At 50.8% G+C, this 40,528-nt stretch carries 40 protein-coding genes and 1 pseudogene (1 of these 41 only partly in view); 4 read left to right on the top strand and 37 right to left on the bottom strand.

Features of this window, described 5'->3' with window-relative positions; genetic code table 11:
• Positions 1-383: 383 nt before the first annotated feature.
• The 7 genes from LKD70_RS04635 to LKD70_RS04605 all read right to left on the bottom strand — a co-directional run bounded on the left by LKD70_RS04635 (position 384) and on the right by LKD70_RS04605 (position 5,485).
• Complete coding sequence (locus tag LKD70_RS04635; RefSeq protein WP_227706866.1) at positions 384-1,043, bottom strand: nucleotidyl transferase AbiEii/AbiGii toxin family protein; 660 nt, start codon at positions 1,041-1,043, stop codon at positions 384-386.
• The gene (locus LKD70_RS04630) at positions 1,030-1,653 is read right to left on the bottom strand and encodes a DUF6088 family protein (protein WP_227706865.1); all 624 of its coding nucleotides are present in this window, start codon (positions 1,651-1,653) and stop codon (positions 1,030-1,032) included. The genes LKD70_RS04635 and LKD70_RS04630 overlap by 14 nt, the downstream gene beginning before the upstream one ends.
• A gap of 272 nt (positions 1,654-1,925) precedes the next feature.
• A complete protein-coding gene (locus tag LKD70_RS04625; RefSeq protein ID WP_227706864.1) occupies positions 1,926-2,603 on the bottom strand; it encodes a flavodoxin in 678 nt (225 codons plus the stop codon).
• Between the two features lie 77 nt (positions 2,604-2,680).
• Positions 2,681-3,145 (bottom strand): DUF4405 domain-containing protein, encoded by a 465-nt coding sequence (locus LKD70_RS04620; RefSeq protein WP_227706863.1) that lies wholly within the window; start codon positions 3,143-3,145, stop codon positions 2,681-2,683.
• Positions 3,146-3,220: 75 nt separating this feature from the next.
• Positions 3,221-3,775 carry a flavin reductase family protein gene (locus LKD70_RS04615; RefSeq protein WP_227706862.1) on the bottom strand — a complete coding sequence of 185 codons (555 nt, stop codon included), beginning with the start codon at positions 3,773-3,775 and terminating at the stop codon, positions 3,221-3,223.
• A gap of 49 nt (positions 3,776-3,824) precedes the next feature.
• Entirely contained in the window at positions 3,825-4,610 is a 786-nt protein-coding gene (locus LKD70_RS04610; RefSeq protein ID WP_227706861.1) for an EFR1 family ferrodoxin, read from the bottom strand.
• Between the two features lie 23 nt (positions 4,611-4,633).
• Complete coding sequence (locus LKD70_RS04605; protein WP_227706860.1) at positions 4,634-5,485, bottom strand: aldo/keto reductase; 852 nt, start codon at positions 5,483-5,485, stop codon at positions 4,634-4,636.
• Positions 5,486-5,607: 122 nt separating this feature from the next.
• Here LKD70_RS04605 and LKD70_RS04600 point away from each other — a divergent pair, with 122 nt between their 5' ends.
• Positions 5,608-6,450, top strand: a complete 843-nt coding sequence (locus LKD70_RS04600) for a LysR family transcriptional regulator (protein ID WP_227706859.1) — start codon at positions 5,608-5,610, stop codon at positions 6,448-6,450.
• 136 nt (positions 6,451-6,586) lie between these two features.
• Here LKD70_RS04600 and LKD70_RS04595 read toward each other — a convergent pair whose 3' ends face one another.
• Positions 6,587-7,057 carry a substrate-binding domain-containing protein gene (locus LKD70_RS04595; RefSeq protein ID WP_227706858.1) on the bottom strand — a complete coding sequence of 157 codons (471 nt, stop codon included), beginning with the start codon at positions 7,055-7,057 and terminating at the stop codon, positions 6,587-6,589.
• Between LKD70_RS04595 and LKD70_RS18605 the strand changes: the two are divergent.
• Positions 7,014-7,139, top strand: a pseudogene (locus LKD70_RS18605) (hypothetical protein); the annotation flags it as partial. The gene LKD70_RS04595 and the pseudogene LKD70_RS18605 sit on opposite strands and share 44 nt — an antisense overlap.
• 32 nt (positions 7,140-7,171) lie before the next feature.
• Here LKD70_RS18605 and LKD70_RS04585 read toward each other — a convergent pair.
• The 27 genes from LKD70_RS04585 to LKD70_RS04455 all read right to left on the bottom strand — a co-directional run bounded on the left by LKD70_RS04585 (position 7,172) and on the right by LKD70_RS04455 (position 37,893).
• A complete protein-coding gene (locus tag LKD70_RS04585) occupies positions 7,172-8,065 on the bottom strand; it encodes a ribokinase (RefSeq protein ID WP_227706857.1) in 894 nt (297 codons plus the stop codon).
• Positions 8,066-8,107: 42 nt separating this feature from the next.
• Positions 8,108-9,319 (bottom strand): phosphopentomutase, encoded by a 1,212-nt coding sequence (locus LKD70_RS04580; RefSeq protein ID WP_227706856.1) that lies wholly within the window; start codon positions 9,317-9,319, stop codon positions 8,108-8,110.
• 12 nt (positions 9,320-9,331) lie between these two features.
• On the bottom strand, positions 9,332-10,036 hold the full coding sequence (gene deoD, locus LKD70_RS04575) for a purine-nucleoside phosphorylase (RefSeq protein ID WP_227706855.1): 705 nt from the start codon (positions 10,034-10,036) through the stop codon (positions 9,332-9,334).
• 102 nt (positions 10,037-10,138) lie between these two features.
• On the bottom strand, positions 10,139-11,260 hold the full coding sequence (locus tag LKD70_RS04570) for a nucleoside 2-deoxyribosyltransferase (RefSeq protein WP_227706854.1): 1,122 nt from the start codon (positions 11,258-11,260) through the stop codon (positions 10,139-10,141).
• A gap of 11 nt (positions 11,261-11,271) precedes the next feature.
• Positions 11,272-12,219: a nucleoside hydrolase gene (locus LKD70_RS04565; RefSeq protein ID WP_227706853.1), complete on the bottom strand. Its 948-nt coding sequence runs from the start codon at positions 12,217-12,219 to the stop codon at positions 11,272-11,274.
• 54 nt (positions 12,220-12,273) lie between these two features.
• On the bottom strand, positions 12,274-12,678 hold the full coding sequence (locus tag LKD70_RS04560) for a secondary thiamine-phosphate synthase enzyme YjbQ (RefSeq protein WP_227706852.1): 405 nt from the start codon (positions 12,676-12,678) through the stop codon (positions 12,274-12,276).
• A 10-nt stretch (positions 12,679-12,688) separates the two neighbouring features.
• Positions 12,689-13,828 (bottom strand): SIS domain-containing protein, encoded by a 1,140-nt coding sequence (locus tag LKD70_RS04555; protein WP_227706851.1) that lies wholly within the window; start codon positions 13,826-13,828, stop codon positions 12,689-12,691.
• Between the two features lie 26 nt (positions 13,829-13,854).
• On the bottom strand, positions 13,855-14,766 hold the full coding sequence (locus LKD70_RS04550) for a nucleoside phosphorylase (RefSeq protein WP_227706850.1): 912 nt from the start codon (positions 14,764-14,766) through the stop codon (positions 13,855-13,857).
• 35 nt (positions 14,767-14,801) lie between these two features.
• Positions 14,802-15,704: a carbohydrate kinase family protein gene (locus LKD70_RS04545; protein WP_227706849.1), complete on the bottom strand. Its 903-nt coding sequence runs from the start codon at positions 15,702-15,704 to the stop codon at positions 14,802-14,804.
• The gene (locus LKD70_RS04540; protein ID WP_227706848.1) at positions 15,701-17,824 is read right to left on the bottom strand and encodes an ADP-ribosylglycohydrolase family protein; all 2,124 of its coding nucleotides are present in this window, start codon (positions 17,822-17,824) and stop codon (positions 15,701-15,703) included. The genes LKD70_RS04545 and LKD70_RS04540 overlap by 4 nt, the downstream gene beginning before the upstream one ends.
• Positions 17,821-19,944, bottom strand: a complete 2,124-nt coding sequence (locus tag LKD70_RS04535) for an ADP-ribosylglycohydrolase family protein (RefSeq protein ID WP_227706847.1) — start codon at positions 19,942-19,944, stop codon at positions 17,821-17,823. The genes LKD70_RS04540 and LKD70_RS04535 overlap by 4 nt, the downstream gene beginning before the upstream one ends.
• Positions 19,945-20,089: 145 nt before the next feature.
• Positions 20,090-20,932 (bottom strand): carbohydrate ABC transporter permease, encoded by an 843-nt coding sequence (locus LKD70_RS04530; protein WP_227706846.1) that lies wholly within the window; start codon positions 20,930-20,932, stop codon positions 20,090-20,092.
• A gap of 16 nt (positions 20,933-20,948) precedes the next feature.
• Positions 20,949-21,818 carry a carbohydrate ABC transporter permease gene (locus LKD70_RS04525; protein ID WP_227706845.1) on the bottom strand — a complete coding sequence of 290 codons (870 nt, stop codon included), beginning with the start codon at positions 21,816-21,818 and terminating at the stop codon, positions 20,949-20,951.
• 146 nt (positions 21,819-21,964) lie between these two features.
• A complete protein-coding gene (locus LKD70_RS04520; protein ID WP_227706844.1) occupies positions 21,965-23,404 on the bottom strand; it encodes an ABC transporter substrate-binding protein in 1,440 nt (479 codons plus the stop codon).
• 308 nt (positions 23,405-23,712) lie between these two features.
• Entirely contained in the window at positions 23,713-24,765 is a 1,053-nt protein-coding gene (locus LKD70_RS04515) for a LacI family DNA-binding transcriptional regulator (RefSeq protein ID WP_227706843.1), read from the bottom strand.
• Between the two features lie 15 nt (positions 24,766-24,780).
• Positions 24,781-25,386, bottom strand: a complete 606-nt coding sequence (locus tag LKD70_RS04510) for a hypothetical protein (RefSeq protein WP_227706842.1) — start codon at positions 25,384-25,386, stop codon at positions 24,781-24,783.
• Positions 25,387-25,508: 122 nt separating this feature from the next.
• On the bottom strand, positions 25,509-26,129 hold the full coding sequence (locus LKD70_RS04505; RefSeq protein WP_227706841.1) for a YesL family protein: 621 nt from the start codon (positions 26,127-26,129) through the stop codon (positions 25,509-25,511).
• A gap of 48 nt (positions 26,130-26,177) precedes the next feature.
• Complete coding sequence (gene ade, locus LKD70_RS04500) at positions 26,178-27,872, bottom strand: adenine deaminase (protein WP_227706840.1); 1,695 nt, start codon at positions 27,870-27,872, stop codon at positions 26,178-26,180.
• 143 nt (positions 27,873-28,015) lie between these two features.
• The gene (locus LKD70_RS04495) at positions 28,016-29,395 is read right to left on the bottom strand and encodes an NAD(P)/FAD-dependent oxidoreductase (protein WP_227706839.1); all 1,380 of its coding nucleotides are present in this window, start codon (positions 29,393-29,395) and stop codon (positions 28,016-28,018) included.
• A 93-nt stretch (positions 29,396-29,488) separates the two neighbouring features.
• Positions 29,489-29,647, bottom strand: coding sequence for a rubredoxin (rd, locus tag LKD70_RS04490; protein WP_265104747.1), 159 nt, complete (start codon positions 29,645-29,647; stop codon positions 29,489-29,491).
• A gap of 95 nt (positions 29,648-29,742) precedes the next feature.
• Entirely contained in the window at positions 29,743-30,879 is a 1,137-nt protein-coding gene (gene ytvI / locus LKD70_RS04485; protein ID WP_227706838.1) for a sporulation integral membrane protein YtvI, read from the bottom strand.
• Complete coding sequence (gene yihA, locus LKD70_RS04480) at positions 30,869-31,483, bottom strand: ribosome biogenesis GTP-binding protein YihA/YsxC (protein ID WP_227706837.1); 615 nt, start codon at positions 31,481-31,483, stop codon at positions 30,869-30,871. Before yihA ends, ytvI begins: the two co-directional genes overlap by 11 nt.
• A 33-nt stretch (positions 31,484-31,516) precedes the next feature.
• Positions 31,517-33,835: an endopeptidase La gene (lon, locus tag LKD70_RS04475; protein WP_227706836.1), complete on the bottom strand. Its 2,319-nt coding sequence runs from the start codon at positions 33,833-33,835 to the stop codon at positions 31,517-31,519.
• A gap of 84 nt (positions 33,836-33,919) precedes the next feature.
• Complete coding sequence (clpX, locus tag LKD70_RS04470) at positions 33,920-35,191, bottom strand: ATP-dependent Clp protease ATP-binding subunit ClpX (RefSeq protein WP_227706835.1); 1,272 nt, start codon at positions 35,189-35,191, stop codon at positions 33,920-33,922.
• Between the two features lie 21 nt (positions 35,192-35,212).
• A complete protein-coding gene (gene clpP, locus LKD70_RS04465) occupies positions 35,213-35,800 on the bottom strand; it encodes an ATP-dependent Clp endopeptidase proteolytic subunit ClpP (RefSeq protein ID WP_227706834.1) in 588 nt (195 codons plus the stop codon).
• A 118-nt stretch (positions 35,801-35,918) separates the two neighbouring features.
• Entirely contained in the window at positions 35,919-37,208 is a 1,290-nt protein-coding gene (gene tig, locus LKD70_RS04460; protein ID WP_227706833.1) for a trigger factor, read from the bottom strand.
• Between the two features lie 133 nt (positions 37,209-37,341).
• Complete coding sequence (locus tag LKD70_RS04455; protein ID WP_227706832.1) at positions 37,342-37,893, bottom strand: DJ-1 family glyoxalase III; 552 nt, start codon at positions 37,891-37,893, stop codon at positions 37,342-37,344.
• Between the two features lie 225 nt (positions 37,894-38,118).
• On the opposite strand from LKD70_RS04455, the gene LKD70_RS04450 reads away from it, so the two are divergent.
• Together LKD70_RS04450 and LKD70_RS04445 are read left to right on the top strand one after the other, a co-directional pair.
• Complete coding sequence (locus tag LKD70_RS04450) at positions 38,119-38,568, top strand: CYTH domain-containing protein (protein WP_227706831.1); 450 nt, start codon at positions 38,119-38,121, stop codon at positions 38,566-38,568.
• A gap of 173 nt (positions 38,569-38,741) precedes the next feature.
• Entirely contained in the window at positions 38,742-39,137 is a 396-nt protein-coding gene (locus LKD70_RS04445; protein WP_227706830.1) for a helix-turn-helix transcriptional regulator, read from the top strand.
• A 104-nt stretch (positions 39,138-39,241) separates the two neighbouring features.
• On the opposite strand, the gene LKD70_RS04440 is transcribed toward LKD70_RS04445, so the two are convergent.
• Entirely contained in the window at positions 39,242-40,153 is a 912-nt protein-coding gene (locus LKD70_RS04440) for a magnesium transporter CorA family protein (RefSeq protein ID WP_227706829.1), read from the bottom strand.
• Between the two features lie 29 nt (positions 40,154-40,182).
• Positions 40,183-40,528 carry the 3' portion of a polyphosphate kinase 1 gene (gene ppk1, locus LKD70_RS04435; RefSeq protein WP_227706873.1) on the bottom strand. Its footprint extends 1,823 nt past the window's final position, so the window shows 346 of its 2,169 coding nt (coding positions 1,824-2,169); its start codon lies beyond the right edge, outside the window — the gene reads right to left on this strand; the stop codon is at positions 40,183-40,185.

Raw genomic sequence — 40,528 nt, 5'->3', positions numbered from 1 at the left:
GCGTATGCGCTGGAATGACTCTATGTAAGATGTCCTGAAAACATCAGGTCATCGGCTGTGGAGTCAACGCTCCATCAGCACGGAATGCGTTTGCTTTGTTTAGCTGTCATTCATCTGGCAGGATGGCGCTTGTCAATGTCGTAGTTGCGTCAGCGAGGCGATAACAGCCATTGCAAGCTCCATTCTCGCCAGATACCGTCTTTAGGCAAAGTAATCGAATATCGAGTGGATCAACCATCCGGAAGGATGGTTCATTTCACCGGAAAAGTGGTTCGCATCGTTGGCAAAGTGCAGTTGCCGACCGGTACAGCCAACCGGCAAGGCGGTACTCTTGTTTCGGCAGGGTGGTACAGTTAGACCGTGCAGATGGTACTAATTCACCGTTATTTACAATAGACATCATACAAATGACGCGAATACTGCTTTGATTTCCCCTGCATATAATAATCACAAAGAGCAAAAATCTTATCAATATAAGTCCTTTCCAACGACTGTAAATTCATTGAAAATCTGTCAAGGGAAAATTGTTTTGCCAGATTTATTCGATTTCGCTTTTCCAGATAATCCCCAATATAATTATGTATCTCTACCGACTGTGTCGGAAATGCATACGACCCCAATGCAGTTTCCAGTTTTATATACTGCGGCAGTCTTTCATCTTCCAGTTCAAATACAGAAGTATATGAAAAGAAATAAGCGTTATAGTCCCTGTCGCTCTGGGTTTCATTCCAGTTTGCAATCGGCATTTCCAGTTCTTCGCTTATTCCTTTTAAAACAACATTCTTAAGTTTTTTCCTTCTACTTTCTCCTATATGCTCTTTGAAAGTAATATCAATATCTTCAGAAAAACGATTGATTACATGATATCCTTTGGATAAAGACGTCCCTCCTTTGAAAACACACAGATCAAGCTGCTCTGACAGTAATTTCAGGATCAGTGTAACATAGTAATCTTTTTCTACTACTATAGGTGTTCTTCCACTTTGCTCAGCAGTCTGTTCCACCATATCCTTAAACATTTCTCTATCCTTATGAAGATACATACTCCACCTCCGTTTCATATATTGCTTTATATATCTTAATCGGATAATTTGCAATAAACCTGTCGATTTTTTTCTTTGTAATAGCATTTTTTCTGGCATATTCTGTCAAAATCCTTCCGCATTTTTCCGGCTCCATCTCTGTGCATTTTTCAATATCCTTCAGACAATCCAGAAACTGCAGCACCGGCGCATTTTCTTTCGTCACCTCCACCACTGGTCTTCTGATAAGGTATTGCCTGTTTTTAATCGTTATTTTCCTTACCAATGCCGGAGCAAAATTGCTGCTTATCTCCTGAGTAAGCGGAACCTGCGTGGATAATCCCATGCGGTTTGCCAATGTATAGCCGGAATAGTAACCCACCCGCTTTCCCCTGCGCAAGATATACTTATGAACAGCTACCGTATCCGGGGACAAAGACATTCGCTCACCGAAAATATCCGTTTTAGGGAAATAGTATACTCCCGGTTCAAATCGGCATATGTTTCCACTGTCAGTAAGTTTTTTTAAATGATATCTAAGATTTTCTTCTGTCATCCCTGGGATATCAATATCTCCGGTAAAAATAGGTTCTCCTGGAATATAATTTTCTTTCAAATATTCATATAACATAATTGCTTTCCTTTCATTAAGTAAATATTTTATTTACTTATCGTTAGTATACTTAAAATTATTTTCTTTGTCAATCGCATCTGATTTATTCATATTGTTTCCATCTACATCACTGTTTAACAGGACATATTGTCCTATTAATGTCCTATTAAACACAGTTTTAGAAATTCAAAATGCCATTTAAAAATACCCTTTGGCACTTTAAATGGCACATAAAAAGGCAGGATGCACATACACCCCGCCCGCATTTCTGACTATTCTGTTCTCAATATTTACAGTCCCAGTTCATTCACCCAGTCCTGAACATCCGCTTCGTCAACACCTGACCGGAATCTCATTCCTTCCTGCCAGTCTCCGGCACCTGCCAGATCCGCCAGCAGAGTGCCGCTGTCGCCGATTCCGGATGAAGAAGAAGTACAGAACGGAATTACTGTTTTTCCGGTAAAATCATTGCTTTCAACAAACTGATTTACTGGCCATGCTGCTATGCCCCACCACACGGGATACCCGATAAACACCGTATCATAAGAATCCCAGTTTTCCACTTCTGTTGTCACAAGCTCCACATCTCTTAAACTCTCATCCTCATGTTCCCTGGACACCCTGCTGTTTTCATCCGTCCAGTTCAGATCGTCATCTGTATACGGTTCTGCCGGTTCTACTTCAAAGAGGGTCCCGCCTGCGGCGTCTGCAATGTAATTTGCCACTGTTTCTGTATTTCCTGTTGCGGAATAGTAAACCACCAGCACGTTTCCGGAACCCGAAGAAGTGACCGCGGCATCGGATGATTCGTCCTGTCCGTCCTCATCCGCGGCATCGGACGCATTATCCTGGCTTTCCGCCTGCGCGCTGTCATCCTGTGTATCTGACGCATTGGAACCGCATCCGGCCAGAAGGCCGATTGAAGTTACTCCGACAAGTATCATAGAGAATAATTTTTTCAAATTCATACTGATCGCATTTCCTTTCTGAATTTCTCTGTTTATTTTTACAAATTCAGTATATCCGAAACTTTCTTTTATGAGAATTAATAATCGAAAAACACAAAATGAACCGAGAGCAGCATATAGCTTAAAATGTCTCTCCTGATAAAAGCATAAAGACCATACGCCGCTGCTGCCGCCCCCAGAATCCTTATGCAGCATGTCCCCGTCTTTTGTATTTTTCCGTTCCCGGATTTTACGAAAAATTTTCCTGCCGAGCGCAGAACCATATGCCAGTGAAGTCCCAGATGAAGGGACATCAGAACGAATCCCCAGTAGGCGCAGACCATGTGTACCGTTCCCGCCATGGCGCTTACTCCCCTTATATTGATAAACGCAAACACATGACGGGAAAGTATGATACCGCTGACCATGGAGCCTGAAATGCAAATCAGGATCAGAAAAATAAGCACGGTCTGGACAATGCGGAACGCGCCGTATTTTCCCTTTCCAAGCTGTTGTGTCCACCGGCGGTTCAGAATATGGTGGAAAACAAAGAGTAAAAACATCAGGACTCATATTGTTACAGGCAGGACAGGCAGCAATTATCGGCCGGATACTGCCTCCAGCTTCTTAAGTTTTGTCTATTTCAGCGCGTTTCCGTCCTTAAAAGCGTTTCCGACCTTCCCGCCCAGCCTGTAATATCCGAAATGTACTGTGTCGTAAGTGATCGGCTCGAATTTTTCCAGGCTTAATTCTCCGTCATCTCCCAGAACCTTCTCGTCAATACTTACATTGACGATTTTTCCGAGAAATTTGGAGCCGCCGATCACATCCGTCAGTTCACACTCCAGTGTAAGCGGGAGTTCATTGATCACCGGGGCATTGACAAACTCACTTTTCACAGTTGTAAATCCGGCTTTCTCCATCTTATTTTCTTCCTTATTCGCGGAAACCAGCCCCACATAGTCGCATGCCGCCATGTGTTCCACGTCTCCCACACTGACGGTAAACGCCCTGCTGCGCAGAAGATTATCCGTCGTTTTGTGACTGGACAGATCAATCATGATCTCGTCTGCCCCGACTATGCCGCCCCAGGCCGCGTTCATGGCGTTCGCCTTTCCGTTCTCATCATATGTTCCGATAATCATAACCGGCTGTGGAAATAAAAACGGTTTCGCTCCAAAATTTTTTCTCATTTGTAATACCTCCCAAACTCAGAAACGCACTGTGCGCTCCTTTTTCAATTTACTGTATTGTATCTTTATGCTGCTCATTCGCCTTTACAATCTCTGTCAGGCGGATATGTTCGTTGTGGTAGCGGGCGAGGGGATTCTTTTCCGGGATCGTCAGGCGGATCGCATTTTCCGGGCAGTGATGGATGCACGCCATGCACATCTGACAGTTTTCCATCGTATGGACCGCCCTCTGCTCCTTCAGGTAAATGCATCCTGCCGGACAGACCCTCATACAGATCCCGCATCCGATGCATTCCTCCGTTACATGATAAATGTGCGGCCGCTGTTCTGCCTGAAGGGCTTTCTGATATTCCAGATATTTACGGTGCCATGCGCGGTCTGCCTCAGAGGCGGGCTGTATCCATTTCCTGTGTTCTCTGATATCAGAGCATATACGTGCGAGATGTTTTTCAATCTGTTTTTCCGGCTCTGAAGCGGTCTGTTCATCCATGTCAAAAGCAGGAAGAAAATTGTCCACCATCTCGACTGTATTGATATAATCCGCCCTTTTTCCCGAACGTTCCAGCTCTTTCTGCGCCAGTTTTGCCGCACCGCCGTGGATATTCCCGTATGTCAGGACAATAAAAAGATAATCCGTCTGAAATTCCGCCTTTTTCAAAAATTCTTTTACCATGGCAGGCATCTCATGGCCATATACAGGGCAGACGATTCCGATCTCGTCCGCCCTCCATTTCTGTTCTTTTTTATGAATTGCCTGCGGAATGCTGATAAGTTCTTTCCCGATCTGCTTTGCCGCATACAGGCTGTTCCCGGTTCCCGTAAAGTAGAAAACCATCCTCTGGGGACCTCCCTCCTGCTTTAGTCATGAAGTTTCAAACCATGCAGCATTTTTACAAACGCGGGATCATCATGGCTGACGATTTCACTGTGCCCCACGTCAAGTTTCGCTATCTCAGCCATGTCTTCATCGCTGAGATTGAAGTCCCAGACATCCATATTCTGTTCCATGCGGTCCTTATGCACGGATTTCGGGATCACAACCACTCCTCTTTGTATATTCCAGCGAAGCGCCACCTGCGCGGCGCTCTTGCCGTATTTCCCGCCGATCTCTGTGAGAACCGGATGAGTGAAAATCCCGTGGTTCCCTTCCGCAAAGGGTCCCCACGCTTCCGGAACCACACCATACTCTTTCATCAGCGCAAGGGCGTTCTCCTGCTGGAAGAAAGGATGCAGCTCCACCTGGTTCACTGCCGGTATCACATCTACAGTCTCACACAGGTCTGCCAGGCGTGCGGGATAGAAGTTGCATACTCCGACAGCCTTTAATTTTCCTTCTCTGCAGGCTTCTTCCATTGCCCGGTACGCGCCTACATAGTCACCCATAGGCTGATGGATCAGATACAGATCCAGATAATCAAGCCCCAGTTTGTCAAGAGATGTCTGTATCGCCTTCTTCGCCTCTTCATAACCTGCATCCTGCACCCACAGCTTTGTGGTTATAAACAGTTCTTCCCTGGGAACTCCGCATTTCGCTACAGCTCTTCCCACTGCCTCCTCGTTCATGTATGCCGCAGCTGTATCGATGAGGCGGTAGCCGCTCTCTATAGCGTCAAGGACAGCCTGCTCGCACTGTGCCGGATCAGGTACCTGAAATACCCCAAAGCCTTCCAGCGGCATTTTTACTCCGTTATTTAATGTTACATATTCCATGATCATATCCTCCTTTTTCTTTTTACACTGAAAATTATAAAAAGGATTCAAAAAAAAGTACAATATCAATCCTGCATTGTGCTATACTGTTTGTTAATAGTAAAATTGTGAGGTGCCCTGCTGTGATAGAGCATGAATATCTGAAACATCTTGCTGCTTTCGCCGAGTACGGCACGCTGTCGAAAGCAGCCGAAAAACTCCATATATCCCAGCCTTCACTGACACGTTCCATGAAAAAGCTGGAAGAGGAATTTGGTGTCCCGCTGTTTTTCCGCACAAAAAACCGTCTTGAATTCAACGAGAACGGAAAGCTGGCTGCAGATTATGCGAAACGAATACTGGAACAGACCGGCGTCATGCTGGAAAGGGTACGGGCATTGGACCGTGCCGGGCGCACCATCGCCATCGGTTCCTGCGCTCCCATCCCCATGCTGAAAGCGGTCCGGGACGCCGCGCACCTGTATCCCGAAATGACCATTTCTTCCGAATGCAGGGACTGCGACCCCCTGATTGAAGGACTGTATGCAGAACTATATCAAATTATTATCCTGCCCTTCCGGCCGGATGATAAAGATCTGCATGTACGTGAAGCCGGCACTGAAACACTGTACTTTGCCGTCCCCGCCGGGCACCGTTTTGCCGGCAGCAGCGGTATCTATATGAAGGAAATGGACGGTGAAAACATGCTTCTGTATGCAGATATCGGATTCTGGCACAGACTGCCGCGGGAAAAAATGCCCCATTCACGCTTTCTGGTGCAGACTGACCGGTTTGCCTTCGAGGAACTGATATCTTCCTCTATCCTCCCGTGTTTTGTATCCGATGCGGCGCTCGCAGATGACTGGAGCCTGGCGGACCGCATTCTCGTCCCGATCCTTGATCCGGAAGCCAAAGCCACCTATCACATGGCCTGTCTGAAAAAGCAGTTTCCAAAGGTCAGGAAACTGTTTCAGCTCAAGCCATAAGGTTTACCGCCCCTGCCGCGGAATATAGTACACCTTTGCTTTTCCTCCTGGTTTTATTATAAAAAAAACGGGCATCAAACAGAATACCCGTTTCGTTTCGCAGTTATTACCCTGCGCTTTATACTGCCGCTTTTATTCAGATATCAGCAGTTTTCTTTATTGCCTTGAGGAACCGTCTCACCAGCCCGGACGGCTCCTCTGCGTACAAAATCCCATAGGGGATCGTATATTTCCATTCCACAGGGATAATCTTAAGCAGAGGATGGGCTCCCTTCCAGTTTTCCACAGCCACCAGCACCTCATTGCTGTTCTCGCACTGGTTGAAAATATCCATGCTGTAAATATCAAAATCCACAATCTGTATCTGCGGATGATTCTTCCATATATCATCCCTGAGCGCGTCCACATAGTTGCTCCATCCCCGGTGCATCATAAGGAATTTCTCCCCGTACAGATCCTGAATGGTCAGAATTTCTTTTTCCGCAAGGCGGTGATTCACCGATACGGCGCAGCAGATCTGCTGCCGTGAAAGTTCCATTCCGCGGCATTGACGCAGCTTCAGCATAGTCTCGTCAAAAATTCCTCCTACGACGTCAATATTTGTCACCAGATTTTCCGTACAAAATAAAATCCGCGGGAAGAACGGACACTTTCTCACAGATAAGAAAGATACGTTTTCCCACGGAATCGGTATATCCTCCGTCCGCTCCGCTGTAGAGCGTTACGGGGGAACAATTGATGCTTCCTCCACTTCCTCCTTTGAAGGAATGGACGGCGCCGCCCCCTTTCTGGAGACGGCAATAGCCGATGCCTGCACGCATCGCTTTAAAATCACGGGGATATCCAGATTATCCGCCAGACCGGCGATAAAATATCCGGTGAACGTATCCCCTGCCGCCGTCGTATCGACTGCTTTTACTTTCACAATTTCCTGGCGGTACCTTTTATGCTCCGACAGGCAGACAACGCCGTCGCTTCCCAGCGTCAGCACTGTGCAGGCGTCAGGATATCTCTCTTCCATCACATCCAGTATTTTCTCCGGTTCCTTCTCCCCGGTCATCATATATCCCTCGATCTCATTCATGAGAAAGACGGACACTTTGCTCATGTCACACGCTTCAAGCGCGGAATCAAACGGAGAAGGATTTAACACGACCTTCATCTTCTTCGCGTACGCCTTTTCCACAACTGAGACCGTCACATTGATCTCATTCTGAAGGAGTACAAAATCTCCCTCTCCGAAGTCTTCAAGCACTTCGTCCACATACTCTTCCGGGATGCTCTGGTTCGCGCCGCCGTAGAGAAGGATGCAGTTCTGCGCGTTGCGGTCGATCTGGATGATTGTATGTCCGCTCTTTCCGGGCAGAGTGCGGATGTATGAAGTATCGATCCCGTTTTCCCTGCAGAACGCAAGAAATCCTTCGCCTTCCTCTCCGACTGCGCCCGCATGCTTCACATCAATCCCGGCGCGGGAAAGCGCGACAGACTGGTTAAATCCCTTTCCGCCGAGAAATGTCTCCATCTTTTCAGAAGAGAGCGTCTCACCCTCCCGCACCATATGATCTACTGTATAGACATAGTCATAGTTCAATGAACCGAAATTGAGTACCTTCATCCCTTTCATCCATCCTTTCCGGCGCGCAGACCCAGCGCCTGTTTAAGAAATCTCACTGAGAAAGCTCTCTCCGTCAGTATCGCCGTCCAGCCCGAATATATCGATAACTGTCTTTCCGATGTCCGAGAAGCTCTTTCTTGTTCCCAGATCCGTTCCGGGGCGGACTGCCTTCCCGTATGCCAGCATGGGGGTATATTCTCTCGTGTGATCCGTTCCCGGATACCCCGGGTCACACCCGTGGTCCGCCGTGATAATGAGAATATCGTCATCGCGCATCCGCTCCATGAATGTTCCGAGCGCCCGGTCGAACTCAGTGAGTGCCTTTGCGTAGCCTTCAATATTGTTTCTGTGTCCGTATACCATATCGAAATCTACAAGGTTCAGGAAGCAAAGTCCGGTGAAATCTCTCTCCTGGATTTTGAACAGCTCTTCAATTCCTTCTGTATTGTTCTTCGTAGGATTGGACTCGGTCAGGCCCTTCCCTGCAAAAATGTCGTAGATTTTCCCGATACTGATCGTCTCGTACCCGTTTCTTTTCAGTACATCCAGCATCGTATCCTTCGGCGGCTCCAACGCAAAATCATGCCGGTTTCCCGTCCGGTAATAATCGGGAGCCTCCCCCAGAAACGGTCTTGCGATAACTCTTCCAACACCATGTTCGCCTGTAAGTATCTCCCTCGCGATACGGCAGTCCCGGTACAGCTCCTCAAGAGGCACCACTTCCTCGTGGGCCGCGATCTGGAACACACTGTCCGCGGAAGTATACACGATCAGGTTTCCCGTCTCCACATGTTCTTTCCCGTAGTCCCGGATTACATCCGTGCCCGAATACGGTTTGTTGCAGAGAACGCCTCTTCCCACAGCCTCTGAAAACCGGTCGAGGATCTCCTGCGGGAATCCGTCCGGATACGTCGGAAACGGTTTCTCTGAGATCATTCCGGCGATCTCCCAGTGTCCTACCGTCGTATCTTTCCCTTTCGAGCGCTCCCGCATTCTTCCGAAAGCTCCCGCCGGGGCAAAACCGCCGTCTGCCGCATGAAGCCTTCCCGCAGCCTCTGCGGCTTCTTTTGCTTTCTCTGTCCCGTCAATGGAAAAAAGCCCCAGCTTCTCCATGTTCGGCACATCAAATTCCGGTGATGCGCAGACTGTCTTTAAAGTATTGCTTCCCTCGTCTCCATATTCCGCGGCATCAGGCTCATATCCTATTCCAAAGCTGTCAAGTACAATCAGAAATACCCGTTTCTTACTGTCCAAGTCTCTTCCTCCTTATACAATCTCAAGCGCCACCTGAATCATATCCTTAAAGGATGTCTGTCTTTCTTCTGCCGTGCAGCGCTCGCCTGTCACAAGATGGTCGCTTACAGTCAGCATGGTCAGCGCCTCTGCTCCATACTTTGCCGCCAGGGTATAGAGTTCGCATGTCTCCATATCTACAGCTGCGATCCCGTAGGACGCCACAAGAGAATTTTTCTCTTCCGCGTTGTCATCGTAAAACTTATCACTTGTAAAAATATTGCTGACAACCGCGTGTACGCCCTCCTTCTGAGCCTCATCCCAGGCGCTCTTTAACAGGGAAAAACTTGCTGTCGGGGCAAAGGAGATGCTCCCGAAACGATCCCGGTTCATATTGGAATCTGTCGTCGAGCCTATTGCGATCACGACATCCTTCAGATTCACGTCCTTTCTGAGGCTTCCGCATGTACCTACGCGGATCAGACGTTTCACACCATATACATCCATCAGCTCATTTGCGTAAATGTGCATGGACGGCATTCCCATTCCGGTGCCCTGCACGGACACTCTCTTGCCCCTGTAATATCCGGTAAACCCGTACATTCCACGCACCTCATTATAGCATACGGCATCCTCAAGAAAATTCTCCGCAATAAATTTTGCCCTCATCGGGTCGCCGGGAAGCAGAATTCTGTCAGCGATATCTCCCGGATTTGCATTATTGTGTGGTGTTCCCATTTCGTCCTCCTTTTCCCGGCAGAATCAGACAGGGGAAGATCCGCTTCCCCTGTCCGCCCGGCCGTTGTTCCTGCTCTCTTTGTTTTATATGCTTTCGCGGAACTATTTTTGTGCCGCGGCAAGATCCTCAGCCACTTTGGCGATAATCTCCTCGAATTTTCCTTCCATGATGTTCATACAGCAGCTGAACATCAGATTGGCAGGATAGTTGAAGTTCTCCACATTGCTTCCCGTGTGGTCGCGGAACTCGCCCTCCTCGCCCAGGTTCGGAATCCGGTCGATGAGCCGTGTCGTGTCGTCCATGTAACCGTAGAGTTTTTTCCCGAGCTGGAAGCCCATGCCGCACTCAAAGCCCACGTCATTATTCACTTCGTATCCCCGGTAATCATTGAGATCAGCCACTACTACATCACAGTTTCTCACATGCTGCTGACAGTTGTCAAATACATTCGCAGCCCATGTATACGGGTTGTCTGTCTCGATCTCCTCCACGCCGGGGGCCTGGTCAAGAGGCGTAACCGCAGTCAGCCCGTGCTTTCTGCAGATCTCCTTCATCTTCTCAAACCGCTCTTCGGCGTCCTTTGTATACCTTCCGGTTCCGGCAAGATAGATGAGCGGCTCGCTGCCCGGTTCTCTTGTGCGCGCCTTCGAGTTGTCCACAGTGTACCCTCTGTGCGCTTTTCTCTTTGCCTCTTCCTCGATATCCGTGATCATCATCTTTATGCAGTCGTCAAAGTCCCCCTCAACGATCTTTGTAGAGCCTATGATGGACGGAGCAAACGGAAGCCGGCAGTACATTTCGCAGTTTCCGAACTCGTCCGTGACGGTTCCGTTTTCCAGGTGTGCGTACAGGTTCTTTGTGCCGAAGCTTCTCTTATCTCTTGTATATCCATAGCTTTTGGCGCCTTTGGCGTATGCCATGCCGATCTCAAAGATTGTTCCGCTGTCCGGTTCTGACCCGCGGTACGCCTCCAGATCGGACACGATAGCCGTCGTATCAAGCATCACCTTCTCCAGATTCGCAAAGATGCTGTCCGCCCTCTTCTGAAGATCCGGATTCTCCATATCGAGCGGATCATCATTGGGAAGAGTAACTGAAAATCCAAGCGACTCCGCCCTTTTTCTCATCGCAGCGAGGGCGTCGTATCCGTATTTATAAAAGCACTCCGGTCCCGCGATATACAGTGCCTCTTTTTTTACTAATTCATGCTGATATCTGTACATATAATTCTCCTTTACGCAAGCACAAGGTCCAGCAGGAGCTTAAGGAAACGTCCGCAGTCTGCCTTCTTTCCTATCGAGATGAGCGGAAGCTGCTCCCATACAAAGTGATGTCTTCTGTCAATGACTGTCATGCCGAGTGTCAGACCGTCTTTCGTCTCAACTCCTACATGCGCGTCAAATGTCTCCACAAGAGTCGGATCGATCGCATATGCCACTGCCATACAGTCGATGACCGCGCAGTATGCACCGAACCCTCTGCCTCTTACGAAACGCACGGCATTTGCCAGGAAAGCGGCCTCTTTTCTGTCGCTCTTCTCCAGAAGGGCAAGCTGATCATCTGTGAAATCCACGTCAAAGTATGTCGCAACATCCAGTCCCAGTGCAGTAAGCTTTACTCCGGACTCATAGACAACCTTGGACGCCTCCGGGTCAACATACACATTCCATTCACTCTGGGGCGTATCTCCCGTTGCGTTCATAAACGCGTAGTCATTGAGGCCGAACATACCGGAAATCGCTACAATGTCATGGATCATCTCCTTAATCTCCGGTGCCTTGATCATGGCCATTGCCACGTTGCTCATGGGGCCTGTAACTACAAGGGTAATCTCTCCCGGGTTCTCTTTTACCAGTTTGATGATCAGGTCCACAGCGTCCAGCTCGCACAGGGGCATTTTCGGATCGGGAAGGTTCGCCTCCGCCTGTCCGTCTTTTCCGTGGGTAAACGGATCGCTGGGTGATTTTCTGATAACCGGATTCGCCATTCCGCGCGCCACCGGAATATCCGTTCTTCCAAGCAGTTCAAGTGTCTTTCTTGCATTTACGCATGTGACGTCCACCGGATAGTTTCCGTTCACTGTCGTCACCGCGAGAAGGTCAAGCTCCGGTGCTTTCGCAGCCATCACGATGGCCATGGAATCATCCATTCCCGGATCGCAGTCAAGTATGATTTTCTTCATGATCTTTTCTCTCCTTATCTTTTCCTCTTTTGCGGCAGCTTTCTGCCGGTGTCATCAGTCGCTCTGAATTTTTACAAAAAACTCGCGGTTCCTGGGTCCGTCAAATTCAAGGAAATAGATTCCCTGGGATCCGCCGAGCAGAAGTTTCCCTTCTGTAATGATAAATGTAAGGGATATGCCGAGCAGCGCGCATTTTACATGTCCTGCGGCATCCTGGGGTGTGTCGTGCTGGTGTTTAAAGTCCACTCTTGTAGGAATCAGACGGCAGATCTCCTGATCGAGATCGATAAAACCGTCAGGATCCCATGGAGAGAACACTGTAAGCCCCGCGGTAGAGTGGGGATTGTATACAACACATGTTCCTTCCTTTACGCCGCTTTCCTCCACAGCCTTTTTCACGCTCTCTGTGATATCATGCACCTCATTGAACTTTGTGGTGATTTTAAAATTCTTCAGCATAATGTCCTCCTCAGTCTACAATAATCTCACTGTTTGTGACGCCGGCGCCGCCCTGGGCGAACGACCAGTCACCTTCGCATCCTCTTCCGTATTTTTCTCCGATCAGCTCTGAAATATAGGAGGCGATCAGACATACGGGCGCAAAGTGGGTCAGCGGCATCGTAATCGGATACTCTGTCTTCGGAACTTTAATATATACAGCTTCCTCTCCGCCGAAATCTTCTTTGTCTCCGTCTGTGATGACAACCAGAGGACGGTGCAGCACATTCGCGTATTTGACCAGTTCCCTGGAACGGCTGTGGGCAGGGTTTGTCGTATTCGCCACAACGACTGTTCCCATCTCGCGTGCATCCCGGGCAAAGAAGTTTAAGTGGAACCACTCTTCTGTGTTGATGTGCATGGCAAATTTGCCCGTTGCTTCCAGAATCTTCGCCTGGCCGAACCATGCGGTCGCGTAGTCGAATCCCGCTCCGATAAAATCATAGCACGGGAAGTCCTTCCACTGTTCCGCCACAGACGCGCAGGTGTCTTCCATTCCGGGAAGAAGCGATTCAAGGGCATCTGCCTGCCGTTTGATATCTTCTCTGTAAGCCATGGCCTGATCCATCGTATATTTCAGACGCACCTCGCCGAAACGGATCGCAAGAAGCAGAAGGGAGAGCACGCTCACCATGTAGCTTCTTGTTCCCGGCGCGGACTCAAAAGAAGGAATGTCAAGCTTTAAGATTTTATCCGAATTTACTCCGAGAAGAGACTCCGGGTTTCCTGTCACGCCAAGCACAAAGCATCCGTGCTTTCTCGCTCTCTCAACCGCCTCAGCCACTCTCGCGCCTGTTCCGGAGTTGCTTACCGCGATGACAAGCGGATTGCGGCAGTCTATTCCCAGGTGTTTCTTGCAGTAAAATCTTCCAAGCTCAAGTGCTGTCACCACTTCCGTGGGAATGCCTGTGAGCATCTCAAATGCGTGCTTTGTCGCCATTGCGGCTGCGTAGGAATCACCGCATCCTGTCAGGACAATTCTCTGAATATTGAAGATCTCCTGAAAAGAAAGCACTGTTCTTGCCTTCGGTTCCAGATCTTCATACTGACTTCTGATCAATTCAGGCAGGCTCTCCACCTGTCTGCTCATCGGATTGCTGTATTTGCTCATAATCTAACTCCTTTTCTCCCGCGGTATTAAACTCCGGGATACCAGTATTTCTTTCCTTTTTCTTCCTTTTCCCGGTCCATCTGTGCCAGATACGCGCACCCTTCCAGCGCGATATCAATCGCGTAATTGTGTCCGGTTCCCGCCTCAAATTTTTCTCCTGTACAGAGATTGTCCGACACTGAACAGATTGACCCGCCGCGTCTTCCGAACAGGGCGGAGAGTGTCACGATCGCCGCAGACTCCCTGTCTCCGTTTAACACGCCTGCCCGGTTGTAGATCCCGGCGAAATCAGTGTTCCACGGCTGCATATAGCCGCCCACTCCCGGACGTCCGCCGCCGATAAAATCGCTGTCCACAGATACGGTTGTCCCTACATGATAAGGCGCGTTTAACCCTTCCGCCGCCTTTACCATGGCATTGATCACCTCATAGTGGCTGGCTGCGGGATAGCAGGCGGGAACGTATGCCTTCGTCATGCCTTCCTCTCTGACAACCCCGCTTGAGATCACCACGTCTCCCGGCTTCACGCTGTCGCCGATACCGCCGGAGCCGCCCACTCTTAAAAATGTGTTCGCGTCCGTGTACTCCATGTAGTCATAGAGAATCAGTTCCATCTCCGGTGAGCCGCTGCCGCCGCTCACCACGGTAATCTTTGCCCCTTTGTATGTACCCGAATAGCTTGTGAACATTCCGGAACTGCCGATCAGTTCCGCGTTCTCAAGCCGGTCCGCGATCAGCCTTGCCGGATCTTTATCGTAAGCGCACAGGGCGTCCCTGACCGTAATCAGGACAAAATCCCCCACCTTCGCGGGATCAATCTGCGTCATGGCGGGCCGGCCGTTTATTACAAGCCCTCTCTCCGGCACATTATGATAATATTCATAGTCCTCATGGATCTTCTGAATCGACTTCTTTGCACGAATCTCGTCGCTTCTCATCTCTTCACCTCATGTATAATTTCTGTAATGATTCTTCAGTCCGCAATCCCGGCGCGGCGCATGGCGTCTTTTCTCATCTCTTCCGTGATAAGCTCCGGCACCCCGTGCTGGGAAATGCACATAGCTGCGGAGATGCTTCCCATCCGCCCGCACACCTCAGGGGAATATCCCTCAACAAAGCCGCAGAGCACGCCGCCTGTGGAGCTGTTGCCGCCGCCTGTCGGGTCCACCACATTAACGTCCGGCTGGGAGGGAACTTCCATCGTCTGATCCGGTGTGATCATCACCGCACCTTTCGCTCCCTGACGCAGGAAAATCAGCGGAAGTCCCCAGCTTTTCAGTCCTTCGATCACCTTTTCTCTGTCGTCCGTTCCGAAGAGAGACTTTCCCTCGGTCATGTTGATGGAGAAGATATCCATCCGGCATGCGATCTTATGCACCCGGTCCAGATTCTCCGGATATGCGGCGTCCGCTCCGATCTCCCACATGATCTTTCCTTTGTACCCGTCTCTTAATTCCAGTACGTCCGACCAGAATTTTTCATCTGTATTTTTGAAAATGTACACGCCGTCCGCCGGATCCTCTCCTGTGAGATACGGGGCAAGCTCCGCCCCTGTCGTCTCAAGCTTCTGGAAATGTTCCAGACCGTATCTGGGCGTCTCTGTTCTCTCGCCGTCCTCAAAATACTGGATCACAGTGTATGGAGACTTCGCGTCCTTGATCATCAGTCCGTCCATGGAAAGGCCGTTCTTCTCATACCACGCTCCCTGGAGCCCTTTATAGTCTTCTCCGATGCCGGTCACCGCGGTCACATCGTCAGCCCAGAGACGGATTCCGCACAGGGCATAGATTCCCGCCCCGCCCGGTACCGTCTTTACAGTTCCGTCTGTAAAATGAATCTCGTCCGTCGTCACAGCGGACACTACGATATATTTCATGCCTCTGCCTCCGTTCCGTGGATAATCAGGCTGTCACAGGTCATTGTTCCGCCGGATACGACAAATCCCGCGCCTCCTTCTGTGAAGGTGCTGTCCTCTGCGCGTACGATCTCCTCTCCGTTTACTTCCAGGATAAGTTCTTTGCCTTTCACGGTAAATACAAGCCGGTATCCGGTATCTTCACAGTATGTATACGGAACTTCCGCAAGCACTGTCTTTTCCCGGTCGTTCACCCGGATAATCTGCGCCCGGCCATATCCGCTTAATACTGCGGCGTAGTAACGCTTATGTCCCACACTTCTGGCCACAAGTCCGCCCTCCCGGTGAAGGCTGTAGTAGATTGTGGACTCGACGCTGTAGTCTTTCCACTCTCTGCTTCCGATCGTGACAACGCCATTGTCCTCCACGTTGGACACACAGTATGTCTGGTTGAAATCCGCCGCGAACTGTACTGCGGAGCTTGCGAATCCCGCAAGCCAGAGCGGATTCGTATTCCAGATCGAGTTCATGAGCATTCCTCTCTGCCCGAAATCCGAAGGAGCGCCTTTCCAGTCAATGCTTCGGATAATTACGGCGCCGTCAAACCGTTTTCTGCTCATAACCTGGCATCCCAGTTTGAAGATCGACATTCCTTCCGTGTCCGGCACCGTCCAGACAAATTCTTTCGCATCTTCTGTCACGTTCCACGCTTCCCCGTATTCTGCCTGAATCTTGTTGTCAATATCATAGTACAGGATGTACGGGCGCACCTGCACACTCTCCTCCCCTGACGGAAGATTTTCCGCGCGCAGGACCATATGGACCTTCTGCGAAGAATAGAGTGTCGGGGAAGCGACAGTTGAGAAATTAGCTGCCAGTTTTGTAAAATCAATAAAAGTCTGTGTCGACACATTGGCCGTCACGCCGTCAGCCACATGCGTGCAGCCGATGCGGAGCCCGTTCTCCTGCGGGTCTGTCTCGTTCTGGTTGGAAACGCATACAGACGCCATGTTTCCATGGTCATACTCACATTTTGCGAATCCCTGTACACTGCCGGGATATTCGAAGGCATACCGTGAGGATGGGAGTTCGATTCTCTCATCCCGGAAAGCGGCCGCGGCCTTTAAGATCTCTCTTGTCTCCCTCACCGCGTCCGTCACAACCGAACCGCCGTCAGAGGTCACCACATACATCAGATCCGCCACAGGCCCCCTGAAATCCGCTCCGGCGTTGATTCCCTCAAGTCCCAGGCGGATGCCGTTGAAAGCTCCTACATTACCCGCGTTGCAGTCTGTATCCCATGCGGCTGAAGACGCGATGGAGATAGACTTCTGGAAATCGTCTCCCCCGAGAAGGATAGACGCGACCACCATGGCGTGATTCGGAACCATATGACAGCATCCCGGCCACACGCCGTATCCGTATTTCGGATCAAGATACGCCCTCACCTTTCTCCAGTCGCTCTCTTTCTTACAGATCTGGCGCACATCCGCGATGATGTCCAGAAGCTGCTGATTGTTCACGTACTTTGCCGCCCGGTCAAACAGCGTGTCCAGATCTTTCTCCTCAAACGCCATTGCCTCAAGCGCGGCCAGATGGCAGGCCGCCTCAACTGCCAGCCCGTCGTGGCTTACGCTTGCCGCGTTCCGCACAAGCTTCACTGCCAGATCCGGGTCATTCGGGCACGCCATGGCAATGGCGTCGATGAAGATCTGGGCTCCGATCTGCTCTGCCAGTGTTTTTCCGTTTACTTCAATGGAACCGCTCTCCGGGGCGTCCATTCCGTTTTTCAGATTAAGGAAAGCTGTGTGCTCTGTAGAACGTCCCAGTCCACCCCACCAGAGAATCGTCTTATTCTCGATAATATAATTAAGCCAGGTATTTCCAAATTCTTTAGCTGTAGTCTCTCTCTTATATCCGTAGTCGGGAATTGCACGGAAGAAACCAAAGGTTCCGGAGATATCGTCGTCCGCCACGATCAGAGGCACGCCCACTTTGTCGTGTACATAGTAGTTGATGTAACCGAACGTCTCCTGTATCTTCTCGTAGCTCCAGCCCTCCACCGGGCGTCCAAGGTACACGCCCAGGATCTTGCCGAGCACGCCGGCGTAGATCTGGTCCGCATATTTTGTCACTGTCATGATCCGATCCTCCTTACAATAAATCCGTCACCCAGAATTGCTCCCGAGTCAACGACAAATCCTGCCTGTCCGCAGGCGTAGTCGTGATCTTCTGCGCGCACAATCTCTTCTCCGTCCACGAAGAAGGCAAGTTCATTCCCCTGCGCTTTCAGCGCAAGCCGGTATGTGCTGTCGATCTTATACGGATATTCCGCCTGCGCAAGGATGACGCGCTCCGTGTTTTTCTGCTTGTAGATCCGCGCATATCCTTCCGTAAATACGGCCCCGTAGTACTGTCTGTGTCCTTTTGCCCTCGCAACAAGACCTGCAGAGTCCTGCTGGGAGAAGGTGATGATGGATGACACCTCATAATCGTCCCAGTCGCTCGTTCCCGTTGTCACAACGCCGTTCGGGAATTCGTGGCAGATTGAGAATGTCACCGTATAGTCCGGGTTGAAATGGTCGGCGGAGGAGACAAACGTCTTAAGCCATGCCGTTGTCGTCGTCCACGGTGTAAGAGACGGAGACATTGCCATGGAACGTCCCATCTCGTATCTCACCGGAGCATTGCCCCAGTCAAGAGTTCTCAGGATGATGCTTCCATCCGCTCTCACATCACTTGTGAGCCGGATTCCGAGACGGTAGATGGCGTGTCCCTCCGTGTCCGGAGCGTCCCACATAATCCTGTTCGTCCCCTTTTTCAGTTTCGTTGTCTCCGCATATTTCACTGCGAGTTCATCGTTCTCGTCAAAGTACTGGATGAAGAATGTAAAGTCAGGCAGTACGTCATCCTCTGCGTCCACCACAGCCGTAATCTCCTGTCCGCCGTACAGAACCGGTGAGCAGAGCACGTCGAAATAACTTGTTCCCTCTACTCCCTTCGGCTTTAAGTCGATAAACGTATCCACACAGCAGGACGCGTGCACGCCCGGTCCCAGTCCTTTATAGGAAATTCTGCATCCCGGTTTTCCCGTGGATTCCAGCGTGTTTTCGATGGAGGTAAGAACCTGCTCTTCCACCACGTCGTTAAAGGGAATCACGCCCTGCACGCTTCCCGGGTATTCAAAGGCATACCGTTCCTTCGGGATGTCGATCTCTTCGCCCTCGAGAGCCGCTGCCGCGCGGACAATCTTCCTCGTCTCAAGCACTGCGTCGGAAACCGTCTCGCCGCTGTCGCTTGTAACCACATACAGACGGTCTGCCACAGGCCCCCTTAAATCTGTACCGAGATTGAATCCGTCCAGCCCCAGGCGGATGCCGTTTAAGCATCCCACGTTTCCGGAATTGCAGTCCGTATCCCATCCGGCGGTACATGCGATCATGCAGGCCTTCCCGAAATCGTCGCCGCCCATGATGAGCGCCATCAGAAGTGCCAGATGGTTTGTCACCATGGGGCAGTTTCCGGGGTATTTCTCATAGCCGTGCTCCAAAGCGATCCAGTCTCTCACCTCTCGCCAGTCAGACGCCTTTTTGCACCGCTCTCTTAATTCCGTCACAAGACTTACGAAGAACGGATTGTCTATGTATTTCAGGCCCTCATCCATCAGCTTATCGAGGTTTTTCTCCTCAAACGCCATGGACTCCATCACGGCCAGATAGACCGCCGCGTCAATGGCCAGCCCGTCGTGGCTTACGCTTGCCGCACGCCTTGCCATCTTTGCCGTCCTTTCAGGATTGCCCGGGTTGACAAGCGCCCATGTATCAATAAAGATCTCAGAACCTATCTGCTCTGACATGCTCTTTCCGTTCAGTTTTTCACTTCCGCTCTCCGGGGCCTTGATTCCGTTTTTCAGACGGATATACGCGGTGTGCTCAGTGCTCCGGCACAGTCCGCCCCACCAGAGGATCGTCTGGTTTTCAATAATATAGTTCAGCCATGCATCGCCGATGGCCTCTGCGGACAGATCCGGGTCATACCCGTTGTCCTCAAGCGCCCGGAAGAAGGCGAACGTTCCGGATATGTCGTCGTCCGGCACGATCAGGGGCGCTCCCGTGAAATGATTTTTGTAATACCACACTTCCCCGAAAGTCTCCCTTATCTTCTCAAAGCTCCATCCCTCGATGGGCCTGCCAAGATACACGCCGATGATCTTGCCAAGAACGCCGGCATAGATTGTGTCCTGATAGTCTCTGATACTCATGATAACCTCCATTTTCAAGTCTCTAATCTGCTGTGTACAGCCTTTTTGGCGTATCTTAAGACCAGGAGGCGGATGTTTATGCAAACATAAATCCGCCTCCCAATTGCCAGTTGGCTGGCTGCTGTCAACTGATGTAATAATCTTTCTAGCCTTTGACCGCTCCGCTGACCATACCGTCTACGAACCATCTCTGCGTGAGAAGGAAGAATACAATGATCGGCCCGATCAGGATGAACGCCGCCGCCATCATGATTCCCATGTCGGCTCCGTAGGAACCGTTCATGGCCAGGAATCCGAGCGTCGCGGTAAAGTTTTTCGCCCCCTGCAGGAAGGTGGAAGAGATAAGGTACTCATTCCATGACTGCAGTCCGATCAGAATCGCCACCGTGATCATTCCCGGTGACACGACCGGCATCATAATGCGAAGAATCACCTGTTTTGTGTCCGCACCGTCGATTCTGGCCGACTCTTCCAGTTCCTTTGGAACATTCAGGAAATAGGTTCTCATCAGGAAGACGGAAAGCGGCATGTAGAGGGCCGCGAGGATAAAGCTCGTCGCCGGAATATTTCCGATCAGGTTAAGCTGTGCGTAAGCAAAGTACAGCGGGAAGAGGAAGAGCTGGATCGGCACCGTCATCGTCATCATAAAGTACAGAAGGATACCGCCGCTTCCTTTGACCCTCTTGCCGGACAGCACGTACCCCGCCAGAGTGGACGCGATCAGGATAATGATTACCGTACACCCGCTCAGCTTGATGCTGTTCAGAAAGCCTACCGCGTAGTTTCCGTTTTTCCATGCCTGGATATAGTTCTCAAGGTGGAGAATAACCGGAAGTGTCAGCGGGTTCCTCACGATCTCCGTGTTCGTCTTAAAACTGTTGATCAGAACGAGCGCGATCGGCGCAAGGCAGATCACAGCCAGGATGATCAGGACAAGATGGATTACGAAATTGACTCCAAATCTTTTTTTCTTTGATGCAACTGCCATATCTTTTCATCCCCTCCTATCTCATCTCTTCTTTTCTGCTCAGTTTCGTGTAGACAATCGCCGCGATCAGGCCGAAGATACTGATAAACATTCCGACAGCAGCAGCTTTACCTACCTGCATGTTGCTGAAGGCGAATGTGTACGCGTATGTTCCGAGCACTTCTGACGCGTGCGCCGGTCCTCCGTTTGTCATCAGTTTCACGTAGTCGAAGGATGTAAATGATCCGATGACGATCATGACAAACATCAGGCTTACTGTTGACCAGATATTCGGAAGATAAATGTAACGGAAGAGCTGCCATCCGTTGCACCCTTCCACTCTCGCCGCCTCAACCTGGTCTGTCGGCGTCTGCCTTAAGGCCGCCAGATAGATGACCGTCAGGTAGCTCCAGTAGTGCCAGATATCAACCGCCGCACATCCGTAGATGGCCGTCTCCATGCTGGCCAGCGGGGAACCGATGTCAAATCCCATGTTCCGGAATAAGGAGATCACGCCGGAAACAGGGCTGAAGATTACGTTCATCCAGAGCATGGCGTTTACGGAAGGAGCCAGCACGTAGGGGATCAGGAACGCCACCTGGTAGATGCTCCTTGTCTTTTTCCTCGTCAGGAGCAGCATGGCCGCCAGCATACCGATGCACACCGGGATCGTGATAAACAGAAGCGCCCATATGACGTTGTTCCGAATTGCCCGGAAGAACACATGGTCGTCAAACAGTTCCAGAAAATTCTCGAATCCGATGAAATTGATCTCCGGCGACAGGCCGTTCCAGTCCGTAAAGGAAAAGACAAACGTCATAATGCCGGGGATAAAGATGATACACACACTGATCAGCAGCGCCGGCGCGACCAGTATATAATTCCAGTTAAATTTTTTCTTTTTCATGATTTCTCCTATCTGAAGCGAAATACCCTACCAGCTCTCATCCGGAATGCCGGCCCGCATTTTCAGGCGCCTCTTTGCGCACCCCCGGATGAAAACGGGCCGCCGGTTGAGTTTTCACTCCCATGGCAGCCCGCGTATTGCATATCTTAGTTAGCACCCGGTTCCGGAACTGACGGCGCTATCCCTTCATCGTACTCTTCCTGGAATGTCTCATCCAGTTCCTGCAGATAATCATCAACGGAAACGGTGTCATACCATACTTCCTCAATGTTAATGATCTGCGTCTGTGTAGCAGGCGGGCAGAACATGTTGTCATAGTATCCGAAGTTACCGTTGTTTACTGCGTCGGAGATGCTCTTAACAACATCTACAAACGTTGTGGAGAGATAACCCATTTCGCTTGTGTCAACAGTGGAGAGATCCTTAAGCGGTGTTCCCCAGTATCCCGGCCATGCTGCTGTCATCTCCTGCATGAACTCCGCGTTCATCATCATGTCAATAATCTTTGCTGCCTCATCTTTGTGGGAGTCCTCTGCGTTCGCGTTGATGGACAGTGTACAAGCGCCGCCCAGTGTGTATGTTGTCTCCGGTACCTGCTCTGTAGCCGGGAACGGAATAAATCCGAGATTCTCCGCCTTGTCGTCTGTGAAGTAGGAAGCAGCCCACTGGAACGCGATAGACGGTCCGATAAAGAACGGAGACTTCTCGTCAGCAAGGAGCTGCAGCGACTCGCTGTAGTTTAAGTTCACATAGTCGTCGCCCGCGAGATAATCTTTATCCCACCACTCTTTTGTCTTCTCAATGGCAGCCTTCACCTCGTCGCATGTCCAGCTCTCAGCATCTGTGAGTACTTTATACATTGTATCCGGTCCTGCGATGTGTGTCAGCATCAGAGATACATAGTTCTCGTTAACTGCCTGCCATCCCTTGTTTCCTGTAACGGATGCATACATGCCTTTTTCAAGTGCCTGGTCCATGATGGACTCCATTTCCTCGATCGTTGTCGGAACAGCCCAGCCGTTGTCTTCCAGAACTTTCTTATTATAGAAGACTCCGAGTGTACTCATACCGTTTACAAGGCTGTAAAGGCTTCCGTCCACTGTTCCCGCCTGATAGTACGCATCAAGGATCTTGTCCTGCCAGCCGTACTCCTCTGCGTAGCGGTCCATGTTCTCAAGCTTGCCTGCCTCAACGAGCGGCATTACGAAGGACGGGCCTGATCCGTATACGATATCCGGTCCCTGATTCGCCGCCAGGGCGGTGTTCATATCCGCGTCAACGGACGGACGGAACTCAACTACAAGCTGGTACTCATCCTGGGAAGCGTTGTACTTGTCCACAAGCAGCTCTTTCATCGCTTCCTGCGCGTACGGCTCTGCGCCCCAGAACCACATTGTAATTTCTTCTCTTCCCTCAAGATCTGCGTCTGAGAGAACTGTGACGCCGTCATCTGCGGCCTCCTCTTCCGTGGCCTCTCCGCTGTCACCGGAATCTGTCGACTCACTTGATGTTGAGACCTGACATCCGGCAGTGAGACCTGCCACCATCGATACTGTCAGCAGAACTGCCAATACCTTCTTCTTCATAACCTAACCTCCTCTTTTTGTTAAACTTAGATAAACTTTTGTATCAGTTTATCTATTTTTTTGTTTGTTAACCACATTATATTTTACATTTTACCTTTTGTCAACTCAATTATAACGTCTGTTCTCATATGTTTATTTACTATTTTTTAATTCAATTTAGAATTTTCTAATAATTTTCTGATATCTCATGTCGAATTTATTCTATTTTTTCTTTTATTCATATGATAAACACAGGTAAACGTAAATTTAGTGGCAAACTGCACAAAAAACGCATCGTCTTTTCTGCATTTTTAACAGAAACATGCAGATCACGCTTCACGCGAAAGAACTTTTACAGATTTTCCTTCAAGAAGGGACGGCATAAAATAATTTGTCTTCATGCTCCCGAGGTCTTTCCGGCAGATCCTTCCCTCCAGAACTTCCGCGGCCTTTCTCCCCATCTGTTCACCCGGCTGGCGGATGCAGGTAAGCTTAATACCCTCTGCTTCTCCGTCCGGTATATTGGCAAAACAGATCACGGAAAGATCTTCACCGACAGACAGGCTATGCTCTTTCGCGAACCCGCACACTCCGGCGGCCATCCGCGTATTGCAGACGACAAGCGCGGTGGCCCCCGCGGCTGTCAGCCGCTCAGCCCCCATGGCACCGGATCTTTCGGTATAATCCCCATAGTATATCATGGACTCATCCACTTCATACCCGTGCAGAATATATCCTTCCCGGTATCCTTCCACCCGTTTTCTCGTATTGTAAACTTCCTTTCTTCCCGCAATGATTCCTATTTTTTTATGTCCCGCCTCCATCAGATAATCGATCGCCATATTCATTCCGAGTTTATTGTCGGCAGTCACAAAATCACAGAACACATCCTGAATCGCTTTGTCCAGAAGGACATAGGGAATACCGGATTTTTTCAGTGTCTCCCCCAGCATAAGATGGTTTCCGTCAAAGTTCATATCCGAAGGAGGCATGACAATCAGGCCCGCAGCCCCCATTGCCGCCGCGATTTCAATCTGCTGCGCACACTTCCGGGACTGATTTGCCGAATACATGCGGAACACATAATAGCCATAGATCGACGCGTAATTCTCGATGCCGCTCAAACACTCTTCCGTCAGCTCATCGCTGTTCTCGGAAAAAATCACGCCGATCACATTTTCCAGACGGGGGCCCGAACCGGTCTTCTTCGTCTTTTTCAGGCTGTATCCAAGCTCATTCGCCTCCTCTATGATTCTCCTTTTTGTCTCCTCTGATATCCTGCATTCCTTATTGTTCAGGACAAGAGACACACTTGCCGCAGACACTCCGGCCCGCTCCGCCACATCACGTATGGTTACGCTCACCACTGCACCTCTTTTCATATTTATTGCCGCTTATCATTCCTGTTGTTCCGACAGGACTTCAATGACTTTTTCGGCATTTTCGCGGTGTTCGGCATTGACAGCTGTGGCAATTACAGGGTATTCGATATTCACCCCTGCCTCTTTCTGCACATATTTTCCGAAACACGTTTCTTCCCCTGTTCCCACCACGTTTCCTTCATCGTCGTATTCTGCCAGGCCGCACATGTAGTCCGTATCCGCGGCATTCTCTCCGCCGCCGGTCTCAAGTTCCTTAAGATACCCGTTTTTCGCAAGCAGATCCATCGCCTTCTCCGAGCCGATGATCACGTCGGCGGATCCCGCCCGGATCCAGGTTGAGATCACCGGTATATTGATCTCGCTTTCCCCGTCAATGGACTGGATCACAATGCGTTCGTCCGAATCCGGCTCCACAATCCCGGCCAGTTCTTCCTCCAGTTCCTCCGTGTCTTCCAGCGCCGTGAGCACGACGACCGAGAGAACCGTCTCCCTGTTCTGTATAAAAATCAGGTTCACAAAATATCCCACTGCCGCCGCGGCCGCAAGAACAGCAAGAAGAACACCCCAGTGTTTTCTGAAAAACTCCGATATCCTGCTGCCTGTCCTTTGTGCTTTTTCCATCTTTCTTCCTTTCTGTTCTCCGCCCGTCCGCCAGATCTCCTGCTGTTTCCCGGCTGACGCTCAACACACAGTTTTTCCGCTGCCTTTCCGCTGCTTTTCCGCCGTCACTCACTGCACAGTTTTCACATATATCTCTCGAACACTTTTCTTAACAGAAACGAATTCACATACGCCCCCAGCGCAAATCCGATAATCGGATAGATTCTGATCCCCCATATCATAGGCTGGCCGCCGAGCACGAGCAGGATAACAGGAATCAGATTCACCGCTGTGACGGGAATCGTATAGCCGATCCTTGTCATCGCGATAATCAGGGAATTTTTCAGCGTATTTGACACTGTATTTTCAAACTGCGCGGTCAGCGGAAAACAGTAGGACAGCATCATGCAGATAAGGAGCGCAGCCGCCGCAACAGGTACCGTAAGCACGCCGGTTCCCCCGGAAGCGCCTCCCCACAGAATCAGGAAGTCCGCTCCGAGCACAAGGATGACAGCCGCGCTGATCAGCCACAGAACCGTGGACTTTTTAAAGTTTTCCCGAAAATACCTGAAATAACTTCTGATAAGATAGGATTCCTCATTCCGGCACATTTTCAGCGTGACGCTGTACATCGCCGTGAGAGCCGCCCCGATGGTGACGACAGGAATGCATGTCACAAGAAAAACCACATTCAGAAGAATCAGATCGATCGCCCTATTAAGCACACGGTATACAAGTCCATCTTCGCCAAATATGTTTTTCATCCTGTTCCTCCTGCTTCATCCGCTGTCATCTGCTGCAGTCCGCTGCCGTCAGTCCATAAACTTCATCCTGGTCACATCAAAAATTCCCGCTTCCGTAAGCCGTATCTCAGGGATTACGGTAAGTGCCATAAATGAAAGTGTGATAAACGGGTCCACGCCTTCGCTTACACCCATCCGTCTCGCCTCTTCCACCATCTCTTTTGTCTTTTTCTGCACGTCTGCCGCTTTCTCCGTACTCATAAGCCCGCCGATCTCCAGTGGAAGTTCGTCTTTCACGATACCTCCGGACGCGATCACATAACCGCCCTGAATCCGTTCCAGCTCACGGATCGCGCAGAGAATATCCTCGTCATTGTCGCCTGCGGCGATAATGTTGTGTGAGTCATGAGATACCGTTGTAGCCACCGCTCCGTTTCGGATTCCGTACCCTTTTATCGGGCATACGCCGGCCTTTCCGTTCTTGCCGTGGCGCTCAGCCACCACAAGTTTGGAGCAGGTCCCGTCGGGCACAAACCGGTCCCCCTCTCCGGGGATCCGCTCGTACCGGTGCAGTGTCAGAAGCTGGCCCGGCACCATCTCCATCACATGATTCTTCTCGCCGCGCGCAAGGGAAAGACTGTCCGCGTCAAGTTTTCCCGGAATCACCGTGTGCAGAAGCGACGGATCTTTCAACGTGTATGAGAAAGAGTCAAGCCACTCTTCGTCCACGACTTTTCCGCTCTTGATCACTGTCACAGGCTCCGCGTTTTCCAGATCATCGAGGATCAGGAGATCCGCCTTATATCCCGCGCCGACTGCCCCGCAGTCTCTTAAGCCATAGGCTCTCGCCGCGTGGAAGGAAGCCATCTTGTACGCTTTTACCACAGGAACTCCGAGCGCGATCGCCTTGCGGACGCACACATTGATATGTCCCTCCCGCTCGATATCCTCCAGATGTCTGTCATCTGTACAGAACATACACTGATCCAGAGACACTCCCGCTTCAAGGAAGCCTTTTACCAGCGTCTCCACATTCTTCGCTCCGCTCCCCTCCCGGATCAGGATGCTGTATCCGGCGCGGAGCTTTTCCAGTCCTTCCTCCACGGCGGCGCACTCATGGTCGTCTCTGACTCCCGCGGCTCTGTACGCCTGCACGTCGTTTCCGCTGATTCCCGGAGCATGTCCGTCAATCATCATATCAGAGAAACGTTCCAGCTTCTCCATTGTCTCACCGTGCTCCGCGAGCACATCCGTGAAGCGCATCATCTCGCCCAGTCCCAGCACTCTCGGATGAGACCGGTAGGGCTCCATATCATCCGCCAGAAACTTTCCCGCGCCGTTTGTGTCAAACTCTGTAGCCGGAACGGAAGAAGGGATCATAATATACGCGTTCACCGGAATGTCTTCCGTGGCATCCAGAATATAATCCATTCCGGCAGCCCCGGACACGTTGACGATCTCGTGGGGATCCGCGATGATTCCCGTTGTGCCGGTACGGATGATCTGTTTCGCAAACTCCAGCGGCGAAACCATCGACGACTCAATATGCACATGAGCATCGATCAGCCCGGGAGCAATAAACTTTCCCTTACAGTCGATCTCTCTTTCGCCTTCGTATGCTCCGATCCCGGCGATCGTATCTCCCGCAATCGCCACATCAGCCGTGATAATTTCTTCAGTAAACACGTTCAGAATCTTTCCGTTTTTCAGGACGATATCCGCGGGGACGAGCCCTCTTGCAACCTGAATCAAGCTTTTCTTCATTTTTCGCACCTCTGCTTTTAGCATTTTTTAGTAAACATGCTATAATTTTATCTTAAGTTTACCACATGGCCTCTGTTCTGTAAATCCGGCATTTTATACAAAGATCATATCTCAGCTTTCTGTCATCCCAGTTTCTCAGCGTCTCAGCTTCTCCGTTTCTCAGCGATCTCTCTTGCCACGTACACGCCGCTCGCGGATGCATGGGAAAGCGAATGGGTCACGCCGCTTCCGTCACCGATCACATAGAGACCGCTGTGCCGGGTCTCCAGATGTTCGTCCAGCCGTACTTCCATATTATAGAACTTAACCTCTACTCCGTACAGAAGAGTATCATCGTTGGCTGTTCCGGGCGCGATCTTGTCAAGCGCATACACCATCTCGACAATGCCGTCCAGGATTCTCTTCGGAAGGACAAGACTTAAATCTCCCGGCTCCGCGGACAGTGTGGGACGTACAAATCCCTCCTCAATCCGCTTTGCCGTGCTTCTCCGTCCGCGGATCAGATCACCGAAGCGCTGCACAAGTACACCGCCGCCGAGCATGTTGGACAGTCTCGCGATACTCTCCCCGTAGCCGTTGCTGTCCTTAAACGGCTCCGAAAAATGCTTCTCCACAAGGAGGGCGAAGTTCGTATTCTCCGTCTGCTTCGCAGGGTCTTCATAGCTGTGTCCGTTGACTGTCACGATCCCGTTCGTATTCTCATTTACCACAATTCCGTACGGATTCATACAGAAAGTCCGCACCCGGTCCTCGAACTTCTCCGTACGGTATACAATCTTGCTCTCATACAGTTCATCTGTCAGATGGGAGAAAATCTCAGCCGGGATCTCAACTCTGACGCCGATGTCCACCCTGTTTGACCTCGTCGGGATGTCAAGTCCTTCGCAGATCTTTTCCATCCACTTGCTCCCGCTTCTCCCGACAGACACAATACACTGCCCGCACTCGTACACCGTGTCCCCGCAAATCACCCGGTATCCATCCTGCGCAAGCTCTACATTGTCCACATGGCAGTTAAACCTGAACTCTGCTTTGTCCTTCAGTTCATTGTACAGATTTTCCAGAACGATATAGTTGATATCCGTCCCCAGATGGCGCACCGACGCGTCGAGAAGCTTTAACTTATTCTGCATGCAGAGCTTTTTAAACTTTGTCCCCGCAGTGGAGTACATCTTCGTCCCTTCTCCGCCGTAGCGGACATTGATCTCATCCACATACCGCATCAGACCGATCGCGGTCTCCTTTCCGATATACTCATACAGTGTGCCGCCGAAGTCATTGGTAATATTGTATTTTCCGTCCGAGAATGCGCCCGCGCCCCCGAATCCGCTCATGATCGCGCACGTTTTGCAGTTAATGCAGCTTTTTACTTTCTTTCCGTCGATCGGACATTTTCTCTTCTCCAGCGGGTTTCCGGCCTCAAAAACCGCCACTTTCATCTCAGGCGCCTTTTTCGTCAGCTCATAGGCCGCAAAAATCCCTCCGGGTCCTGCTCCGATTATTATCACATCATATCTGCTCATTTTTTCTTTCCTTTCTGAAATGATAAAAGGCTGCCGCCCACTGATCTGCACCTGTGGGACGGCAGCCTTCTGATCTGCTGATCGGCAGCCTTTTTATACTTCTGAGAACTGGTCTTTTCCCACGCCGCACAGCGGGCAGAGGAAATCTTCCGGCACGTCTTCCCATGCTGTTCCCGGCTCAATTCCGTTGTCCGGATCTCCTGCTGCTTCATCATAAATGTATCCGCATACGTCACATACATATTTTTTCATCGTTTTTTACCTCCTCAAAATTATCGGATTTCTTTGTTTTTTAAGGCGTCTCTGCCCGTGACTATCATATCATACCGCCGTCTGTTTTTCAACGATCATTTCGGCTTCTCTCCATCTTCCCTCAGTCCCAGTATTCCCCTTACAAGTATCTTCACATCGTCGATGAGATAGTCAAATGCTCCCGCCTGACACATATTGATCAGAACCATTCCGATGGGTACCGCAAGAATCATCCAGAGGATGCCTCCCATCCTGTATCCGATATACAGAAGCAGCAGCGTTACAAGAGGATTAAGCCCCACGCTGTCTCCTACCATCTTCGGCTGCAGGAGCTGATGGACAACAAGAGTGATCACATAGATGATCACAAGCGCGGCAGTCATCTTGTAGTCCCCCATAAAGAACTTGTATACCGCCCACGGTATCAGAGCCGTGCCGGTTCCGAAAAACGGAAGAAAGTCAAGTATCGCAATCAGCATGGCGACAAGCACGAAATAGCCTGTTCCGAGGAATCCCAGTCCTGCCAGGAGGATCAGGAAGATCACTCCCATGATTTTCAGCTGGGCCTTGAAATAGCCGCCCACCGCATAACGGAGGTTGTCCATCACAAGCTTCATCCTCTTCTGGACCGCCTGGGGCGACACCTTCTTAAGCCATCCAAGCACTTCTTCCCTTTCCACAATGAAAAAGTACGCGGAAATCACGGTCACAAGGAAATAGAGCAGATAGGACGGCACCCGTCTGGCAATGTTGCCCGCTGCCATCACGGTCGGTTCGCTGATTCCCGACACCAGATTGCCCATGTACTGATCCAGATTCTGAGCCACCGTGTCAATACCGTTCTGCACTCCGTCAGGCAGCCGGTCAAAGATGCCGGACAGCGTGTTTCCGATCTGCCTTAACCCAGCTTCCAGCTGAGCGTACATATCCGGGAAATCCCGCACAAGCCCGCGCACCTCCGTGATCAGCCGGCTTGCTCCAAAATAGATCACGAGCACAATGGCCGAGAGAACAAGAATAACGATCAGGGCAGACCCGAGTTTTTTCACAATTTTCAGACGTTTTTCAAGCCAGTTGACAAGCGGGGCGGCGATTGCGGCAATAATCCATCCCACCACAAACGGGGCGAAAAAACGGATCATATAAACACCGATCACGATAAACGCCGCCGTCGCCAGTATACTGAACAAAAGACTCAACGCCACCTGCCAGTACGGCCGTCTATTCTCCATCCTGCGCCTCCCCGCCTTGTTCCAGACATTCGCTTTCAATGAACTCCCATATCTCGTCCCGTCCCTGCTTCGTCACGGAAGAAAACGGGATCACCTTTGTTCCCGGGACAAGCGAGAGTCCTTCCCTTAACATTTTCACATGCTTCTGTATCTGACTCCGTTTTATTTTGTCCAGTTTCGTCGCGATTATAACAGGTTCAAATCCCTGATTTACGACCCACTCGTACATCAGCCTGTCATTTGCCGATGGTTCGTGCCGGATATCGATGAGAAGGAACACGGCTTTCAGCTGTTTTGAGCCGTGCAGATATCTCTCGATCATCTTTCCCCACTGCTCTTTCTCCCGTTCTGACACCCTGGCATATCCGTAGCCGGGAAGATCCACAAGATACATCTCCCCGTTGATATTATAGAAATTGATCGTCTGCGTCTTCCCCGGAGTGGCGGAAGTCCGCGCGTACGACTTCCGGTTTACCAGCGCATTGATCAGGGAAGATTTGCCCACATTGGATTTTCCCGCAAAGGCAACTTCCGGCCTGCCGTTTACAGGCAGAGTGCTCGTCACCCCGCACACTGTTTCCAGATTGATACTTCTGATTACCATATTTCCTCCTGTCATCTGCACAGTCTTTTCCTTTTATTCGGCGAACGCCGTCTCAAGCACTTCATCCATATTTTCCACCGGGAGAATTTCAAGCCCTTTCGTAATCTCCTGGGAAAGTTCCTCCACATCCGCCCGGTTCTCTTTTGGAATGAGCACGGTCTTGATCCCGGCCGCTTTGGCCGCAAGAAGCTTTTCTTTGAGCCCTCCGATCGGCAGCACCCGCCCTCTCAGCGTGATCTCTCCGGTCATGGCCAGGTCTGAGCGCACCTTTCTCTCCGTGACTGCCGAGAGCATGGCCGTGGCCATGGTGATTCCGGCGCTCGGTCCGTCTTTCGGGACCGCCCCCTCCGGGATATGGAGGTGGATGTCATGCTTTTCAAAGAAATCATCCGCCACATGATACCTGCGGCTCACCGAGCGTATGTAGCTGATTCCGGCCTGAGCCGACTCTTTCATCACATCGCCCATCTGTCCTGTCAGCAGCAGCTCCCCGGATCCCGGCATGACGTTGACTTCGATCTGAAGGGTGTCTCCGCCCACGCTCGTCCACGCCAGGCCGCGCACGATTCCGACTTCCGGAGCCGGGTTGGCCATCTGATAGCTGTATTTCTCCTTTCCGAGGAACCGGTGAATGTTGCGGTCTGTCACACTGATCTTCTCCCGGTCCGTGGTGAGGATCTCTTTTGCCGCCTTTCTGCACACATTGCCGATCTCCCGCTCAAGCTGGCGCACACCGGCTTCTTTCGTATAGTTCCGGGCCATCTTCCAGATGGCATGTCTGCTGAACGTAAGCTGTTCCGGCGTAAGTCCGTGCTTTTCAAGCTGTTTCGGGATCAGATGTTCCATGGCGATATGCAGCTTTTCATTTTCCGTGTAGCTGCTGATCTCGATCACTTCCATACGGTCGAGAAGCGGACGCGGTATCGTCTGCAGCGTGTTTGCCGTTGTAATAAACATAACCTCCGAGAGATCCAGCGGCACTTCCAGATAATGGTCACGGAATCTGCTGTTCTGCTCACTGTCCAATACTTCGAGAAGAGCGGAGAACGTATCCCCCTTATAATCCGTGCTCACCTTGTCGATCTCGTCGAGCAGCATAACCGGGTTTTTCACGCCCGCAGTGCGGATGCCGTTGGCGATCCGTCCGGGCATGGCGCCCACGTACGTCTTCCTGTGTCCCCGGATCTCCGCCTCATCCCGCACTCCGCCGAGAGAAATCCGCACATAGGGCTTTTTCAGCGCCCTTGCAAGAGACTTTGCGATGGAAGTTTTTCCGGTTCCCGGAGGTCCTGCCAGACAGAGAATCGGGCTGTCTCCTTTCTTTGTCAGTGTACGCACAGCCAGAAATTCCAGGATACGCTCCTTCACCTGTTCCAGACCGTAGTGGTCTTCCTCGAGAACCTTTTTCGCGTATTCGATGTCATTGTTGTCCCTGCATGCCTTATCCCAGGGCATCTCCAGCAGTGTCTCAATGTACGTGCGGATGACGCCGTTTTCAGCGGGTGAGTTCAGTGAGCTCTTGAACCGGTTGATTTCTTTCTGGAGTTTTTCTTTCACTTCTTTCGGCGCCTTAAGTTTTTTCAGCGCGTTCTCAAACTCTTCCGCGTCCGATATGGTGGACTCTTCTCCCAGTTCTTCCCGGATCAGCTTTAGCTGTTCCCTGAGGATATATTCCCTCTGGTGTTTGTCCACGCGCTCTTTTACTTTTCTCTGAATCTCTTCTTTGATGCCTATGATCTGTACTTCGTTCACAAGGGTAAACGCGAGTTTCTCATACCGCTTCCAGAAATCCGTCTCGCTTAATATCGCCTGCTGCTCTGTATAGTAGAGCGGGATATTCGCCGCGATCTCATCAACCAGTTTCTTAAGCCCCTTCACTTCCATGAGCTGAGAAACCGTCTCTCTTGACATCTTCCCGTTCTTCGCGGCATAGTCCGCAAGCATATCCTTGAGTCCCCGCTCCATCGCCTCAGCATTCAGATCATCCGGAATGGTAACGGAAGAATCATCGATAATCTCTACTTTCGCTCTCAGATACGGGTCGGAAAATTCCAGGCCGCGCAGTCTTCCTCTCGTCTCACCGGAGACAAGCACCCGGACAATATGTTTCGGCAGTTTGATGATCTGCCGGATCGTCCCGACCGTCCCCACCTCATACACATCCTCCACGCCGGGATTCTCCGTATCAATTGACTTCTGCGCGGTCAGAAAGATTTTCTGCTCCTCTGCCATCGCCTCCTGAACAGCAGCAATAGAGCGCTCCCGGCTCACATCAAAATGCACAACCATCTCCGGCAGGATCGTCATCCCTCTCAGTGCCACCACAGGCAGGCTTTTTATCTCATTGTCCATTTATATTCCTCCTAAAAAGAGCGGGTACATATGGCCGACAAAAGACTCCATTGCACCCGCCCCTTAAGCCCTGTCCGGGCCGTCTTATGCGCTCTCTGATGTAAGGAACGATCTGCGTTCCTCGCCATCTCTCAGATACAGCGGACTTCCGCTGCCTGTAACCGCATCCTTCGTGATACGGCATTCCTTGATTGTTTCATCTGACGGGACTGTAAACATCGTATCCATCATGATTTTCTCCATGATCGCTCTTAAGCCTCTCGCCCCCGTCTTACGCGCGAGAGTCGTCTCAGCGATCGCGACAAGCGCATCCCGGTCAAACTCCAGTTTCACCCCGTCCAGCTCAAGCAGCTTCTGATACTGCTTTACAATTGCGCTCTTCGGCTCCGTGAGAATACGGATCAGCGCCTCCTTGTCGAGGAGATTCAGCGACACCGTAATCGGCAGCCTTCCAACGAGCTCTGGAATCAGTCCGTATTTCACAAGATCCTGGGGAAGCACTTCGTGAAGAAGCACATCCATATCGTACTCGTGCTTTGTGGCGATCTCCGCGTTAAAGCCGATGGATTTTCTGTCAAGCCGTGTCTCGATGATCTTGTCGATTCCCTCAAAAGCTCCGCCGCAGATAAACAGAATGTTCGTCGTATCGATCTGGATCAGCTCCTGATGCGGGTGTTTGCGCCCGCCCTGCGGAGGCACGGAAGCCACCGTTCCCTCGATGATCTTGAGCAGCGCCTGCTGAACGCCCTCTCCCGATACGTCGCGGGTAATGGAGGGATTCTCTGATTTTCTCGTAATCTTGTCGATCTCATCGATATAGATAATCCCGTGCTCGGCACGCTCAATATCCCCGTCCGCCGCCTGGATTACCTTGAGGAGAATGTTCTCCACATCCTCGCCCACATATCCGGCCTCTGTCAGCGCCGTCGCATCCGCGATGGCAAAGGGCACATTGAGAATCTTCGCCAGAGTCTGGGCAAGCAGAGTCTTTCCACAGCCGGTCGGTCCCAGCATCAGAATGTTGCTCTTCTGGAGCTCAACACCGAGATCCTGCCCGGCCATGATTCTTTTGTAATGATTGTACACTGCAACCGAGAGAACTTTCTTCGCCTCATCCTGACCGATCACATAATCGTCAAGAAACGCTTTGATCTCCTCCGGCGTCAGAAGATTGATATCGTCAAACGCCTCTCTGTCATCGTAATCCAGTTCCTCCTCGATGATCTCGGAGCAGATTCCGATGCACTCGTCACAGATGTAGGTGCCGTTCGGTCCGGCGATCAGCTTTCTCACCTGCGCCTGCGTCTTGTTGCAGAAAGAGCACCTCACAATATCATCCATCATTTTTCCTGCCATGTTATTCACCTCATACCGGTATTAGTGGTTTGTGATCACTTCGTCGATCAGACCGTATTCTTTCGCCTCTGCCGCGGACATGAAGTTGTCACGCTCTGTGTCGGCTTTGATCGTCTCAAGAGGCTTGCCTGTGTTTGCGGCGAGAATCTCGTTTAATTTCTGCTTTGTCTTCAGAATATGCTCTGCCGCGATCTGGATCTCTGTCGCCTGTCCCTGGGCTCCTCCCGACGGCTGATGAATCATGATCTCCGCGTTCGGAAGCGCGAATCTCTTGCCCTTCTTTCCGCCTGCAAGCAGGAACGCACCCATGCTGGCCGCCATTCCGATACACACGGTGGAGACGTCGCACTTGATATACTGCATGGTGTCATAGATCGCCATTCCCGCAGTGACAGATCCTCCCGGACTGTTGATGTAAAGCTGAATGTCCTTGTCCGGATCATCCGCCTCAAGAAAGAGAAGCTGTGCCACTACCACGCTGGCCGAAACATCGTTGACCTCTTCCCCGAGGAAAATAATTCTCTCTTTAAGCAGCCTTGAATAGATATCATAGGACCGCTCTCCGCGGCTTGTCTGCTCAATGACATAAGGTACCAAACTCATCGTCATTCCCCTTCTTTCTTCTTTCTTCTTTCTCTTTTCTTCTTTTTATCTTGCTTTGTTTTTATGAAAATGTCTCTTTTCTGACAAAAGGTGCGCCGTCCGGCACACCTTTTTAGAATACTGCCTATTCTTCTACTGCCGCATCTGTAATCAGAGTCACCGCATCCTGTACCGCGATGTCTTCTTTCATCTGCTTCTTCTCGTTGTCGCCCATGAACTCTTTGAGCTTGTCAACTTCCATCTGGTAGGAGTCAGCCATCTTCTGAAGTTCCTCATCGAGACGCTCGTCTGTCACCTCGATGTTCTCCGCAGCTGCAACTGCCTCCAGCACGAGTCTTGTGCGGATGCGCTTCTCAGCCTGGGGACGGAACTCCTCCATCATCTTCTCCTCAGACAGTCCTGTAAACTGGAAGTACTGCTCCAGTGTCAGGCCCTGCTGCATGATGCGGCGCGCAAAATCATCTGCCATCTGTCTTGTATGCAGGTCGATCATCGGCTCCGGAATATCGATCTCTGCGTTCTCCACAGCCTTCTCCACAGCCTGATCCTCTTTCTTCTGCTTGCCCTCGCGCTCTTTGCGCTCTTTGATCTTGGCCTTTACCTCAGCCTTGTAGTCATCTACTGTCTCGCTCTTGTCGGATACGTCGGATACGAACTCATCATCCAGCTCCGGAAGCTCTTTTGCCTTGATCTCATGAACTGTGCATTTGAACACAGCTTCTTTTCCGGCCAGATCTGTTGAATGATAATCCTCCGGGAATGTCACTTTGACTTCCATCTCTTTGCCGATCTCAGCACCGATTAACTGCTCCTCGAATCCCGGGATGAATGATCCGGAACCGATTGTCAGCGGATATTTCTCGCCTTTTCCGCCCTCAAAAGCCTCGCCGTCCACAAATCCTTCAAAGTCAAGCACAACCTGATCCTTGTCCTGTACGGCTCTGTCTGTCACATCGACTGTTCTTGCGCTGCGCTCGCGCTCTCTGTCGATCTCCTCGTCAACTTCTTTCTGTGTCACTCTTGTGGAATACTTATCCACTTTCAGTCCTTTATATTCACCGAGTGTTACCTCCGGCTTCACGGCAACTTCCGCTGTGAAAATGAACGGCTTGCCCTTCTCAAGCTGTGTGATCTCGATCTTCGGCTGGGAAGAGATCTCAAGCTCACACTCGTCGTAAGCTTTTCCATAGGCCTCTGAAATCATATGATTTGCAGCCTCATCATAGAACACTTCCGGTCCGTACATCTTCTCGATCATCTGGCGCGGAACCTTGCCTTTACGGAATCCCGGAAGGCTGATTTTGCTGCGCTCTTTCAGATATGCTGCCTGAAGCGCTTTCTCCACATCCTCAGCCGACACCTCGATCGTCAGCTTCGCCATATTATGTTCTAATTTTTCTACCTGTAAACTCATTTTCTTCCTCCTTGAATGCGCAAAGTATTGAATTGCCGCGCTCGGTCACCGCACAGCATACATTTGCAGTCATTGGAATAGTATAGCACATAAATCCCCATATTTCCAGTACTTTCTGCCTTAAACGTGCGTCTTACGCCTGATACACGATAGATTTTCCGATTTCCCCCGCTTTTTCCTCTCCGCAGAGCAGTGCGGTCAGCTTCAGTGCGAACGGAATCGCCGTTCCCATGCCGCGGCTCGTCGTGATATGTCCGTCTGTTACCACCGGGTCTTCTGACACCTCCGCGCAGTCAAGATCCCCCTCGCATGAGGGATAACAGCACGCCTTTCTTCCTTTCAGTATACCGAGTCCGCCCAGTACGGTCGGAGCCGCGCAGATCGCCGCAATATATTTTTCTTCTCTGTCAAACCGTTTCAGAAGTTCTCCCAGTTCCCTGTGTTCTTTCAGATGGAGCGTCCCGGGCATTCCTCCGGGCAGCACGAGCATATCCGCATTCTCCGCACCGGCGTCTTCAAAAACGCAGTCCGCCTTAATTCCGATACCGTGGGCGCCGCTGATCTGTTTTCTTCCCATGACAGACACTGTCTCTGTCTCCACGCCCGCACGCCGCAGAACATCCACAACCGTAAGCCCTTCAATCTCCTCAAACCCATCTGCCAGAAAAACACATACTTTCTTCATCTTAATTCAGCCTCCTGTTCTGCCTCCTGACGCTCCGGCACAGACATTCCGTTTCTCCGGAAACATACACGGCCTCTGCCGGATCCACGCCGGAAAATCAATGTTCCCTGTCCAGTTTAGCAGACGGAAATATCAATTGCAACGGTTCATTTTCAGTATGGTATATATTTGAAAAATAATTTATAATGTTGCCATAAAAAACGCATCAGGGAGGCATACAGTCTTATGGAAATCGAAAGGAAATTTCTTATCAGCACAGATCAGCTTCCGTTCCGGCCGGAGGATTTTCCCTGCCGGCGGATCGAACAGGGATACCTGTGCACGCGCCCGGTCGTGCGGGTGAGACGGGATAACGACGACTTTTATCTCACCTATAAGTCCAGCGGGCTTATGGTTCGCGAAGAGTACAACCTGCCGCTGTCTCCGGAGGGCTATGAGCATCTGAAATCAAAAGCCGACGGCCGGATCATTCAGAAGAAGCGGTATGAGATTCCTCTGGAGGGCGGGCTGACGCTGGAGCTGGACATCTTTGAAGGCGATCTGGCTCCGCTTGTCATCGCCGAGATTGAGTTTCCCGACGAAGAGTCAGCGAAGTCCTACCAGGCTCCGGACTGGCTCGGCAAAGATGTCACCTATTCGCCGGAATACCACAACAGTACACTGAGCAGAATGTAGCTTTGCCCCGCGTGCGTCTCCGCTCCTTCCGGTCAAAACGCACGCAGGCAGTCCGCAACGTTTTGTTGCATTTTTCTGTTTTTCTCCCTTTCGTGGCATATCCCTTTATTTGCAGGAAAAATTGTTATAATGAGAGCTAATTTCAGAAGTTTCTTGTAAATGGAGGTGAGCCCGTGCCGAATATTCAACTTTCAGCGAATTTGAAAAGACTGAGATGCGACCACGACTATACGCAGGAACAGATCGGCAGAAAACTGAATATTTCGCGCCAGGCATACTCCAACTACGAGAGAGGAATCCGCGTGCCCGATGTCGACATCCTGATCCGCATCGCCGACATCTATCAGATCCCGCTGGAGCAGCTGATTACACAGAACTGCACGGGCGCGGGCATCATAAACGAGAGTTCCGGCCCGTATTTCACCGGTATGATTGTGGAAAGCGCGGATACCATCTATCTGTCCCGCGAGGAGCTTACTCTTCTGACACACTACCGGAACGCGTCGGAGGATGACCGGAGACTGACAAGGAAAGTTCTCGGAATCAGCAATCCTCCGGAATCCGAATAGATCTTAAAACAGAATTTACCGGCAAAAGCAGATTTTACAGACGCCGGCAAAAAGCCGGCGGGCCGGAAGCTTACCTTCCGAACCCGCTGGCTTTTTTGTATTTCCTATAATATATGTTTCTTCTTGAATATCACAATACATCCCACAATGACTACAATACTCAGGACCACAACCGCCGGATAACCATTCTCCATGCCCGGCATGTCCTTAAAGTTCATGCCGAACCAACCCGTGATCACGGTCAGCGGGAAGAAGATGGTGGAGATCACGGTCAGAAACTGCATATTGCTGTTCTGCTTCGCGTCGATCTGCGCCTGACAGGCCTCCTTTACCTGCTGGGCATATTCAAGCAGATGGCTCGTCTTGCTCATAAGCCGGTCCGCCCTGTCCGTCAGCGTGCCGAAATATTTCAGCTGCTTTTTCAGGAAAAACCCGTTTTCATTTTCTTCCAGCTCTTTGGTCAGGTCCATGATCTCATCGTAATAGCTTCGCAGATTCAGAAGTTCTCTCCTGATCGGCATCAGCTTCGTCTGAAAATTGGTGATATGCTCCTGGCTTACATCTTCCTCCATCCGCAGCAGCCTTCTCTCATACGCGACAAGCATCTCAAGATCCCTGCTCATAAATTCAGAGACATAATTGTAGATAAACCGCTCTTTCGTCTCTCCCTGATGTGTTTTCTTCTGCCGGATGCGCCGAATCAGCCGTTCGGAAAAATCGTCGTCGTCCACAATAACCACATTGCTTCTGTTGACAAAAAAGTACATCCTGTATCTGCTGCCGAGTACATCCAGAAGCTTCGGAATGCAGAGTGTCCCGGCCACACAGTCCTGCTGGTTTTCCAGTCTGCAGAATCCGATCTTTGCCACCTGGATTTCATTTTCGTAGATAATCCCCGCCTTTGCCAGCGTTTCCTCCGCATGTCTGGAATCTGTCAGGAAGACAGCCGGCACCTGGTCTGTCTCCCATTCCTCCCCGCTGATTGGTACAAGCTGTTCGCCAAATTTAAAAATCATCCTATCACCTTACGCCTGTTTTTTGTTTCCTATTTTTCTTCCTCCGTGCTTTCCGCCGCACTTCCGGCGTTTCTCACCGCCGCGCGGTCATAGGCCTCCTGGTAGAGCGCCTCCTGGGAATTCACCGGCTCGCCCTCGCACTTTACAAGCTCATAGCTGCCGTCTGCTTTCTCCTCACGCGCCTTCTTGTTGTCGTTTAACATAAGATCAAACATGGCGCGCAGTCTCGCCCGGATCGCTTTCGAGTATACCGGAGCCGCAACCTCAACACGCTTCACTGTGTTTCTCGTCATAAAGTCCGCGGAAGAAATGTAATATTTCGTTCTCTCCCCGCACCCGAAAATATAGATTCTCGAGTGCTCAAGGAACCGTCCT

The sequence above is a fragment of the Ruminococcus turbiniformis genome, from assembly GCF_020687545.1.
Classification (GTDB): Bacteria; Bacillota; Clostridia; order Lachnospirales; family Lachnospiraceae; genus Mediterraneibacter; species Mediterraneibacter turbiniformis.
Note: the sequence above shows the minus strand (reverse complement) of the source record. Positions and strands in the feature narration are given on the sequence as shown.

Excerpts from the sequence above, each read along its gene's own strand:
- tig (WP_227706833.1), bottom strand. The coding sequence starts at position 37,208 with ATGAGTTTACAGGTAGAAAAATTAGAACATAATATGGCGAAGCTGACG.
- LKD70_RS04610 (WP_227706861.1), bottom strand. The coding sequence starts at position 4,610 with ATGGTTTTCTACTTTACGGGAACCGGGAACAGCCTGTATGCGGCAAAG.
- LKD70_RS04450 (WP_227706831.1), top strand. The coding sequence starts at position 38,119 with ATGGAAATCGAAAGGAAATTTCTTATCAGCACAGATCAGCTTCCGTTC.
- rd (WP_265104747.1), bottom strand. The coding sequence starts at position 29,647 with ATGAAAAAATATGTATGTGACGTATGCGGATACATTTATGATGAAGCA.
- LKD70_RS04530 (WP_227706846.1), bottom strand. The coding sequence starts at position 20,932 with ATGGCAGTTGCATCAAAGAAAAAAAGATTTGGAGTCAATTTCGTAATC.
- LKD70_RS04550 (WP_227706850.1), bottom strand. The coding sequence starts at position 14,766 with ATGAGAAGCGACGAGATTCGTGCAAAGAAGTCGATTCAGAAGATCCAT.
- deoD (WP_227706855.1), bottom strand. The coding sequence starts at position 10,036 with ATGGGAACACCACACAATAATGCAAATCCGGGAGATATCGCTGACAGA.
- LKD70_RS04505 (WP_227706841.1), bottom strand. The coding sequence starts at position 26,129 with ATGAAAAACATATTTGGCGAAGATGGACTTGTATACCGTGTGCTTAAT.
- LKD70_RS04455 (WP_227706832.1), bottom strand. The coding sequence starts at position 37,893 with ATGAAGAAAGTATGTGTTTTTCTGGCAGATGGGTTTGAGGAGATTGAA.
- LKD70_RS04635 (WP_227706866.1), bottom strand. The coding sequence starts at position 1,043 with ATGTATCTTCATAAGGATAGAGAAATGTTTAAGGATATGGTGGAACAG.
- LKD70_RS04545 (WP_227706849.1), bottom strand. The coding sequence starts at position 15,704 with ATGAAATATATCGTAGTGTCCGCTGTGACGACGGACGAGATTCATTTT.
- LKD70_RS04570 (WP_227706854.1), bottom strand. The coding sequence starts at position 11,260 with ATGTACAGATATCAGCATGAATTAGTAAAAAAAGAGGCACTGTATATC.
- LKD70_RS04555 (WP_227706851.1), bottom strand. The coding sequence starts at position 13,828 with ATGAGCAAATACAGCAATCCGATGAGCAGACAGGTGGAGAGCCTGCCT.
- LKD70_RS04585 (WP_227706857.1), bottom strand. The coding sequence starts at position 8,065 with ATGAAGGTACTCAATTTCGGTTCATTGAACTATGACTATGTCTATACA.
- LKD70_RS04525 (WP_227706845.1), bottom strand. The coding sequence starts at position 21,818 with ATGAAAAAGAAAAAATTTAACTGGAATTATATACTGGTCGCGCCGGCG.
- LKD70_RS04625 (WP_227706864.1), bottom strand. The coding sequence starts at position 2,603 with ATGAATTTGAAAAAATTATTCTCTATGATACTTGTCGGAGTAACTTCA.
- LKD70_RS04495 (WP_227706839.1), bottom strand. The coding sequence starts at position 29,395 with ATGAGCAGATATGATGTGATAATAATCGGAGCAGGACCCGGAGGGATT.
- LKD70_RS04615 (WP_227706862.1), bottom strand. The coding sequence starts at position 3,775 with ATGAGAAAAAATTTTGGAGCGAAACCGTTTTTATTTCCACAGCCGGTT.
- LKD70_RS04620 (WP_227706863.1), bottom strand. The coding sequence starts at position 3,145 with ATGTTTTTACTCTTTGTTTTCCACCATATTCTGAACCGCCGGTGGACA.
- LKD70_RS04520 (WP_227706844.1), bottom strand. The coding sequence starts at position 23,404 with ATGAAGAAGAAGGTATTGGCAGTTCTGCTGACAGTATCGATGGTGGCA.
- clpX (WP_227706835.1), bottom strand. The coding sequence starts at position 35,191 with ATGGCAGGAAAAATGATGGATGATATTGTGAGGTGCTCTTTCTGCAAC.
- LKD70_RS04630 (WP_227706865.1), bottom strand. The coding sequence starts at position 1,653 with ATGTTATATGAATATTTGAAAGAAAATTATATTCCAGGAGAACCTATT.
- LKD70_RS04605 (WP_227706860.1), bottom strand. The coding sequence starts at position 5,485 with ATGGAATATGTAACATTAAATAACGGAGTAAAAATGCCGCTGGAAGGC.
- LKD70_RS04535 (WP_227706847.1), bottom strand. The coding sequence starts at position 19,944 with ATGAGTATCAGAGACTATCAGGACACAATCTATGCCGGCGTTCTTGGC.
- lon (WP_227706836.1), bottom strand. The coding sequence starts at position 33,835 with ATGGACAATGAGATAAAAAGCCTGCCTGTGGTGGCACTGAGAGGGATG.
- LKD70_RS04540 (WP_227706848.1), bottom strand. The coding sequence starts at position 17,824 with ATGACAGTGACAAAATATGCGGACCAGATCTACGCCGGCGTGCTCGGC.
- LKD70_RS04560 (WP_227706852.1), bottom strand. The coding sequence starts at position 12,678 with ATGCTGAAGAATTTTAAAATCACCACAAAGTTCAATGAGGTGCATGAT.
- LKD70_RS04510 (WP_227706842.1), bottom strand. The coding sequence starts at position 25,386 with ATGGAAAAAGCACAAAGGACAGGCAGCAGGATATCGGAGTTTTTCAGA.
- LKD70_RS04565 (WP_227706853.1), bottom strand. The coding sequence starts at position 12,219 with ATGAAGAAAATCATACTTGACTGCGATCCGGGAATGGATGATTCCATG.
- clpP (WP_227706834.1), bottom strand. The coding sequence starts at position 35,800 with ATGACGATGAGTTTGGTACCTTATGTCATTGAGCAGACAAGCCGCGGA.
- LKD70_RS04515 (WP_227706843.1), bottom strand. The coding sequence starts at position 24,765 with ATGAAAAGAGGTGCAGTGGTGAGCGTAACCATACGTGATGTGGCGGAG.
- ade (WP_227706840.1), bottom strand. The coding sequence starts at position 27,872 with ATGAAGAAAAGCTTGATTCAGGTTGCAAGAGGGCTCGTCCCCGCGGAT.
- LKD70_RS04440 (WP_227706829.1), bottom strand. The coding sequence starts at position 40,153 with ATGATTTTTAAATTTGGCGAACAGCTTGTACCAATCAGCGGGGAGGAA.
- yihA (WP_227706837.1), bottom strand. The coding sequence starts at position 31,483 with ATGGTAATCAGAAGTATCAATCTGGAAACAGTGTGCGGGGTGACGAGC.
- ytvI (WP_227706838.1), bottom strand. The coding sequence starts at position 30,879 with ATGGAGAATAGACGGCCGTACTGGCAGGTGGCGTTGAGTCTTTTGTTC.